Consider the following 57,671-nt stretch of genomic DNA (forward strand, 5'->3'; position numbering starts at 1 on the left):
TTCGCTCGACTTGCATGTATTAGGCACGCCGCCAGCGTTCATCCTGAGCCAGGATCAAACTCTCCAATAAAGTTAGTTTGTCTAGCATCTAAAATAAAAATTGACGTTTCACGTTGTTTGTTTCGTTCAGTTTTCAAAGAACTTGTCCGCCGCTTCAGAAGCGACTTCATCATATTAACATCTTCATTTTTCGATGTCAACTAAGTTTTAAAATTTCTTTTTTGTCGTTTTCTGCGTTTCCGCATCAGCGACGTTTATTAATATACCATCACACTTTTTAAATAACAAGTGTTTTTTTATAAAAATATAAAAAAATTATCTACCCTATCTTTCTTCTATAGAAATAACTATTATCCTCTCTACTAAAAATAGTTATTCTGATTGTATACTACTACACTTCATTCAACCAAATTGAATTTCACAATACCTTCCCAAATTTTCATTCTCTTCTATATTAAGGTTTATAATAATTATCCTTCTATAAAATAACTATACAAATTAGCCGTAAGAAAAAATCCCATCTACATTAAACAGCCACTCGCACGCATTATCCCCTTCCTTCTCATCCGAAAATTCCCCCCTACAAATTAACAACATTCCAATCCTAATATAAACTTAAGGATATTGTTAGAATTTTTTTACATTTAATTAATGAAAAATATCCATTTTTTTGTTATATAGTAAGAAAGGACGCACTCAACTATAAATAAACCAATGGAGGAATTATTTTATGGATAGGTTAACAAAGTTTTCATTAAAAAACCGAGCTGCCATTATCATCATGATCTTTCTCATTTCCATACTCGGTGTTTATTCCGGCTCTAAATTACCTATGGAATTTTTACCAAGTATCGACAATCCGGCAATTACCGTCACAACCTTATCTCAAGGACTCGACGCTGAAACGATGACAAAGGATGTAACTGATCCTCTCGAAAAACAATTTCGCAATTTAGAACATGTCGACACCATTACTTCTTCTACATACGAGGGATTATCACGTATCGACATTGCGTATACATCAAAAGCAAACATGAAAGATGCAGCACGCGAAGTCGAAAAAGCCGTCAATACAATTAAATTACCTAAAGATGTAACCAAGCCCGTAGTTAGTCAATTAAACACTTCTATGATTCCACTCGCTCAAATTACTATCCAGAAACAAAACGGTTTTTCAAAAGCAGATGAAAAACAAATTGAAAAAGAAATCGTACCACAACTCGAAAACATTGATGGTGTTGCCAACGTTATGTTTTTCGGAAAATCCACCTCTGAATTATCTATCGTACTTGATCCGAACCAATTAAAAAACAAAAACGTAACATCACAGCAGGTACTAACTGTTTTACAAGGAAAAGAAACTTCTACTCCAGCTGGGGCAATTACTGTTAATCAGGAAGAATACAACCTCCGCGTCATTGGGGACATAAAAAATGTAAATGACATTAAAAACATCACTGTGGCACCCCAAGTGAAATTGCAAGACATTGCTCAAATTGAAATTAAACAACACTACGATACAATCTCACATATAAACGGAGAAGAAGGCACAGGATTAATCATCATGAAAGAACCGAGTAAAAATGCAGTTGCCATCGGAAAAGAGATTGATAAAAAAGTTAAAGAGATAGATAAGGAATATAAAGATCAATTTTCTATTAAACTTTTGGCTTCAACCCATGAACAAGTTGAAAATGCTGTTACTAGCATGGGAAAAGAAGTAATACTTGGAGCAATTGCTGCAACTCTAATTATCTTAATCTTTTTACGTAACTTCCGAACAACACTCATCGCTGTTGTCAGTATTCCATTATCTATTTTATTAACACTCTTTTTACTACATCAATCTAACATTACGCTTAACATTTTAACCCTCGGTGGTTTAGCTGTTGCGGTTGGACGTCTCGTCGATGATAGTATCGTTGTCATCGAGAATATTTTCCGCCGTTTACAAAAAGATTCTTTCTCTAAAGATATCATTCTCGATGCAACGAAAGAAGTCGCAGTCGCAATTACTTCTTCTACTTTAACAACGGTCGCTGTTTTTTTACCTATCGGCCTCGTAGCGGGAGCAATCGGAAAATTAATGTTACCTATGGTATTAGCAGTTGTATATTCTATACTATCATCCTTAATCGTTGCACTAACAGTTGTTCCACTTATGGCTTTTTTACTACTCAAAAAAACAAAGCATCGAAAGCCAAATTCTTCATCACGATATGTCGCTACATTAAAGTGGGCTCTTTCTCATAAATTCATTATTCTACTTACTGCATTTTTATTATTTGTAGGATCAATTGCAGCTTATATATTACTACCGAAAGCAAACATAAAATCTGAAGACGACACAATGTTATCTATTAACATGACATTTCCAGCCAATTATAATGCTGAATCTCAAAAACAAAAAGCATTTGATTTTGAAAAGAAATTACTTTCTAATTCAGATATAACAGACGTTATTTTACGAATGGGATCTAGCGCAGAAGATGCACAATGGGGGCAAACAACTAAAAATAACCTCGCTAGTATATTCGTAGTCTTTAAAAAAGGTTCTGATATTGATCAATATATTAAAGAGTTAAAAAAGGAAAATAAAACTTTTGAGCCTGCTGAACTTGATTATATAAAAACAAGTTATTCAAGCTCTGGCGGCGGCAATAACTTACAATTTAACGTAACAGCTACTAACGAAGCGGATTTAAAAGAGGCGGCTACTATCGTTGAAACAAAACTAAAAAGCATGAATGATCTTTCTAAAGTAAAAACAAATTTAGAAGACTCTAAAAAAGAATGGCAAATTCATATTGATCAAACAAAGGCTGAACAACTAGGTTTAACACCAGAAATAGCTGCGCAACAATTAGCATTCCTTATGAAGAAATCACCTATTGGCGAAATTACAATTAATAATGAAAAAGCTACTATTATGATAGAACACAAAAAAGAAAACATTAATAAACAAGAAGATATTTTAAATACAAACATACTATCACCTATTAATGGACCAATACCTTTAAAAGACATCGCAACTATTTCAGAAAAACAAACGCAAACAGAAATTTTCCATAAAGACGGAAAAGAAACAATCCAAATTACAGCCGAAGCTTCAAATGAAGATTTGAGTAAAGTAAACACAGCAGTAAATAAAGCGATGACTGACTTAGATTTACCTAGTGGTGCAAAAGTAAATATCGCAGGAGCTACTGAATCTATGCAAGAGAATTTTACAGATTTATTCAAAATTATGGGGATTGCAATCGGGATTGTATATTTAATTATGGTTATCACCTTCGGGCAAGCACGTGCTCCTTTTGCAATCCTATTCTCCTTACCGTTAGCTGCTGTCGGTGGTATTTTAGGATTAATCATTTCACGAACACCTGTTGATGTAAATTCCTTGATCGGCGCATTAATGTTAATCGGGATTGTTGTTACAAACGCTATTGTATTAATAGAAAGAGTCCAACAAAATCGGGAACACGGAATGGAAACTAGAGAAGCCTTACTTGAAGCAGGTTCTACTAGACTACGCCCAATTATTATGACAGCTATTACAACAATCGTTGCTATGCTCCCACTCCTATTTGGCCAATCCCAAGCAGGAAGTATGGTATCAAAAAGTTTAGCCGTCGTCGTCATCGGCGGTTTGGCAGTCTCAACTGCTCTTACATTAGTAGTCGTTCCAGTTATGTATGAACTATTAGATAAAATCGGGAGAAAAAGACGCTCCCGTAGGAAAATAAGCACTTCTACAGAAACACCTGATATTTAAAAACAAAAGGCGTTACCTTCACAAATGAAGATAACGCCTTCTCTCTATTTATTCATAAAATCCATCATTTTTTCCACATATTGCTCTATAGGTTTACTAGAATCCACAATCCAAATTACATCTGTTCTTCTTTATAATTAATCACAAATTCAACAATCATTACATCCATTCCTTCTATATTAAAATACAAAAGAACCCCCTACCTATAAATAGAGAGTTCTTCTTTATAATTTATGCTGCTTTTACCTTTTTCGTTGTTTTACTTTTTCTTTTCGTTCCTGTAAAGCGCTTGTGTAATATAGATGCTATCAAGCGTGAAATAACATTGAATAGTAATACCATAATAATTAATACAGCTGCAGATTTTGTCGCAATCAACTTCGCATCTGGAATAACTCCTTCAGAATTTAATTTCCAAATGTGAACCGCTAATGTTTCAGCTGGTCTAAACGGATTTAAAGGATGCGCAGGACTTGATAAATCCGCTGCTGAATTTAAAATCGGGGATGTTAAACCCGCTGTGTAAATTAATGCTGCCGCTTCCCCAAATATACGACCCGCCGCTAAAATAATCCCTGTAATAATTTGTGGTAATGACGATGGGATAATAATACGAGCGATTGTTTGCCACTTCGTTGCACCTAATCCAAGACTTGCCTCTTTTACATTATGAGGAACTTCTGAAATCGCATTTTCACAAACACGCGTTAAACCTGGTAAATTTAAAATAGTTAAAGCAAGAGCACCACCCATTACTGTGTATCCCCAACCTGTCATTGTAACGAACACTAACAAACCAAATAAACCAACAACAATAGAAGGTAAAGATGCCATTGTCTCGATACATAGACGAACAAAATTTAAAAAACGTCCTTGTTTTGCGTACTCTGCTAAATATATTCCAGCACCTAATCCAAGAGGAATAGATATAATAAGCGTTATAACAAGCATGTAGAAGGAATTGAATAACTGCGGACCAATCCCACCACCAGCTCTTGTATTGCTTGGTTCTCCAAACAAGAAATTAGGATCCCAAAACCCCCATCCCTTTTGTAAAATTTCAAATACTAAGAACACTAGCAAAGCTACAACTAAAGCTGCAACCGCATAAAAGATACCTGTCCAAACTTTATTTACCGTTCTTGCATTCATTATTATCGCTCACCTCTTTGCCCAATCGCTCGAATTACTAAAATAAACAGGAATGAAATAACAAGTAAAATCATCGCTAAAGTCCATAGCGCATTGTTCCAAGCAGTTCCGTTCAATGTATTCGTCATGTCCATTGTTAAAATACCAGTTAACGTCGCTGTCGGACTATATATTCCTTCTGGTAATTTAATCGTATTCCCGATTACCATTTGAACCGCTAGCGCTTCACCAAAAGCACGCGCTAAACCTAAAACAACACCTGTTAAAATCCCTTTCTTCGCAGCAGGAACAATTACTCGGCTAATCGCTTGCCATTTCGTTGATCCTAGACCATAAGAAGCTTCTAAATAATCAAATGGAACAGAACGTATTGCATCAGAAGCGATACTAGCAATAGTAGGTAAAATCATAATACTTAATACAACAATACCTGCAATTAAACTAAAGCCTACTCCCCCAAACGAATCACGTAATAGTGGTACTAAAATCGTAACACCTAATAATCCGTATACAACCGAAGGAATACCAACTAACAATTCTAGAACAGGCTTCAATACTTTATTTCCAAACTTTGGCGAAATTAAATTCATGAATATAGCAAGAGCTATAGCAATTGGTGCACTAATAATAACCGCACCTAACGAAACCACCGTTGAACCTACAATGAAAATTAAAGCCCCGAAGGATCCTTGATCAGCATTTGGATTCCATTTTGTCGATGTTAACATCTCAGTAAATGAGATACCACTTTGTGTAAAAGATTGAATACCTTTCCCACAAATAAACGCAATAATAGCTAATGTAATTAAAACAATAAAAATACCACAAAACGTAACAAGTGATCTTCCTATATATTCACTTTTTACGTAATTAATTTGTTTTTTCCCCTTCATCACAGGACAGACCCCACTTCACAGATTGAAATGAACAGGACTGGCCTTGCAGCCAGCCCCATAAAATTTTATTACTTATTTAATTTAGACATTGGAATGTAGCCCATATCTTCTACTTGCTTTTCAAAATCTTTACCTTTTACATAATCGATGTAAGCTTTTGTTGCTTCCTTCGCTTCACCTTTTGTTACCATATATTCGTAAGACCAGAATGGATATTTACCAGACGCAATGTTTTCAACTTTCGGTTCAGCACCATCAATTTTCACTGTTTGTAGTGCGCCTTTTTTCTCGCCGACCATGTAAGACATTGCTAAATAACTCACCGAACCAGGAGTAGAGTTAATCGCTTGCTCTACTGCACCGTTAGAATCTTGTGTTGTACCAGTTCCATCATTAATTTTCGCGTCTTTCATAATCGTTTTTTCAAATGTAGCACGTGTACCAGATGAAGCCGGACGGTTAATTACATTGATTTTTTCATCTTTTCCGCCTACTTCTTTCCAGTTTGTTACTTTTCCAGTGAAGATATCTTGTACTTGTTGCATTGTTAAGTTATCAACTTTTACATCTTTATTTACGACAAGAGCGAATGCAATACCCGCTACCTTGTTATCTACTAATTCTTTCGCCTTTTCAGCATCTTTTATTTTATCTCCGGACGGAACATCTGAATTACCAATTTGTACTGCACCAGATGCTACTTGGTTAATCCCAGTTCCACTACCGCCACCTTGAACTTGAATAGAAACTTTTGAATTTTTCTCCATGAATTTCTTTCCAGCTTCCTCCGCAAGAGGTAGAAGAGCTGTAGAACCAGCCGCTGCAATCGTACCTGATAATTCTTGTTTTGTATTATCGCTTCCTTTAGCAGTTTCTTTACTAGTTGTATCTTCTGCTTTCCCACAACCAACTAATGCTCCTGCTACCACTAAAGCTGCTAAAGAAAATTTAATACCTTTTTTCATAACCATGTCTTGTACCCCCATTTGGATTATCACTTTTCGAATTCATTTTCTTTCGAACACAAATTCATTGTAGGACAACAATATTATGTGAGTGTTAAGCAATTTTTAATTTTAAGTAAATGACGATAATAATCCTTAAAAGCTAGAAATCCCAACATTTATAGTTAAATAACCCAACAAAAACCACACTAACTACGCTGCAATGTAAATATATTCTTAACAATGTAAATTCAATGTAAATGTTTTTCTCTCTTTTTCCCTTTTCGTTAAAGTTACATTTACAATTCCGCTGTATTTTGTAATTTTTACACACCTAATTTATGCACATTAAAAATAATTTCAGTAATATTTTTTAGTACAACTAAATAAATTGGAACAATTCTAAAAATAAATGAATATTTTTAAAGTACTAATTGACAACATAATCCAATGTAGTCTACTATATTACTAACAAAAAGTTTACCTTAGGAAACTTTTTAAACTCAAACTAAAAATATAGAGATGAGGTAACTTTTATGGTATCGGCTAATATAAAACCACTTTCCGAATTTAAAATAGGAGAGTTTGTACAAATTGAGAAGATACAATTAGAAGGAACTATGAAACGACGCTTATTAGATTTGGGATTTATCCCGGGGGCGACGATTAAAGTATTGCAACGCAGTCCACTTGGAGATCCGGTCGCTTATCAAGTGAGCAACACAACTATTGCACTGCGTAAAGAAGAAAGCTCCCTTATTTTCGGGGTATTAATAGGAGATGATTTCAGATGAGCAAACATCGTATCGCTTTAGCTGGTAACCCGAATACAGGGAAAAGTACATTATTTAATACTTTAACAGGCTTAAAACAACATACTGGAAACTGGACGGGAAAAACTGTTTTAAAAGCTGAAGGAGAATATGAACATAACGGAAGTAATTATACATTAATAGATTTACCGGGAACTTACTCACTATACTCAAATTCCGCAGACGAAGAAGTAGCGAGGGATTATATTATATTTGAAAAACCAGAAGTAACTGTAGTTGTTATAGACGCAACTGCTATGGAAAGAAATTTAAATTTAGCACTCCAGGTGATGGAGATGACAAATAATGTAGTCATTTGCATTAACTTAATTGATGAAGCCGAGAAAAAAGGGATTGTTATCGATGAAAAGAAATTAGCAAAATCACTTGGTGTACCTGTCGTTAAAATTTCAGCACGTAACCGAGTAGGTATTGGTCATTTGCTAAATGTTATTGCAAGAGTAGCAAATAAAAAACTAATTCCAACACCAATTAAAATTACTTACAGCGAAAAAATCGAAAATATGATTCAGGAATTAGAACCACAAATTTATAAAGTGTTCGGTGATACGTATCCAGCACGTTGGATTGCGTTACGTATATTAGATGGAGATAAAAATTTCTTAACTACACTTCAAAAACACCATAATGAACCACTTGTAAGGGAGGTCGTAATTAATGGAATCTCACTCAGCCAGTAAAGCTCTTCCATTAGACTATATTATTCAACATGCACAAACACTTTCAAAAGAAGATATACGAGATGATATAGTCGGAGATATTTACCGAACATCTGCAAGCATATGTAAAGAATCTGTCCAATATACAAATACTGATAAATTATATCGTTCCGAAAAACTAGATAAAATTTTCACATCTCCAATCTGGGGATTCCCAATTATGCTCGGTATTTTATCTATTATTTTTTATCTTACAATTGCAGGCGCTAACGTACCATCTGATATGATTGCCGAATTCTTCGGATGGGCCGAAGGATATTTAACATCTTGGTTCCAAGCAGCGCATGCACCTGAATGGTTACATGGCATTTTAATACTTGGTTTGTTCCGTGGTATCGGTGCTGTTATTAGCGTTATGTTACCACCTATGGCAATCTTTTTCCCTATGTTCGCGCTATTAGAAAACTACGGATACTTACCACGTGTCGCGTTTAATATGGACCGCTTATTCAAACGATCCGGCGCACACGGGAAACAATCTTTAACAATGGCAATGGGATTTGGTTGTAATGCAGCAGCCATTATGTCAACACGTATCATTGAATCACCACGTGAACGCATGCTAGCAATTTTAACGAACAACTTCGTTCCTTGTAACGGTCGCTGGCCTATGTTAATTTTAATGGCTTCACTATTTATGGCTGCTGGTTATACAGGCAGTATGCAAACATTGGTTACTGCTGGCGTTGTAGTCGGAATGGTTGTAATTGGTGTTATTATGACATTAACTGTTTCTTGGGTACTATCAAAAACAGCCTTAAAAGGGGTTCCAACTCACTACACACTTGAGTTACCTCCGTACCGCAAGCCAAAAGTTTGGAATACAATTGTTCGCGCAACACTCGATAAATCAATCTATGTTTTAAAACGAGCTATAGTTGTTGCTGCCCCTGCGGCTGCATTAACTTGGTTACTTGCTAACATTTTTATTGGTGACACAAGCTTACTTATGTATTTTGTAAACTTTCTAGATCCATTTGCTAAAATGTTAGGACTTGACGGCTTTATTCTAGCTGCATTCATTCTTGGACTACCCGCTAATGAAATTGTAATCCCAATTTTATTAATGTCTTACTTATCAACTGGGGCTTTAACTGAAATAGATGATTTTAATCAAATTAAAAATCTATTCCTAGAAAATGGTTGGACTTGGTTAACAGCGTTAAACACAATGTTGTTCTCACTTCTTCATTTCCCGTGCGGAACAACACTTGTTAATATATACAAAGAAACAAAAAGTGCAAAATGGACATTCTTATCGTTTGCAATCCCTACCGTTATCGCCATTGTTGTTACATTCCTCTCTACACAATTGGTACATTGGTTAGGGCTTGTATAAAGCAAAGCATACATAGAAGGTATCCCCCTTCACATATGCTTTGCACGAAAGAAACCTGAAATTATTCAGGTTTCTTTTTTTGCACATCAGTATTCCACGGCTGTGCTCCATACGTTGTGAGTTTTTTATGAATAAAATATATAGTTCCTGGAAGAACTGCCATTAATATCGTGCAACTAATTCCTAATCCAGTAAACAACTTTCATCACCTTATTTCACTCTTTTCGGTAAAGCTGAACCTGAATGTTCAATTGTTGGATGAACATGAACAGTAATTTCAGCATTACTAAAGTAATTTTCGCCTTGATCCCAATTCTTACTTACCTTTTTCCACTCTTTATAATTATGTCGCTTATACACTTCCCCTAACTCTAGTACATCTACCTTATATTTTTTTTGAACAAGTTTAATTGATTTTTGAATACGCTTCTCCATTTCTTCCGATATATCCTTCTCTAAACGCTTTTCATTCAAAACCTTTTTATGATCACTAAAATGCAACTCAGCCAATGTGCCTTCCAGAGATAAATGAATATCAAACTTTGGTTTTGTAGCATTCGTTGTGGATACTTTAATTTTTCGACGTAACTTATGAATTTCATATGTAATAAGTTGATTCTTTTTACGGATGGTAAAAAAACCTCCAATTTTTTTACCTATTATATAATTCATCCCTACTGTTTCTTCCCCACTCAAATTGCCTACACATTTATTATCCTTTCCACGAAACAATGCTGCACCGTTCATTTGTACTCCTTGTTTTGTTAGTTCCAGAATAGGTAATACAAAACTTCGGTTAGAGATCATCTTTTCCTGCACCTCACCAATTCTTGCAGCCTCAATCATTTGGGCATTTTTCGGAGGGTGTTCAGCTAACATATCAATATACTGCGCCGGTAAATTTTCAGGCTTGGCACTTTGTTTTAAAATAGCTTCGGCATTTTTATTAGAAACGAACAAACGAATATTTCTTCTCATCTCATGATCGCGAATATATACATCTAACGTATTTTGTAAAATGTATGGATGTGAAAGTAATTCTTCAGAGAAAATAATCACCTGTATATGAGGGAAAAATAATGTACGACTAATTTTTTTGGCGATTATTCTTATTTGTTCAAATACACTATCTGCTTTTGCACTAACATTAATATAATTTTCGCTATCCCCACCCCCTTGTCCACCCTGTTGAGACAATTTACTGGGGAGTACCATCTGATAGGTCCCTTTCATAATTGGATTCGCTTTCTTCTCCTTCACAATATCGTAAGCCGCTCCTACTACAAATCCTCTTTCTTCTATCTCTTCTAACTCAGAACACCCACTCATAAATCCAGTTAAAGCCATAACCATTATAATTTTAAGAAGGTGTTTCATTTCCACCATTCCTTCTTTTTATTTTATATACAATTAAAACGAGCAAAGGAGCTAACACAACAAACCCCATATCTATCCAAGCTAAATAAGTCCCATAACTTGATAAAGTATTTAAACTACTAGGTATCATATTCACCATAAAAATAATAGGGGCACTTATGAAAATAAAAATTTGTTTCTTCACTTTCGGAAACATAGCACAAAACAATAAAGATGCGACGTCATAATACATTGCTGTAGTGTTATAAATAGTAATAATCCAAGTCGTAAAAAAAATCGCATCAAACCTTTCTAAAAATCCTCCACCAATTTCAATTTCTTTCCCTAATTCAATTGTTGGATATGTCAATCCACGTGTTGTCATATACGTAAAAACACTAATACAAGTTACATAAATTAAAATGTATGACAGCACGTTTACCATCACCGCTTTCGCGACTGCCATTGGCGCTTTTTTCGCTGTCTTATCATTCAGCAACACCGCATAAAATAAAGCTACTTCAAATCCAATAAACGTAAAAATAGAATTTTTAACTCCAACAGCATATTGACTTACTTTCGTTTGAAAAGCTGGTAGTAAATTATTTATTTCCATTAAATTTATATTCAATAAAGAAAGAAGTACTATCGCAATTAAAACAATAGGCAAGAATAAAACATTTAACCTTAATAAGGCTGCTCTTGATCCTGCTATTCCATAAATAACAACTAATAAGAAGAAAAAAGACAGTAGTTGTATTGGTGTATCACTAAATAAATACGTTTGAGAAATAACTGAAATCATTCGCGATTCATACGCTGTCAAAGCAGCAAACGTTAATACTAAAATACTACTAACTGTGTATGCAACAGGCTTCGTCAAATGCGCACTCGTATATTGAACAAAATTTTGTTTTGGAAATAAGATAGCCACTCTCGTCACAAACCAGCCTAAAACTGCGCAAATCAGTCCACCCAAAAGCAAGATAATCCAACCGTCCGAAAATAAAGTTTGGTTAGCGATATCTCTTGGCATAGACAATGCCCCTATACCAATAATGGTCGATGACACCGCAAACCCAATTTCCCGAGATCCAATCTCTTCATCGCCATACTCAAATGGTTTCACTTATTTTCGCTCCTTTGGACGTATTGTAGAGTCTTTTGTTTGTAAGTACTCTGGTCTATCTTTCAACATCGATTTTGGCATGCGAATAAATTCTTCTTTCCAATCTTTATAAAATGCAGGAGCAATGGGAGTTGTATACGGTATACCAACACTTGTTAAATTTGTAATATGAATAGCAAGTGCGATCAGAGCTAGAATAATCCCATACAGTCCAAAAGCCGTTGCAGCTAATACAAAGACGAAAAGTAAAATTCGGAACGTAATCGTAATACTATATACAGGAAGCGAAAACGTAGCAATCGCAGTAACTGCAATAATAATAACTAAAAACGGATTTACAATCCCTGCATTTACCGCAGCTTCTCCAATTACAAGACCTCCTACAATCCCTATCGTTTGCCCCATCGGTTTCGGCAATCGGATTCCAGCTTCTCGTATTAATTCCATAGTCAAGGCCATCATTAATGTTTCAATATATGCAGGAAACGGAACACCTTCCCTCGCACCTGCAATTGAATAAGCCAATTTAGAAGGAATAAGTCCTTGATGATAAGATACAAGTGCTACATACATAGCTGGTAACAAAACCGCAATTATGCCTGAACCCATACGTAAAAATCTTAATAACGTTCCAATCACCCAGCGCTCGTAATGATCTTCTACAGATTGAAAAATATCAACAAAGACAAGTGGTGCAATAAGAGCAAACGGGGATCCGTCTACTAAAATGGCCGCCTTCCCTTTCGCTAATGAGGCTATAATATTATCAGGCCTCTCTGTATTCAAAAACTGTGGAAATGGGGATAAATTATTATCCTGAATTAATTGTTCAATCGTACCTGTTTCCAAAACGACATCTGTCACTATTGATTGAAGACGGCGATCTAACTCTTTTACAATGTGAGGATTAATAATATCTTCTATATATACTAGGGTTACTTCTTTCTGCGATCGCTTCCCCATAATATAAGATTGGAACCTCAACTTTGGATCGCGTAAGCTGCGTCGGATTAACATTTTATTCACATTAATATCTTCATTTAATCCAACTCTCGGTCCGCGTATTAAATCTTCTGTCACTGGTGGTTCTAAACTTCGCTTCTCCCAAGCCCTACTATTAATAATGATAGCAGTTTGAATATTATCAATTAATATAACTGTATCTCCCGCTAAAATCGCATTTATAATATCCGGAAATGTTGTCTTCTTACCCACTTCCGCAATAGAAATAAAACGATCCAATAACGTCTGAACGACAGCCGCTTCATTTTGCACTTCTTCATATTGAAGAGTACGAACTACATATTTATAAACATTATCCTTGTCTGTTAACCCACATAAAAACACAACCGCACAACGTGTAAAACTCCCAGCAAGAGCAACTTCTCTAATTGTTAAATCATTAGGTGAACCTAACTCATCCCTAATTTCTTTCATAACTTCAAATAAGTTACCTTCAAGCTCTAACAATTTCCCCACCTAACTTCCTTTTCAACAAGTTTTTAGTTAGATTCCGCTAATTGAAGAAAATATATACAAAAAAGAGCTATCTCTTTTCAAAGATAGCTCTAATAAAGTAAAACTTTAATCAACCCTCACCAATCGGGCTTTTACAGGCAGCAGGGCCCCCACCTAACTTCTTTGCTTCCGCTGAATTTTGAGGTGGGGGTCTTACTGCTTGTTAATGCGGGATAAACGAATTACTTTTCCACTATTATAGTGTTTTTCTTTATAAATACACCTTTTGTAAATCCACTGACTACAAACATCACAATTATATTAATTAACAATGCGACTATACCTACATTCAAATCTTTTATATACTGCGGGAAACTCGGAAACATCGTGGCTATGGTTGAACCAGATAAGGTAATATATGCGACCACTAATAGCCCAACTCCCATTCCTGCAATAGCTCCTTGCTTCGTAATAATTTGACGTGGAAACAAACTACATACAAGTGCAGGGAAAAGTTGTGTAACGATACTGTATCCCATTAATAGAAGCGCTCCTATCGTTTCTCCTCCTTTAAATGTAAATAAAACTGCCACGAGCGTTACTACAGGCACAAATAATTTTGCCATCTTAGCAACTTGTCTATCTGAAGCAGATGGAACTATCGTTCGATAAATATTTTTCGCTAACAGTGTAGAAGCCGCCATAACAAGCATCGAACCCGGAACCAATGCCGTTAATACTCCCGCACTACCAATAATTCCAATAAACCAAGGGTCAAACGTTTGAAGAGCAAGTCTGAACAATGAAAGGTCTACATCCGCTCCTTTTAATCCAGGAACCTGTAATATAGCAGCAAATCCTGCAAAAAATACGAAAAGTAAAACTAAAGAATACAATGGCATAATTGCTGCATTTTTACGAAATACTTTTTCATTTTTTGCAGAAAAAGCAGAAGCAAATGTATGAGGCCACATATAGAAACCGAGGGCCGTTAATATAATAGTAGAAACAAACCAAGAAATACTCATTCCTTCTTCAGGTAAAGATAAAAATCCCGGTTTCGCTGCCTCTACAGCCTCAAACATCGGCTGAAATCCTCCATAATAATGATACGGTAAATATATACCTAAAAACATAACGATAAACAGTATCATAATATCCTTCAAAGCGGCCGTCCAAGCCGAACCATGTATACCTGAAACCATTACATATATAGTTATAACAATAGCACCAATCCAAACCGCAACAACAGGTGACACCCTTCCGTAAGAAGCTTCTGAAACGATAATTCCCAGTCCTTTTAACTGTAAAACAAGATATGGGATGATGGAAACAACACCAACAATTGAAACAATAATCCCAAGCGCTTTACTTCTATATTTCTTCGCAAAAAAATCCGACTGTGAAACAAGGTTATGCTCTTTCGCATACTTCCAAATCGGTGGCAATAAAAAATACGATAAAAGATAAGCTAAAGCGCCATAGCCTAAAATATAAAAGGTAGGTGCTCCTTTACTATACGCCCAGCCACTTCCTCCCAAAAATGTAAACGTCGTATAAATTTCACCTGCCATAAGGAGAAAAACAAAAATAGTGCCAAACCCTCTTCCCCCAACTGACCATTGCTCTAAATTCATATCTTTTCCATGTTGTGCCCGAATCCCTAAAAATAGTGCGAGAAACAAAAATAAAATAATGATAAGTAATGCAGTCATTTTACATCCTCCTTATTAGCAGGATCAAACACGTACACAAGCCCCATACAAAAAGATGTAATAAACACTGATAATAATACCCAAAATAATAAAAATGGCATCCCTAATACGTAAGGAGTAACTGAATTCGCAAATATTGGCCCAACTACTAAACAAAGAACTGGGATAAGCGCTAGAATGTGTATTTTCTTCATCTCATTCTCCTTTACTTATAAAGTTCATAATGGCTGATACAAAGACTTCCACTCCAATCGGCAATGCATCTTCGTCAATCGTAAAACGAGGGTGATGGTGAGGATATATAATACCTTTCTCTTTATTTCCCGCTCCGATAAAAAAGAATGTCCCCGGTGCCTTTTGTAAAAACGCTGAAAAATCTTCTCCAGCCATAGTCGGCTGTAAACGAACAACTCTATCCCTTCCATAAAGTTGTAATGCCGTTTGTTCAATAAGCTCTGTAGCTTCATAGTCATTTACAACTGGTCGATACCCATATTCATATGAAAATGTATATTTCGCTCCGTAAGATTCCGTAATATGCTTCACAATCCGCTCAATCTTCTTCTCTGTTTCACCTCGTAATTCATGTCTTAAACTTCTTACTGTCCCTTCAATCTCGGCTTGCTCTGGTATTACATTATGAGTTGTCCCCGCATGAAATTGTGTAACAGATATTACGAGAGAATCTAATGGATTCGTGAGGCGAGATACAATTTGCTGAAGTTGCGAAACGACTTGTGTTCCAATTGCAATACTATCCACCGTTTCATGAGGGATTCCAGCATGTCCACCTTTTCCCTCTATCTTAATTTTAAAAACATCCGGTGCAGCCATTGCAGGGCCATAAATAACACCTATTTTCCCAACCTCTAATGACGCCCAAAGGTGAGCACCAATAATATAATCCACACCTTCCATTACACCTGCAGCAACCATCTCCTCTGCACCACCAGGAAAATTCTCTTCAGCATGTTGGAATAGAAAACGAATCTCCCCTTTAATTTTCTCTCTTTCTTCTACTAACTTATGTACAACCCCAAGTAATATCGCTATATGTCCATCATGACCACATGCATGCATTACACCTTTATATATAGAAATAAAATCAAACTCATTTTCTTCATGAATAGGAAGAGCATCCATATCGGCTCGAATCGCAACTGTTTTGCCCGGATGTTTACCTACTAACTTTGCCATCACACTATATTTAGTCGGCCGTGACACTTCTAAATATGGGAATTTCCGAAGTATATCGAACACAAACTGCGATGTTTTCTCTTCTTGAAAAGATAACTCTGGATACTTATGAAAATGCCTTCTCCACTCAACCAACTGATTTTTTGACAAAACAAGTTCCTTTGCAACATCCATTTCTCTTCTCCCCTTCTTCACCAAGTTAAATGTTATTATAACGTGAATTGTTAACTTTTAAAAGAATATTCTGAATTTTCAGTGATGATAAGCTAAAAAGAAAAAGCCATCCAAAAGATGACTTTTTCATTATTATAAAATAGTAATTGCTTGTTTTCCCATTTGCTCCCAAGCTTTCTCAAATTCTGCTCGCGGAACAGCCAAGCGCGGATTATTTTTAAGAGGATCATTTACATATACAAAGTTTTGATCATATCCAATTACTACTGCACTATGCTCATAATATGTAATTTTCACTTCGCCTGAACTCGTATTCCATGTTTCAAAACTACTTTCAGCTAGCGGCTTAAACGTCGTATTAATAATGACCCATACCGGAGAACCAGAACTAATTACTTTATATATATCTTGCATGTCTCTACCTGTTAAATTAATTACTTTTTCAGGAACATATTTTTCTGCTAAATCAAAGATTGGTTTATTGTATACACCATATCCAGGCTCTGCCTTTGTATAAATATTTCCCACAAATCCCTCGTAAGGATTTCCACGCAAACCATTTTGTTCAAATGGAACACGATGAATTTCGCTAGCAAGTTGCATCTTATCTACTTGTACACCTTTATATTGCAGCAACATAGCTAAACTTGTCACTTCACATCCTCGAGGTAATTCTGGTAATTGTTTAATAAACGGAACATCTTCAATCATAGCTGCTTCTTTCATTTCAGATAGAAACTCTAAGCGTAGAACTTGCGCCTTTTGCATGATTTTATCTTTTCCTATAAAAAACGCAGCAGCAAGTATAATTCCAAAAACAAAAAGATATTTTAACTTTTTCATTATAAACAAAACTCCATTAATTATTATTTTACAGATACACCTCTTATCATTGTACCCTTCTTCTTACTAGTTTGCTAGAAAGATCATGTGAATTATCGCTCATAGAATTAATTATAAAAATTCTAATTATTTTTAATAAAAAGAAAAATAAATATACATTTACAGAATATTTTGCTAAAATCAAAATTGTTAACATAGTGAAGATATCACCATGTTAACAAACATTCTTAGAGTATTTAGTCATAGTTCGTTTTTTACATACTCCATTCATTTCATAGCAAATAAACCGAGTGTGTTTTGCATCCCCCACTAATGATTAAAAACTCAGAATAAAACGAAGTTTACACATTCAAGAAAATACGGGGTGAGGGGCATATGAATCAACAAATTGAACAAACAGATTTAAAACGAACAATGAAAAGTAGACACCTATTTATGATTGCACTCGGCGGTGTTATCGGAACCGGGCTATTTATGGGATCTGGTCAAATCGTCCATAATGCCGGACCTGGTGGTGCTATTCTTGCATTTTTAGTCGGTGGATTTGTTATGTATTTAACGATGTTATGTCTTGGTGAATTATCCGTTGCTATGCCAGAAGCAGGTTCATTCCAAAGTTATGCAAGCAAATTCATTTCACCTGGTTTTGGATTTGTTGTCGGTTGGATGTATTGGTTAAATTGGGCTGTTACAGTTGGCGTAGAGTTAACAACTGTAAGTATTTTAATGAAACGCTGGTTTCCAGACGTTTCTTCCTGGATTTGGTGCGTTACATTTGCAGCAGCACTCTTCCTCGTAAACGCTTTATCAGCAAAAGCATATGCAGAAGCAGAGTTTTGGTTCGCAAGTGTAAAAGTCGCGACAATTGTCATTTTCATCGTGCTTGGTGGCGCTGTTATGTTCGGTCTACTAGACTTTAATGGAAAGCCAGCTCCAATGCTTCATAATTTCACTGAAAATGGCGGGCTATTTCCCAACGGTGCATTAGCTGTTCTTCTTACGATGATTACAGTAAATTACTCCTTCCAAGGAACAGAATTAATTGGAATCGCTTCAGGAGAAAGTGAAAATCCTGAAAAAACAATTCCAAAAGCAATAAAAAATACAATTTGGCGAACTCTCTTCTTCTTCGTCTTAGCGATATCAGTTGTTGTAGGTTTACTCCCATGGCAAGAGGCTAATCTAGTTGAAAGTCCCTTTGTACTTGTATTTGATGTAGCCGGTGTCCCATATGCAGCAGATATTATGAACTTTGTTATTATTACAGCTGTATTATCCGTTGCTAACTCTGGTCTATATGCAAATTCTCGTATGCTGTGGGCGATGGCAAAACAAGGAATGGCAAGCCCAGCATTTACGAAATTAACTAAAAAAGGTGTACCGCTAAATGCATTAATTTTCAGCCTAATTTTCGCTAGCCTGTCCTTACTAACAAGTGTATTTGCGGCAGATACTGTCTTTCTAGTTTTAACATCTATTGCAGCAATGGCTGCCGTTGTCGTTTGGATGTCAATCGCCGCTTCACAGTTTTTCTTCCGTAGAAATTTCGTGAAAAATGGTGGCAACATAAATGATTTAAAATATCGTACACCGCTCTATCCACTCGTTCCAATCGTAGCGTTCTCGCTCAATTTCATTACATTTGTTAGTTTGGCTTTCATTCCAGATCAAAGAATTGCTCTTTATTGTGGCATTCCATTTATGATTATTTGTTACATTTTATACCAAGTTAAATATAAAAAAATTGTCACACTTGAACAGCCACGAACTGTCACACGAGAAATAAACTAAATATACAAAATATTCAGCTATCTTCCTTATCATAAGATAGCTTTTTTCTATTTCTTGGATATCCTGGTATAACTTTATTTATCTTAAAATTTTCACAATCACGTTTTTCTCTGGAAAATAGTTTACAATGTAATCAAGTTACAAATGATATTCACCTTAAAAAGTGTGCATTTGTGTCTATTTTTTAACAATATATCAAAAACTATTGCCTTCTATAAATTAATAGGTTTATATTGTTTTATTGGCATAGTTTCAATCCAAGGAGAAAGGAGATTTTCAATCGTGCAACTAAAGAAAGCGTTTTGGAAGTTGGCTTCGCTTCTTCCGTTATCATTACTTCTGTTCCTCGGTGGCTGTGATAAAAAACTCGCAGTATTAAATCCGCAAGGACCTGTTGCAAAAGCACAGTATGATTTAATTGTTTGGTCATTCTTGCTTATGTCATTAATTATCGCAATTGTATTCATTCTGTTTACAGTCATCTTGATTCGTTATCGTGAAAAACCAGAGAATATGGACTATGAGCCACCTGAACAACACGGTAACACATTACTAGAAATTATTTGGACGCTTGTTCCTGTTATTATCGTTATCGCATTATCGATTCCAACAGTAAAAGCAACTTATGCTTCGGAAGAGGTTCCGAAAGAGTCCAAACATATTAAACCAGTTGAAATTTATGTTACATCTGCAAACTGGAAATGGTTATTCAGTTACCCAGAGGAAAAAATTGAAACCGTTAACTATTTAAACATCCCAGCTGGTGTACCAATTCAATTCAAACTGACTTCTGTCGGCCCAATGAATGCTTTCTGGGTACCAGAACTTGGTGGTATGAAGTACACAATGGATGGCATGATTATGGATCTTTATTTACAAGCTGATAAACCAGGTTCTTACCTAGGTCGTAGTGCGAACTTCTCTGGTGAAGGATTCACTCACATGGAGTTCGAAGTTGAAGCGAAAACTAAAGAGAAATATGACAAGTGGGTTAAAGAAGTACAACAAACTGCTGATAAGTTAACAGAACAGAAATACAACGAAATTATTAAACCTGGTGTAGTTGGACGCATGACGTTCTCTAGTCACCACTTAAGTTATGTAGATCCAAAATCACTTGAATATTGTGATTACAACTACTACAAAAACAAAAAATAATAGCTATTATTCCAACAGATTGGAGTGAACACAGTGAAGCTTGATGAATTCTTTGTCACAGGTGACCCGATTATTTACGGTGCAGACGCTTCTATCGTTCTTGTGACATTAGCAATCATTTTCGTACTAACAAAGTATAAAAAATGGAAATGGCTTTGGGACGAATGGTTGACAACTGTTGACCATAAAAAAATCGGAGCTATGTATATTATTTCTGCGGTTATCATGTTATTCCGTGGTGGTATGGATGGTTTAATGATCCGTGCACAGTTAACATTCCCAGAAACAACTTATTTAAACGCTGAACACTATAACGGAATCTTTACAACGCATGGTACAGTAATGATTCTTTTCATGGCAATGCCATTCGTTATGGGATTAATGAACCTTGTAGTACCATTACAAATTGGTGCTCGTGACGTTGCATATCCGTTCTTAAATGCTTTAAGTTTCTGGTTATTCTTTGTCGGAGCAATGTTATTCAACATCGCTTTCGTAATCGGTGGTTCTCCAGACGCTGGGTGGACTTCTTACTTCCCAATGGCAGGTACAGAGTTTACTTCAGGCGTAGGAAATAACTACTACGCAATTGCATTACAGATTTCAGGTCTCGGTACGCTAATGACCGGTATTAACTTCCTTGTTACTATCTTAAAAATGCGTACACCTGGTATGACTTTAATGAGAATGCCAATGTTTACTTGGTCAATCTTAATTACAACAATTATCATTATTTTCGCTTTCCCAGTATTAACAGTTGCTCTTGCATTAATGACATTTGACCGTCTATTCGATGCTCACTTCTTTACGATGGCGAGCGGCGGTATGCCGATGTTATGGGCCAACCTGTTCTGGGTATGGGGTCACCCTGAAGTATATATCGTTATTTTACCGGCATTCGGTATTTTCTCTGAAATCATTAGTACATTCTCACGTAAGCGTCTATTCGGTTACAGTGCGATGGTATACTCAATGGTTGCAATTTCTTTACTAAGTTTCGTCGTATGGCTTCACCACTTCTTCACGATGGGTGCAGGTCCAGCGGTTAACTCATTCTTCTCGATTTCGACAATGGCGATTTCGATTCCAACCGGGGTTAAGATTTTTAACTGGTTGTTTACACTGTATAAAGGACGTATTCGTTTTACAGTTCCAATGCTTTGGTCATTGGCATTTATTCCAAACTTCGTAGTCGGTGGGGTTACAGGGGTTATGCTTGGAATGGCAGCAGCTGATTATCAATACCATAACAGCTACTTCCTAATCGCTCACTTCCACTACGTATTAATCGCAGGTACAGTATTCGCTATGCTTGCTGGATTCACATTCTGGTATCCAAAAATGACTGGTCATATGTTAAATGAACGCCTAGGTAAATGGACATTCTGGATCTTTATGAGCGGATTCAACATCTGTTTCTTCCCAATGTACTTCTTAGGTTTAGACGGTATGACTCGTCGTATGTACACTTACTCTGAAAGTCTTGGATGGGGATGGCTAAACCAAATCGCATCTGTTGGTGCGGTAATGATGGGTATCGGCTTCCTACTTCTTTGCTACAACGTAATTTGGAGTGCACGTCACGGTGAACGTGACACAACTGGAGATCCATGGGATGGTCGTACACTTGAATGGGCAACTCACTCTCCTGTACAACATTACAACTTCGCGAAGCTTCCTGAAATTAAAGAAGCTGATGCTTTCTGGTACATGAAAAAACGCGGAGAAACAGTTACACCAGCAGCAGAAGATATCAAACCAATTCACATGCCAAGTAACTCTGGTGTGCCTATTATTGCGTCTGGATTCTTCGGTCTTGCAGGTTTCGCATTAGTATTTAGCTGGTTCTGGCTTGCAGCAATCGGTGGAGTTGGTATTTTAGCTTGCTTAATCTATCGTTCATTCGATTATGATGAAGGTTACTATATCAGTGTTGATGAAATTAAAAAAACAGAACATATAGCATGAGAGGTGAAATGACATGGCGGCTTTAGATAAAAGCTTACCTTTGGAATATCAATCCGAACAAAGCAGATTGAATATCCTAGGATTCTGGATTTTTCTTGGGGCTGAAATTATGCTGTTCGCAACACTTTTCGCCTCTTATCTAGTCCTTGCTGGTCGTACGGCAGATGGCCCAACACCAGCGCAATTGTTTGAACTTAAAACGCTTTTAATTCAAACATTACTACTTTTAACAAGTAGTTTTACATGCGGTATCGTAATTCATGAAATGCGTAAGCATAACCAAAAAGCGATGCTTGGATGGTTCGTCCTTACATTACTTTTAGGTGCAGGTTTCCTATTCTTTGAGATCGAAGAGTTCATTATGTACATTGGTGAAGGCGCAACAATTCAAACAAGTGCTTTCTTATCTGGATTCTTCGTTCTTCTTGGAACGCACGGAGCTCACGTAACAGGCGGTATCATTTGGGCAACTTGTGTTATTATCCAAATTTTAAAACGAGGTTTAACACCAGTTACAGCTCGTAAAGTATTCATTATCAGCTTATACTGGCATTTCCTTGATCTAGTTTGGGTCTTTATTTACACACTAGTTTACTTGAACGGGATGGTGGCGTAAATGGCTCAAAACAACAATCAAGCAAACGGGCATGCGCATAGCGGATTCCCTTGGTCACACGTTTTCGGATTTATTTTATCGCTTGCATTAACGTTTCTAGCGTTATACGTGGCACTTTACACAACATTGCCACTTTCAACAGTCTTAACAACTATTATCATAATGGCTGTTGCGCAAGCATTGTTACAATTAATTATGTTCATGCATTTAAAAGAAGGAGAAGGAAGAGTTCAAATTCTTACAATGATATACAGTTTCTTCGTTGCAACTGCAACAGTTGGTTTAACTGTATGGATCTTCTTCTCAATGTAATGTACATGAAAAAGACTGCTGAGATTCCTCAGCAGTCTTTTTTTTATCCCCTCCCCTATTACATCCACATTACGGAATTAACAACAGAATCATGAAAAATATACTTATTATGACAAATGTTAAGAAAAATCTTTCTTTATGAAATCGAATCCATATGCGTTGCTTTTCTACCTATTATATGGCTAAATAGGTACTATATTTATTTGAAGGGAGAGAACGCAATGGAACATCATACTTCTGTTCTATCACTTATGGTTGTCGTTGCAATCGCGTTTTTCGTTCCCCTTTTGTTACAACGCTTTAAATTAAAAGCACTTCCTGTTGTCGTTGCAGAAATTATTGCAGGAATCTTTGTAGGTAAAAGTGGGTTTAATATTATTGAGCCAGATATATGGCTTCAAGTTTTATCAACATTAGGATTTATCTTCCTCATGTTCTTAAGCGGTTTAGAAATTGATTTTTCTATCTTTAAACAAAAAGGGAAAAAAAATACGACAAACGAGCCAAATACATTTCAAGTAGCAAGCATTATCTTCTTATTTATTTTCATCTTATCTTATGCCCTATCATTACTATTCGTATGGCTAGGATTTGTAGATAATGCAATGTTCATGACTTTAATTATTTCAACTATTTCTTTAGGTGTTGTTGTACCAACATTAAAAGAGAACAACCTAGGAAAAACTGCAATCGGACAAATCATTTTATTAGTTGCTGTTATTGCAGACTTAGTTACAATGATTTTACTCGCTGTTTTTGTCGGATTAAATTCCGAAAGCGGTCAGAGTATGTGGCTCTTACTTATTCTATTCGGTGCCGGTATTGTCATTTACTTTATTGCAAAACGCTTTAAAAACATTCCATACTTAGATAGTTTAAAAGCTGGTAGTGTACAAATTGATACACGAGCTGTCTTTGCACTCATTTTAATCTTAGTTGGGTTATCGGAATCTGTTGGAGCAGAAAATATTTTAGGCGCCTTCTTAGCAGGTGTACTTGTATCGTTATTATCACCAAATGAAGATATGGTGGAAAAACTTGATTCTATCGGCTATGGTTTCTTCATCCCTATTTTCTTCGTAATGGTTGGTGTAAATCTAGAGGTGTGGTCTATTTTCAAAGAACCTTCTAGCATGCTCATGATTCCAATCTTAATTGTAGGACTCTTTATTTCGAAACTCTTACCATCACTCGTCTTAAGAAAATGGTATCCACGTAATATCGTACTTGGAAGTGCAATCTTATTAACATCGACACTTTCTCTAGTTATTGCGGCTGCACAAATTGGTGAAAAACTGGAGATCATCAGTCCAAGTTTATCTGCCTCTCTTATTTTAAGCGCAGTTATTACTTGTATTTTTGCACCTATATTGTTTAAAAAAATGTTCCCAAAAGTAGAAACACCAAAACCAAAAGTAGCTATTATTGGCGCGAGCAGAATTACCCTTCCGTTATCACTAGATTTAAAACGAGAAGATTATGACGTAACGCTATATATGATGCGTCAAAACAAAATAAATGATGAAGAAGCGAAATCACATGACTTCCCTATCGTGAAATTAGATGACATCACAATCGCATCATTAACTGAACAAACAGCATTTGATGCAGATCGCGTCGTTGTTGCAACAAGCGATGATGAACAAAACTTATTATTGGCAGAACATGCAAAAGAGCTAGGTGTTGAACATGTTATTGCAAGTGTAGAAGATCCACTTCTACAAGAAAAAGCAACGCAAGAACATATCGCTGTATTCTCAACAATTAACTCTACACGTATTTTATTACGTGCACTTATTGATAAACCTAGTCTCGTTCGCTTAATTACAACAGCAAACGAAACAGTACGTGAAGTTGAACTGCGCAGCAATAAATATAACGGCGTTGCGCTTCGCCGCCTCCCGTTTTTAGGTGATGTACTTGTCATTCAAATCTACCGCGGTAACAAAGCATTAATACCACATGGTGATACAAGACTACAACACGGTGACACATTACTTGTAACAGGTTCAAAAGAACATATCGATACACTAAAAAACATATTAGAGTAAAAAAATGCCCCTCACATAATTGAGGGGCATTTTTTTAACTTCATATGGTAAAATGTTACTATCACATATTATGAGGATGGATCACATTATGTCTATTGTAACTTTAGCTCTTTTATTATTAGCAGAAATACTCGTTGCCATTATTCTCATCGGTGTTAGTATTGAGATTTGTAGTTACGGATGGAAAAAATCGAATGGAATAAAATATTCTTGCCTCCTACTTTCACTCCTTCTCGGAACTGCTAGCATACTCGGACTTCTCGCCGCACCTGCTTATTTCTTTATACAATTAACAGAAAAAGCCTTATAAGAAAGGATGTTAATATGATTATCGTGAAAAATATTGAGGGATCTGAAACTTACGTATTACGTCAAAAAATTTTACGCCCCAATCAAACATTAGCAGATTGTAAATATCCTTCCGATTATGAAACAGACACCTTCCACTTAGGCGCATTTATAAACGATGAACTAATTAGTATCGCTTCCTTCTCAAAAGAAATATATCCTGACCTACCAGCCGGTATTCATTATCGTCTACGAGGAATGGCCACATTACCTGAGTTTCGAAACAACCACGCTGGAAGCTCCTTAATTCAGAATGCAGAACAAATCTTACAAGAGCGTCAAGCAAATATGTTATGGTGTAATGGCCGAATTACTGTAGCTGACTATTACAAGCGCTTAGGCTTTCAGGAACATGGTGAAATTTTTGAAATTGAACCAATTGGCCTTCATAAAGTTTTGTATAAAAAGATATAAGAAAAGCTTTCCTCAATACGGGAAAGCCTTTCTTATATTTCAATCTTCTCTTTTTATTTTTTTCATATATATGTATATAAACAAACTAGGAACTAAAAAACAAGCAAACATAATAAGTCCTGTCATACTAATTTCCTTTATCGAAATATCTGGTGTTACAACGATACAAATAGCTAAAATCCCAATAATAATACCCACTGGAATGAATAATAGCTTCATAAAATAACGACGCGACACTCCGCCCGTATGCTCATACACTTCCACTGAATTTTTCAGATTTAAAAAGTTAATAATTATTATCCCGCCCATAAATACCATTAATAAATCTGAAACACTTTCATATCCTGCCCCTTGCAAGACATAGCGGTAAAAGACGATAGCTAGTATGACGATGTTTTGTAAGATGAAAGCTAATCTAATATGTTTTAACCCTTCAATCATTAAACGTTCATCTTTCACGATTTTCATCCTACCACTCCTTTTCCTCCCAAAATAAATCATTCAACGTTTTATCTACTGCATAACAAATTTTTAAACATAAATCTAAAGATGGATTGTATTTCCCCTTCTCAATTAAACTAATCGTTTGCCTTGTAACGCCTACTTTTTCTGCTAATTGTTGCTGTGTTAAATCTAACTGAACACGCGCGACTTTTATTTTACTTACAGCCATTCATGTTCCTCCTCTATCTATATTGTAACATATATATTCCATTAAGTAATTTATATTTTACAAAACCAATTAAGTTTTCATCTTATCCCGATTGGTGCGGGCTAATACACAGTGAGGATATCCCCTACTGCCCATAGTTTCACTTTATTATACACAAAAAGGGAGCCTCCCATAAGAAGGCCCTCTCCTATATTTATATTATAAGAATAAATGACATCCAAATAAGAATGCAAATAAGTATAGTAATGGATGTACTTCCATCCCTTTACCCTTCACAATTTTCAAGACTGGATATACTAAAAATCCAATTGCGATTCCATTTGCAATACTAGATGTTAACGGAATACCTATAAAAATTAAAAATGCTGGTAACGCATCTTCAAATTCATTCCAATTAATATCTCGAATGCTTTGTGCCATTAAACTACCTACTATAATTAATGAAGGAGCTGTAATAGCGGCTACACTTGATAAAGAAGCAATAACAGGACTAAAAAATGCCGTTATAATTGTTAGACCAACAACTACAATCCCTGTTAATCCAGTTTTACCACCTGCAGCAATACCTGCTGACGATTCAATCGTCGCTGCTGTTGGGCTTGTTCCAAAGATAGAACCTGTAGTCCCGCCAATTGCATCCGCAATAAACGCTTTACCAAAACGCTTCTCTGTATTGTCTGTAATTAAACCTGCTTGTTTAATTAAACCGAGTAATGCACCTGTTGTATCGAATAAAAGTACAAGTAAAAATGAAAATACAACGCCGTATAATCCGTATTCAATTACATCTGAAAAGGCATTGATTGGGTTTGAAACGATGATACCCTCTGGTAAATGAGGCATCGCCACAATTTTATCAGCAAACTTCAATTGCCCTGTAAAGAAGGCAATAATTCCTGTCACAATCATACTAATAAATAATGCACCGCTCACACGCAATGTCATTAATACCGCCGCTAATATTAAACCAATTAAAGTTAAAATAACAGCTGGTGAATGAAAATCACCAATCGTAACTAAATTAGACGGATGATCCACGATAATTCCAGAAAGGCGCAATCCAATAAAAGCAATAAATAGTCCAATTCCACCTGCAATTGCATGCTTTAAACTATCAGGAATTGCTAAAATTAACTTTTGCCTAAACGAAGTAAAAGATAATAAAAGAAAAATAATCCCCGTTACAAATACAGCTGAAAAGGCAACTACATATGTAATCCCTTCTGCCTTCTGTACAACAGAATAAGCAAAATATGCATTCATTCCCATAGCTGGAGCAATAACAATCGGGTAATTCGCGAAAATCGCCATACCTACTGTTCCAACAACGGTTGCAATAATTGTTGCTGTAAACGCTTGGTCAAATGGTACACCTGCATCAGATAATATTTTTGGATTGATGACAAGAATATACGCAAATGTAAAAAAAGTTGTGATGCCAGCTAAAAACTCTTGCTTCACAGAAGTGTTATATTTTTGTAATTGAAACATGCTTATGTACCCTTCCTACACCTGAATTATTATCACACATTCTTTTTCTTACTAGTATGCGAGAAAATATAATACTTAATCTTAACAATCAATAAAAAGAAGAGTCAATATATTCCCTAATAGTTCGAATTTTAAGTTTAAGTCTGACAAGTACAGATGTAGTACAGTTCATTATGATTATTTTTGTAGCATAACAGATAGAAATGTTTTATAATTTGAAATAGTTAAATATTTAGTAAACGCATTCAAATATCGTTCACTCTACAAGGGGGATTCTTCTTATGCAGCACACAAACAAATCTGGAACTTTAAATCGTGGTTTAAAAGAACGACATATTACTTTAATGTCACTGGGCTCAGCTATTGGCGTTGGGCTATTTTTAGGATCCGCTTCCGCCATTAAACTAGCAGGTCCTTCTATTTTGCTAGGCTATATGATTGCCGGTCTCGTTATTTTTTTCATTATGCGAGCGCTTGGGGAAATGGCAATTGAACAACCTGTTGCTGGTTCTTTTAGTAAATATGCATATGATTATATTGGACCACTCGCTGGTTATATTACTGGTTGGAATTACTGGTTCTTATGGGTTGTTACTTGTATGGCTGAAATTACAGCAGCTGGCATTTACATGCAGTACTGGTTCCCTGATATCCCGCGCTGGACTTGGGCATTACTTGCTCTATTATTAATGAGCGCTTTTAACTTCTTATCGGTAAAAGTATTTGGAGAACTTGAGTTTTGGTTTGCTCTCATTAAAATTGTCACAATTATCTGTATGATAGTAGTCGGAGCTGGTATTATTTTATTCGGATTCGGAAACGGTGGTATCGCTACTGGTATTTCAAATCTTTGGTCACATGGTGGCTGGTTCCCAAATGGATTTTCTGGGTTACTACTCTCCATGCAGATGGTACTATTCGCTTATTTAGGCGTTGAATTAATCGGCGTTACAGCTGGTGAGGCTCAAAATCCGAAGAAAACACTCGCAAAGGCAATTGATAACGTATTTTGGAGAATTCTACTCTTTTACGTTGGGGCATTATTCGTTATGATGGCAATTTATCCATGGAACGAACTTGGTGAGAAAGGCAGTCCATTCGTATTAACATTCCAGCAAATTGGTATCGCAAAAGCAGCAGGTATTATTAACTTTGTCGTATTAACAGCAGCTCTTTCTTCTTGTAACGGTGGTTTATTTAGTACAGGCCGTATGCTATATACATTAGCTCAGCAGAAAAAAGCTCCTGAAAGATTTGGTCGTTTAAATAAAAATGGCATTCCAAGCCAAGGAATTGTAGCAACTGCTATCGTTTTACTAATTGGTGTTATATTAAACTATCTTGTACCTGCAAAGGTATTTACATGGCTTACTAGCATTTCAACTTTCGGTGCAATTTGGACTTGGGGCATTATATTAGTCGCTCAAATTAAATTCCGTAAAAGCTTGCCTACTCAAAATAAACAAAAGTTATCATATAAAATGCCTTTATACCCATTAAGCTCATATTTCTCACTTGCCTTCCTTGCACTAGTCTTATGTATAATGGCGTATTCAGAAGATACACGAATTGCATTGATTGTCGGCCCAATTTGGCTTATCGGCTTAGCAATCGTATATTACATGAAAGGGTTTCATAAGATTGATGAAACACCTAACTCAAAAATTAGTTAAGCAAAACATCCCTTCCTTATTACTTGGAAGGGATGTTTTTATATCTATATAAATATTTCTCAACAAAATTCACGGTATTTTTACAATTTTTTAATATTTTTTATGTTTTCCGTCTTTATTTTTACAGAAAAATAAATTACATTATTAAAGCACATATATTTATTATTAGGGGGATTCTTCTATGAAGAATAAAAAATGGATTACATTTTCTTTAGCAACAGCAATTACACTAAGTATAGGGACCTCGTTCATACCGTCTACTTATGCCGAAAGCTCTGTAGACCCAGCTCCTGAAATTGCTGCAAAAGTTGTAAATCAAAACAATGGGAAGAAAGTATTATTTGATAATACACACGGTCAAACTGCTGGGACAGCTGACTGGGTTATTGACGGCGGCTTTTCTGACTTCGGAAACGGCATTGCAAAAAACGGATATCACGTAAAGGAACTTCGTAAATCAACACCTATTACGTACGAAGATTTAAAAGATTACAATGTATTTATCGTTCCAGAAGCTAATATTCCTTACAAAAAATCTGAGCAGGACGCTATGTTACAATATGTAAAAAATGGTGGTAGTATCTTCTTTATTGCTGATCATTACAATGCAGATCGTAATAAAAATCGCTGGGACTCTTCTGAAGTATTTAATGGATATAGACGCGGTGCTTGGGATAATCCAGCAAAAGGAATGTCTAATGAAGAAGCAAATTCACAAGCTATGCAAGGAGTAGAAAGCTCTGATTGGCTCTCTGACAACTTCGGTATTCGCTTCCGCTACAATGCACTTGGTGATGTTTCAGCGAAAACAATTGTATCGCCAGAACAATCTTTCGGAATTACAAAAGGTGTTTCGTCTGTAGCAATGCATGCTGGTTCTACTCTGGCAATTACAAATCCAAAACTAGCAAAAGGACTTGTTTACCTTCCAGAAAATCCATCAAAATGGAATAACGCTGTTGATAGCGGCGTTTATAATGGCGGTGGTATTGCAGAAGGCCCATATGCTGCAATTGCAAAAGTAGGACTTGGAAAAGCTGCCTTTATTGGTGACTCTTCTCCTGTTGAAGATGCTACGCCAAAGTACGTTCGTGAAGATTCTGGCCAAACAAAGAAAACTTACGATGGTTATAAAGAAGAAAACGATGCTATCTTATTAGAAAACATCGTAAATTGGTTATCAAATAAAGAGACATTTACAAGTTTAGATCAAATAAATGGTTTACAACTTGATTCACCTACAGCTCTACAAACATTTGAACAGCCAAGCTTATCAACAGAACCACAACCTGAACCTTGGAGTGCACCAAATGCAGGTTATCAATGGTTTAATACAAATACTTTTAAACCAGGTTCATACGGTTATAACGGTGCGGTAACAACAAGCGACTACGTCGTTACACACCCTAGCATTCTACCAAACAATGAAATTTTCCAAATGAAGATTCAAGTAAACAACTTACTACCTAATACAACGTATAACAACTATTCTTTAGGTATCTTCACTACTGGTGGAACACAAGTGGCTAAAGTACAAAATGCAAACGGCACTTGGCCATCTACTTTTGGATATAGTAGTGCATTTTCTTTCACAACAAACAGCTTAGGCTCTGCTGAGAAAGTTGTAAATGTACAGATTGATTCAAATACAATTGGACAAGCAACGCTTCGTCTACGCCAAAATACAACAACGAAATATAATGAAACTGTAACAATTAATAAGAAATAATAAAAAAGGCAATCCATACATGGATTGCCTTCTTCTCACTTCTCTTCCTTCGAGAAAAACATTCTTGAAATAACGATACCTATACTACCGACGATTAGGAATAACACTGCCCTAATCATCATCGATACCTCTGGTAAGTCAAGTAAGAATAACTTCCCTACCGTTACGACTAAAACGACTAAACCAGCATATAATATTTCATTCATATTTCTATTTCTTCCAAACCAAACCGCAAATAATGCATATACCATCCATAATAACGATACTGATACACTAATTACGCTTCCATCTGTAGATAAAACTTCACCGATTCTCGTAATTGTAATAAATACAATTATCATAAACCAATAGAGCACTATAGAATACATATATTTGCCGAAGCTCGCTAATACTTCTTTCGCTTCTCTCATGCAATAATAGAACGTTCCTATTAAAATAAGATGAGCAACAAAGCCTGCCGAAATAAATTGATCAAACGGGCTAAAAATAGTCTGTATCATTCCAATTGCGTAAACCGTCGCACTAACATACAATTTTATCTGTTGTTTTACTTTAATAGAAGTGACCATGCCGAGGAAACCTTGTAATAATAGTACAATCGCTGCATTCACTAAACTATACTCATATAAAATTGCTAAACTAAATGCTCCCATTGCGAAACCAAATAAGAGATTTGTAAATGTAGAATGTCTATTTTTCCTATATTCAAATACGAACATAGCGGCATGCACGATTGCACTAATAATTAATCCCCATGTTGTAAAATCATGTATTTTTGAAATAGCTAGTATAAAGAACACTGCATTTGCACTAAATATCGCCAAACGTGGTTCTAGTATAAAACTTCTCTCCGTAAACATATGCCAAAATAATAGTAAATGAATCAAACCATATACAATCGTTAACTGTACTTGCAAGTTCTCTACTAACATTGACATAACAGCAAAGAAAACGAAAAGGACAATGGCAGCAACAGCGTAAGAAATCATATATAAGTATTTATAACGATTTTTCAACGCATACCATAATAAACTAAGTGTTAATACTGTCTCATATCCAAAGAAAATATAAGGATTAGGAGTCGTACTATTTAACAAGAATGGTACGAAGAACGCTCCGACCGCTACGAAAATAGTGAGATATTCCGATTGATATCTTTTCGCTAAATAAATACCTAAAATAACCCATGCAATATTACAGAGAAACGCGACACTTGCCGGAATAAATCCATATAAATAATGTGCTGCAAACGTTGTTAGAACAATCCCGGTAATACTTCCTCCAGCTAATACTAACCCTAACGCCTGCCGCTCTCTTTTAATTTGAATATCTCCTATATAATACAATCCGATAGATAATACGATACCAAACACAATTCGTATCGCTGGTGTTAATAAGCCAGCATCTACCCCTGCTTTAAATAACCAGATCACTCCAAGCAACATAATACCGACAAATACACGCGGTAACCATGTTTGACAAAACTTAATAATATTAAATGGCTCTGGTTTAAAAGCAGATATATCTACTTGTTTTACCTGACGTTCTTGCAAAGGCTCTTTTATCTTAACTATTTCTTCTTTTGGCTTTTCCTCCATTACCGTTTCAATATATTCTTTCTTGTTCTTACTAACACGTTGCTGAGCGTTTTCTACTTCTATTTCCCTTTGCTTTACTTTTAATTCAGCAAGTGCTTCTTGAATTGTTTCAATTGCCGTTTCGAGTGCTTCTATTTTCTTATCCAAATCCTTCTTCATACGCTCCCCCCTTATTCGTAACTCTCATTAAACCTATATATTACCAATTATCTTTATCATACTCTTAGTCTATTCATTTTCAATAGTATTTTTCCAAAAAAAGAAAGGTGTCTTCCCAAAATAGGAAAACACCTTTTTACTCATTTATTCTTATTTAGAAAAATGCTAACGATAAAACCAAGACACATGCCTACAATAGCTGGAACAATCCACCCAACACCTTCTGTATAAAACGGGATGTATTTTAATGCTGACGTCCACTGATTCATCATTACATTTTTATTTAAAATATCAATTGCACTAAATATCGCTACAACCAAAACAGTTACTGCATATACGTATGCATACTTTCCAATATACTGATGGAATAACCCTAGAATAATAAGCGTTAACGCAATTGGATAAATAAATCCAAGAATTGGTACTGATACTTTTAAAATTTGCGTTAACCCTAAATTAGCTAAAATCATACTAACAACGCTTACTATAAATGCCCACAATTTATAAGATACTTTCGGAAATGCACTCGCAAAAAATTGACTACAAGACGTAACAAGTCCAATTGAAACACATAAACACGCGATAGTAAAAATAAGACCTAATAAAACGACTCCGCCCTGTCCAAATAATGTAATCATAACTTGTGCTAACACTTTCGCACCGTTATCAAATGTTCCTAATGAGCCGCTAATTGCCCCCACATATCCAAGGATGACATAAATAATCGATAATAATAGTCCTGCCCCAATTCCAGCAATACTCATATATTTCGCTAAACCTTTATCATCTTCAATACCCTTTGCACGTAATGCATTTGCAATAACAATTCCAAAGATTAAAGCAGCTAACGCATCCATTGTTAAATATCCATCTAAAAACCCTTGAAACATAGGAGCTTGTCCATAGTTCCCTATTGGTTCTTTCATATCTCCTACCGTTGTAAGCATACTCTTTATAAAAATGAGTGCAATCATACATAATAATAACGGCGTCAAGACTTTTCCAAACAACCCCATTAATTTAGATGGAGATAAACTTAACCAGTAAACAATACTAAAGAAAATAACTGTGTAAAACAATAATAATCCGTTTCCTGCTTCAGGGAATAACTGACCTGGACCCATTTCAAAAGCTAAACTTCCCGCACGTGGTATACCAAGCCCAGGTCCAATAAATACATACACGATACATGGAAAAATAATTGCAAATGAAGAATGAACCCTACCCGCTAACGTTTGAAAACTTCCTGCTTTTGCAATGGAGATAACACCTAATATAGGAAGACCTGTTGCTGATATAATAAATCCTACTAATGAAATCCAAACATGTTCTCCTGCTTCATATCCAAGGAAAGGTGGAAATATCAGATTCCCTGCTCCAAAGAACATAGAGAATAACATAAGGCTAATAAGTAAAATTTCTTTTTTCTGTAACAATTTCATTTCTTTCTCCTTCTTTAATTTCATCTTTTATGAAATCAATTTCACATATAAAAAGTACAATAACCCGCTTCCTTACAAAGAAAACATAGTCCATAGTCTATCACAAAAGAAATACCCATTCTATAGCTATTCCTCTTTTCCAATTTCTTCTGAAAAATCAACCTTTATTGACTTATAATAGTTAATAAGGTAAAATATTAAATGTACAAAATTATTAACTTTGTTTTTGTTTGTGTCAGGAGGAAAATAACATGGAATCAGCGATACAACTAGAAAGAGAACAACAAAGAAAAAAGAAACATCCTCCAGGTTTATACTTACTCTTCTTTACAGAAATGTGGGAAAGATTTAGTTACTATGGATTACGAGGATTATTAACATTATATTTAACGACAGCTTTAGTAAGCGGTGGTCTTGGGTTTAGTCCCGCATGGGCACTCTCTATTTACGGATTTTATACTGGAGCCTGTTATTTCACACCAATGATTGGTGGATACTTAACAGACCGTTTTCTAGGTAGACGAAAAGCAATCACAATTGGTGGCATAACAATGGCAATCGGTAACCTTACACTATTTGCCTTGCAAAACCAATTAGGCCTATACCTCGGATTAGCGCTTATTATTATAGGTAACGGATTCTTCAAACCGAACATCTCTACACTGGTTGGAGAATTATACGAAGAGAACGATCCAAAACGTGATAGTGCATTTACCATTTTCTATATGGGTATTAATGTCGGGTCATTTTTAGCTCCACTCGTTTGCGGATTTTTATCAGAAAATTTATTCAAAACAACAGTTGATGGCGTTGTACATTACGGATTCCGTTACGGTTTCTTAGCCGCTTCAATCGGAATGATCATTGGACAAATTTTATTTACAACACTATCAAATCGCTTCCTTGGTAATATCGGTAAAAAACCAACTCGCGATTTACAAACAGCTGCTGGACAACCATCAGTAGGAGATACACCGTTAACAAAAAAAGAAAAACAGCGTACCGCAGTTATCGTCATTTTAACATGCTTCGTTGTCTTCTTCTGGGCTGGCTTTGAACAAGCTGGTAGCTCATTAACATTATATACAAACAAATTTGTAGACCGCTCTGTGTTCGGATGGGAAGTTCCAACATCTTGGTTCCAATCGGTCAATCCATTATTTATTATTTTACTTGCTCCAGTCATTTCTGCATTATGGGCAAAACTTGCAACTCGCAAGCAAGGTGATTTAAAAATCCCAACTAAAATGGGACTTGGTATGATCTTGCTCGGTATCGGTTATATCATTCTCGTTATCGCTACATTAAAAACAGGTAGTGATGAACATAACATTACAGAAAAAGCAAACTTACTGTTTATCGTCTTTACGTATCTTTTCCATACGTTAGGTGAGCTATTCTTATCACCTGTCGGACTATCAATGGTTAGTGCGCTTGCTCCGGTAAAATTAGCATCTTTATTAATGGGTGTATGGCTAGCAAGTTCAGGTATCGCCAACATTTTAGGCGGACAACTTGCAAGCTTCACAACTTCACTTGGATACGCTGAAGTATTCACAGTTATTGGCGCTGTGGCAATTGTATTAGGCTGTGTTTTATTATTAATTTCTAAGAAATTAGTGAAATGGATGGATTAAAAAAGATGAGGAATTTCTCCTCATCTTTTTTTATACTGTTTTACCTTTTTCTATTGCTTGTTCGTACAGCTCTTTATGTTCTTTATATTCACTTGGTACGAAACTCTTATAGAAAAATGAGAACCAGCTATCTCCCTTTTTATACCCTTCTTCTCGAATTTCCGCTGCTTTTTTATTCGATTTAAATCCTTCAGTAAACCATTTCTTTAACAATTCATTTCGTTCATACTTAGCAGGAACTTTTAAATCATAGTTTTCAAAAGCATACTTATAGCCAGCCTTTTCTACTGCCTTTTTTGTAGACTTATAGCCTTTTTCATACGCTTTTTCATATGCCTTCACGTATACTTCTTTCTCTCTATTTCCAGGATTCTTTTCAGCTAGTTCTTTCCCTGTCTTTTCCCCTAATTCAGCTTGCTCTTTTTCAATTTTTTCTGTTCTTTCTTTATTCCCTACTTTGAATCCGTCTGCAAAGTTTACCTTAAACTCTGGAGCAACTTGACTATCGTCCATTGTCTCTTGTGCTAAACCTTGTTCTTTTCCTTTTTCAAAATGCGTTTTCTTCTGCTCTTCTAAAGACCATGCGGCTACATAAGTCGCTTTAAACGCTTGTTTATATGCATCAGATTTTCCAGCTACATGCACTTCTGCATCATTTTTTCCTGCTTTAAAATCAGTTTCTCCATTCTTTTGACCTTCAAGTTGACCTTTTTCCATATCAGCTTGGCGCTGCGCTTCCTCTTGCTTACGTGCCTCTTCAGCTTTTCTTTGTTCCTCGGCTACACGTTGTCTCTCTTCTTCAGCTTTACGCTGTGCTTCTGCAGCACGTTGTTTTTCAGCCTCAGTATTGCGCTGTGCTTCTACTTGTCTCTCAGCTTCTACAGCACTATTATTATTCTGACTAGGAGCTGGGCTCGTTGCGCCACTACTAGAAGCTGGTTTATTGTGATAATGATATTCCCCGTACTGTAATCCCCACTTCTCACAATTTGTACGACACGTATGTCCGCCATTAGCATCTGTACGCCCTGGATGCGCATAAGCTGAAATTGGAGCTACCAATAACGCTATACTCGTTGTTAAAAGAAGTTTCTTCACCTGTTGTCTCACTCTTGTTCCTCCCAAAATATAGAATTATAAATTTATTATACATAAATAGAAGAATAATTAAATACAAACCGAAATATTCTATTATTTCTCAACATTAGTAAAAAAGAAGGGGAACTCTTTAAAGAGTTCCCCTTCTTTTTTACTTCTTCGCCTTCGTTCCTACTAAATCACCAGCAACAACATAACGCTTAGAATTGTCCTTTACAGATACACATGTAATAAGCGTTATCTCATCTTTCCCATGATCCTCTACAACTTCCCACTTATCAGGAGTCACTTCAGATACACCAGTAACCGCATACTCATATTCATTTTCATTGTCATACAAATAAATTTTATCGCCTTTTTTCAAAGAAGCTATATCACTAAATAAAACACCTTTTTTAGACATATTATGTCCTGCTAATGCGTAATTTCCTTTTCCCATAACTTGATTCTCTTTTACTGTCGCTGCACCTGATAATAAGTTTTTTTCAGTAGAAGCTTTTAAAACAGGCAGTTCTACTGAAACACTTGGAATCGAAATACGACCAATTACTTGTTTCTTATCTAATGATGCATTCGCTACTTCCGCCAAGTCTGGTTGATTAATTTTGGAAGCATCTACAAATTCCGTCTCATGCTTTTCATAATCCATCTTTTGAACAGCCTGCACATTTTCAGTCTGTTTCTTTTCAGCCTGATATCCATCATAAAATGGCTTTCCAATTAACACGCCACCTACAACAAATAGCAGAATTGCTACTATACTATAAATTCTTTGCTTATTCATACACAGTTCCTTTCCCTTACAAAATCTTACTCTATATAAAATGATAAAATAATATCGCTATATGTACAAGTATTAGCTTAAAAAGAAACCTTCTTGCCGGTGCAAGAAGGTTTCTTTTTAAGCTAATTTATTTCTGTATAGTGATACGTGAAATACTGTCATTTGAATAAAGAAAATAGAAAATAGAATATATAATGGGTATCCAGGAAGATATTCATTAATAATAGGCGAAAAAGTTAAAAATCCAACTGCACAAGGTAACACAAACCATAACGATACAAATGTTGTTCTACAAGCTTTATCCGTAATCGCTTTTTCACGTTCATCTTCTAGTGGAAATAATAATGGATACATCCAAAAAGATAAATTCTTATATTTTTTCTTTTGAATTCTATAAAAAATTGTAACTATAATTGCTCCAATAAATAATAAAATGAATGGTACTCCATTAAACCATACTTCAAACGGGAATTTCTCGTTTTTAATTATATCTGCTAACTCTGTAATAACACTATAAAATTCAACAAATGTCCAACATGCTAGTGCAGTATAGAGTACATTTATAATATAAGAAAAAACAATTCTATTCATCCTTTTCCCCCTCCTTATTTAAAACAAACACATCTTCCATCTTTAACTGAAACACATCACAAATCGTAAGTGCCAATAACAACGAAGGAACGTAATCCCCTTTTTCAATTGCTGCAATTGTTTGTCTCGTTACTCCAACCTTTTCTGCTAATACGCTTTGCGTAAAGTTAAAACGAGCTCTTAATTCTTTTACTCTGTTTAAAATGGTCAAATTTACCACCTCTCACCATTATTGTATGCTATCCTTAACAAAATGTAAACTCAACTTAACATTATTATTATAAAAAAATCCAACTCTACGTATTGTAAAGTTGGATTACGTGTTAGTTTAAAATTGTAACTTTAACTGTTCTTCTGCCCCAACTACTTGATGAACCTTTATCTGGCATTAAAACATCAATTCTATGCCCCTTAATAGCTCCACCAGTATCGGCTGCAATTGCTACTCCATAACCTTCAACATTTACAGTCTTACCTAATGGAATAACATTTGGATCTACAGCAATTAATTTCATTCCTGGGTTTGCAGTTAAGTTATAGTGTCCCCATGCAGAAAATACTTGTTGACCTGGTGCATAACCATTTTCCGCTGGATCAGCTGTATAAGCTGTAGCTTCTACATAAATTTCTTTCCCACCAGCAGTTGGCTTAGAAGGTGGTTCAGGTTGTGCAGGTTTGGTAGGTTCTACCTTCGAATTATTATTAGCAACTGGTTCAGCTGGTTTATTAGCTTTTTCTTGTTTTTGCTTTTCAGCAATTTCTGCTTGTGCTTTCGCTAAAGCTTCTTGCTCTGCTTTTGCAGCCGCTTCTGCTTTTGCACGCTCTTCCGCTGCGATTCTTGCTGCTTCTTGCTCACGAGCAATTGTTTCTTGTACTGCCTTCATATTTGATTCAATTTTAGCTTTCTCTTCCGCTGCTAAATTAAGTTGGCTTGCAACTTCATTATATTTAGCTTGAACTGTTTGCAAGTTATCTTGACGTTTTTTCAGGTTATCTTGCAGTTCAGCTTGCGCTTTTGCTAATTTTTGTTTGTCTACTACTAAAGATGCTTCTTTTTCGTCAATTGTTTTCTTATCTTCTTCAATTTGACGAAGATCTTGTTCTTGTAGACGTAAAATTTCTTTATCAGCTTCTAGAATAGTAGAAACTGCGTTCATACGTTGTAAGAAGTCTGCAAAGTTTTTTGACTCTACTACAACTTCTACTACTAAACTTGTATTTGAACTGTTCTGAACAGAAACCATACGTTTTCTCATAATATCTTTACGAGCAAGGACTTTATCCTCTAAAACGATAATTTCTTCCTTTTTTTGTTCAATCTGCTTATGTGTTTCATCAATTTTACGTTGAATAGCAGCTTGATCCTCTTTATTTTTTGCAATTGTATTATTTAAATTATGTAGTTCGTTTTCGATACCTTTAATTTCTTTACTAACAGCTTGCTTCTCTTGCTCTTTCTTTTGCATTTCTGCATCGTTTTGTTGCAATTGCTGTTGCATGTTGTTAAGTTTCTCGTCGTTTGACTCTGCTTTAACAGCGACTGTACTAGAAAGACCGATAATTCCTGCTAATACTAGACAGCTGATTCGCTTAAAATAGTTCATAATCCGACTCCCTTCTTATACAGTTATACATGATTTATTTTACAGTTTGTTTACAAAACGATTAAATACAGTTTATTTTTCGTGACGAAAAAAAGAGAATTATGAATAAAATGTAATAGATTCTTAAATATTTAACAATTCCTATATTTAAAAAATACAAAAGATGCTAAAATCCAAATATAGAGAAAATATAACTTTCGAAGGCGGTTGAAATAAATACATGTTTACTCAAAAAAAATCACTCCAACATACAATTGCTCAATTAGAAGTGCGTATACAAGAATTAGAAGCAGAATTAAAACAAAAAGATATTGAAAAGCAAGAGACTATTTCTACTATCCACGATCGTGTACAAAGCGTTGTACAAGAGCATCAACTTGTAAATAACCAACACAATACACTTCAAAATTTAGTTCAACAGTTAAGTTCATGTTTCGAAAATGTTTCAACACGTACGACACATTCCAATGAGTTAAATAATGAAATGTTACAAAAGGAACAAAGCTTAATTCAGTCTATTGCAGAAATTATTGACTGCTCTAATGAAGGAAAAGAATCCGTTCACCGCTTACTTATTGTAATTAATAAATTAGGTGAACAATCTCAACGCACGTCTAATAGTATGAATCATCTAAGCGAACGCTCAAAGGAAATCGAGCAAATTGTAGAAGTCATTCAAAACATTGCAGCACAAACAAATTTACTTGCATTAAATGCGAGTATTGAAGCCGCGCGTGCTGGAGAGCACGGTAAAGGATTCGCTGTCGTTGCCAATGAAGTAAGAAAACTAGCGGAAAGTACAGCAGAAAGTACAAAAAACATCGGCAACTTAACGAAAAAAATTCAAGAAGAAATTGAAAAAGCATATGATAACACAAAAGATAATTTACATTTAGTCGATGAAGGTGTAGAAATGAGCGCCGATACAAATGCTAGAATTGAAAATATTTTAGTTATGATTCAAACGTTACAAAATGGTGCTACAAATGTTATTAAGGCTATCGAAAACCAAAAGTCTTGTAATGATGACATATTACGAGAATTTGCTAATACACAACAAATGTTCCAAAAATTAAATACTACTATTATGAATCATATTCATGATGCTGAAAAAGTCGATGTTCAATTGTCTAAAAGTCTTCAAGGAACAGTGACTTCTTAATTAAAAATAAAAATCCCTTATACTGCTATAAGGGATTTTTATTTTATTTCGAATATTTATTTCTTTTCAATATTCATCCATATCTTTGTTATAATGGAAAAGTTGTTTCTTTCAACTAATAAACAAGGAGGTTATTATGGAACAATTTTACTACGTTTTAAAATATTTAATTCTCGGTCTGTTCCAAGGATTAACAGAACCAATTCCGATTTCTTCAAGTGGTCATCTCGTTTTAGCACAACATTTGCTAGGACTAAAAATAGAAGGGTTTAGCTTCGAACTACTTGTTAATTCAGCTTCATTATTAGCTGTATTACTTATTTATAGAAATGATTTAATTCGTCTAACAAAGAATGGTCTCTCTTATATATTTACAAGAGCAGAAGACGCAAAATCAGATTTCTTCTTTATTATTTATCTTGTTATTGCAACCATTCCAGCAGGTGTTATTGGTGTTTTATTTAAAGATTACATCGATCAGTACTTAAAAGGTGTGAAGATGGTTGGGGTTTCCCTTCTTATTACTGCTGTCGGCCTTTGGATTATTAGAAATTTACGCGGTCGTAAAAATGATGGCGACCTTTCTATGAAAGATGCAATCATCGTCGGATTAGCACAAGCTTGTGCACTGATTCCCGGAATAAGCCGATCTGGTGCCACAATCGTAGCAGCAATGTTACTTGGTATGAAGCAAGAAACAGCTCTTCGCTTCTCATTCTTACTATACATTCCTGTTAGCTTAGGTGGCTTATTGTTAAGCATTACAGACATTGCAAATGATCCAAATCTAGACACATTATTCGTACCATATGTCGTTGCATTCATCGCAACATTTATCATGACGTATATTTCACTAAAATGGTTTATGAACATTATGGCAAAAGGAAATTTAAAATATTTCTCTTTCTATTGTATTATCGTAGGTGTACTTACTCTTATTTTCTTATAAAGTAAAACTTACAAATTAAAAGCGAGTCATCTAGTGTAATAGAATGACTCGCTTTTTTATACCTTTATTAAGTTAAAACCTATTATTTACTTATAATTTTCAGAATAGTATAATATTTATTGAGTTCACTATTACAGTAATTCTATCTTTCCTACTATTATCGTAAAAGAGGTGTTTATATGTTTATAGTTACTAAACTCATTCACATTAAGTACGAATATGAAAATGAGCTACTTTATGGGCTTAAACAATATTATCCTTCCCCCGGAACGAACGGTTGTATTAACATAGAGTTTTCACCTGTTCATCGTACAAATGATAAGGCAGAGTATATGATTCGTATGTTATGGAAAACACAACAAGATTACCATACATGGCTTTCTCAAAAAGAAGGCAATGAAACTTTGAAGCACAAAATACAAGGCTATATCCTTTCTTCCAAATCAAATGCTACCTATGTGCATTAACCCTTCTCTTTTTATTCCTTACGAGGGACAAAATGATAAAGTGAAACTTTAATCAGCCCTCATCAATTGGGCTGTTCACAAATAACGAGATAAGGACCTCTTACTTTTCATACTGTAAGAGGGCTTCTCTTATGCATACACTTTCTTCTCTTGACAATACAAACGAATAACATGTTTATTTTCTTGAAATACATCATGCGTCAGCCGAATAATAATAAAGTTTCGTTTTGTTTGATCATCATGAACAAAAATCTGTTCTCCCTCCTGAAAACGCCATGCACTTTCAAAAGTCGTAATATGATCCCCACTTACAGAAAAAAGTTCATATCGCATCTCTTGTACCCTCTCTCAACTTATATAATCATAATATCCTTATATTAGATTTATTATAACTTAATTCCTGTAAAATTAGTAATTATTTCTATTTCGAAATATTTTAACTTTGTATTTAAATATTTTTAGCGCTATAATGATAAACGAATTTTTATTGAAAGGAGTTTTACTTTGACTGCATATTTATTTCCTGTGAAAACAGCATTTATTTTATTTCCCTTTTTAGCAATGTTTCTTTTAATCCCTTTTTTAATATTTAATTATCGAAAATACGGTTATTTAAATAAATGGCGCTCATTTATTTTATACTCATTATTACTTTACTTATTAAATGCCTATTTTCTTGTTATTTTGCCGTTGCCACAAACGTTTGATACTTGTAGCCTACAACCGGCTAATACACAACACATGCAACTCGCACCATTTTATTTCATACAAGAGATTAGTAGTCATACATCGGCAGTTTTAACGAAACCAGCTACTTATTTCTACTTATTAAAAGAGTCTGCGTTTTTACAAGTTGCCTTTAACGTTCTATTAACTGTTCCATTCGGTATTTACTTACGTTATTATTTCCGACGTAGTTTCTTACAAACAATTTGCATTTCCTTTTTCCTTTCACTATTTTTTGAGCTAACACAAGTGACTGGATTATACGGTATATACAATTGTGCATACCGATTATTTGATATCGATGATTTGTTTTTAAATACATTAGGTGGCGTAATTGGTTTTATCATTGCACCAATATTTACGTACTTCCTTCCGAAGACAAACGAGTTAGATAGTCATATTGATTTGGAAACGAAACCAGTCGGATTCATTCGTCGCCTTATCGCGATGCAAATTGATTGGATTTTCTTATCTATCGTCGTACCTGTCGTTAAAAACAAAGGAAATTCTTTCTTCGTTTCTAATATGCAATCTTACACCAATATGTATGAACTCATTTTCATTACGTGTTCAATCCTTATTTACTTTATTATTATTCCATACTTTACTAACGGAAAAACAATTGGGAAAGCATTGCTTCGCATTCACGTGAAAGGAAAATCAAATCGTATTACATTAAAAGAACTATTTATTCGTTACGGTATATTTTATTTTGCATTAGGTGGAATCAATTATATTCTTTCTAGTAGCTCTATTTTAAATCACACAGAGCCTTTAGTATTACTCGTTACATTATTATTCCTATTCATCATTAACGGCCTATTTATTATTCATGTTTTACTGCATGTATTTAGCCGTGATAAACTACTATTTTATGAACATATTAGTCATACAAGAAATGCAATTACACTAAAAAAAGGTGACAAATAATTATTTGTCACCTTTTTCATATACATAATGTGAAACTTTAATTAGCCCTCACCTAACTTCTTTGCTTCCACTGAATTTTGAGGTAGGGGTCTTACTGCCTGACAAATAGCGGGATAAATAACTTCTCCGCATAAGGATTAAAAAACATTCCAAGTTCATCTAGAGATTTCCTCACCTGTAAAAACGAATGAAACTCTGGATATATATATTGTAATTGTTCATACGATAATGTATGCATTTTCCCCCAATGTGGACGCCCTTCATACTTCAGAAAAATCTTTTCCACTTCGCCAAAGTAAGCAGCATATTTCATACCTTTATACATATGAACAGCGATATATGCTGAATCTCTTCCATAGGCCGGACTAAGCCATATATCATCCCCTTTCACATAGCGGCATTCGATTGGGAAGTGCACCTTATACTTTTTCTTTTCAATAAGATTTGAGATTTCTTCTACAACCGTCCTCATATACTTTGAAGGAATGCTATACTCCATTTCATAAAATGGCACCGTACGTGATGTAGCAAATACTTCATAGCTCGGGCCAATTATTTTTGTGTTTGGTACAGCTTTAGCTGATAACCGACTCACGCCTTTACTTATAGAAGGAAACCATTTACATCCTTTAGATAGTAAAGAGAACATCCTATTTTCAAGTAACTCCACCTTTAGTTTATGCCATTTCAAATCACTGCCTTTATTCGTTGTTTCGTTCGTAAGTTTCACTTGTACTTCATCAGAATAAGGAAAAACGAAAAATTCAAAATGACGATGCTTCTTATATTCTTCTAGTTTGTTCATTACAGTGGATAATGACTGTTTTTCACTTTCATAAACGAGTGAATACGCTGGAATAACCTTCAATTTTATCTTTACAATGATACCTAACATTCCAAGTGACAACTGAAACGCTCTCCAATATTCTACGTTCTCAGCTTCCGAACAAACTATACTCTCACCATTAGATAGAACTGCCGTAATCTCTATAACTTGTGTTGATAAACTCCCAAAGGTAATACCCGTTCCATGAGTCCCCGTACTAATCGCTCCTGCAATAGATTGCGAATCAATATCCCCTAAATTTTCTTGCGCATAACCTTTTTCCTCAAGTAACTTCCCTAAATCATATAACTTTGTTCCTGCCCATACTTCAGCAACCATCTTCTCTGCATCAATATTCACAATACCCTTCAATTCATCTAAAGAAACTAAAACTTCTTCCGTTTGCACAAGGGGGGTAAACGAGTGTCCTGAACCGACAACACGAATTTTCTTTCCCTTTTTTCGCGCAAGCCCCACAACTTCTACTACATCTTGTATACTTTCTGGATACATCGTATAATGCGGCGTTCCTTCTACATTCCCTGTCCAATTTCTCCACTTTTGTCCCTTTATAGAAAGCATTGGCCATCCCCCCGATATGTTGAATACTCCCCGACAATCTCTCCTTTTTTAACACGATATAAAAAAGGAAAGCGTTCACATAATTCACCAGCCTTACTATGACGAAACAAAATGGTCTCTCCTATATCCACTCGTTCCTCGCCGTTATAAAAAATTGGCGTTTGTACCTCGCCAGCACCTTCTAAAGCTAATAATTTTGCACCCTTCGGTCTCCAAACTTCAGGCTCTTTATCTTTTCCAACTGCTCCTGAAGCAATATATCCACCACCTAGGCAAGTGTAAATAAACGGGACTGGTTTACGCACAACTGGTAAGGCAAATCCGACCGCTGGATGAAATTTCACCTCTTTATAATAATCAAACAGCTTCGGAGAATAAAAAGCAGAACCTATTGTAATCTCTGAAACTGAATTATCTTTCTCGGTTGTTTTTATGCTTCCTGTTCCGCCTCCATTTACAAACCTTAGCTCAATACCAATGTTTTGTATTGCTTTTACAATATGTTCTCTTCTTTCTTTAACTTCTAGCACTGATTTCTGCTTTAAATACGAAATCACTTTACTTTTCAACCATTGATTCGGTATATAATCGCCCACCCCGGCAATTTGAGCTTCATATCCCATTACACCATCTAACATTAAATATGATGACCTTCTCACCTTTTCTACTACTTTCAACGCATCCTGCACATTTTTTACTGGGGACCTTTGTACACCAAAATGAAATTGAAAGAAGCGACTACTCATATCAATATCCAAACAAACACGAAAACATCCTTTAGATTGCTCAGCAATGTTTTCTAAATACACAATATGCTCTTCACAATCCACCATACAAGTTATAATGAAACCTTTCTTTGTTAACAAACTAATTTCATACAGAGCTCTTTCATCGTAAGCAGGATATCCAAGCAATAAATCATTAAATCCTTGTTCTATTAAAAATAAAATCTCTCTAGGTGAAAAGCACATAATACCTTGAAATCGATCATTTGCAGCTAGTATCTTTTGCATAATCGGAACAGAGCGTAACGATTTACTCGCTATACGAATCTTTTTATTTCCACTTAACTCTATAATTGATTGAATATTTCTATCTAAAGCCACTTCATCCAAAAATGCACACGGTAATGGAACTTCTTTAAAAATTCCTCGATCCACATTTTTCTCTCCTCTTCTCAATATGTCTTATACATATTGGAAAGAAAGTGTGATTTTCCTGTTTGCAAATAAAAAAAGTTTCTTCTTTACGAAGAAACTTTTTGAAACTACTTCATAGAAATAGTCGCCTCTACTGGATAATGATCAGAGTAATCATTATACGTATATTTTTGGAACCATGATGTAACAGTCCATTGTGGAGATTGCGGCTGTAACACCTTATTCTCTATATACGATGGGTTCGCATGGTCTTTACTTGCAATAATATAATCTAAATACTCAGCAGGACTATCAGGGAAATTATATTTTGCAATACTGTTTGTCGTTGCGTCCCAAGTCGCTGTATGTCCAGTATAAGATGGTACAGAAGCGTTCAATGTTTTAAACATAGATGCATACTCTGAGTCATTCTTGTTCTCTGCATTTATTTTATTTACGTTCATATCACCACCAATTAACACATACTCATTATTTGGTATATTTTTATTTTTAATAAAGTCTTGAATTTCTTTTAATTGGTCTGTACGTACAGATGCAGGTGAAGTTTTTCCGCACATACTATCTTCCGCTTGCAAATGCGTACCAATTACATGAACAAAGCGATCATTTTTCTTAATTTTCGTGTATACAAATCCTTTATTCGATAAATTATCTGGCCCGCATCCTTTTGCAAATACATATTGAATCTTTTCAGCGATTGGCCATTTGCTCACAATCGCAACGCCACCATCTTCAGGAGTTGAAGATGAATAGTTTCCTAACGTTTTATCCCATTCACTTCCACTACTACGACCTAATACTGCTGTTTGATTTGGATATTCTTTCTTCAAATTCCCTAATAAACGATCTGATGCGCTATTATCAAACACTTCATTTAATATAACTACGTCTTGATTCTTTATATAATCTGCCGCCCCGATTAAATCAGCACGCTCAGTTTGTCCCCAGTTCGGATATAAGTTTGTTGATAGCATATATACATTATGCGTCATCACTTTTAATGTATCGTTTTGATTTGTAGACGCTTCTGCTTGAGCTGACGTTCCGCTATATAAAGCTCCTAGACCAACACCTAAGCTAAGTACACCTTTTAGCAATTTACCTTTCACGTTTCATACCTCCATGTATTGTATAGTGATAAAAAGGCCAAATACTCTATTCTGAGATTTGACCTTTTTTAAATACTTAACGATTTCCGTACGTATCAAACCAAAGCTGAATATATCCAGCAGTAACACGTTGTGCATCCATTAAACGCTTACCTGTCATTGGTGTAACTTCAGCGCGCCATTTATCTGCATATTCTTGTGATACAGCAGCTCTCACGAACCAATCTTTCGTATTATCATTTACAATGCCAGCGTAATCTTGTTTCGCAACTACTGCCGCTCCATGAATCCAATCTTCTGGATTCGTACCTTTCCAGTTCCAATATCCATTTCCATCCGTTACTTTATAGTTATCTTTTATCGTATCTACAAAGTTTTCATATTTAGAATGGAACCCTTGTGGATACGAAAGGTTCGTAAAGTTTGCTGCATGCATCGGTTGGTTTACATCCCCTAGATAATGAAGAGATAATCCTAAATAGAAGAATGCTTGTTTCATATCTTTATTTTTGTAAGACTCACCAGCTAATTTAAAATACTTAGCTCCAGTTTCCTTTGCCTGCTTTGCATACGGAATATAAGTTTTCCCATTGTCAGGGTCATAGAAATGTGAAGCAAATGTGCTATTATCATAATAAGGATTTTCATAGTCAGCAGCATAAATACCGTTCTCTAACTCCGTACGCCATTCATTTAATAGTGCAACTCGATCTTGTTTTACAAGTGTTGTATTACGAGACATAATATCAATTGCACGGTTTACAATCCATAAATGAGAATTCACGCCTTCTTTATGTTTATCTTCAGCAGACCAGCGCGGAATAACTCCAAATCTCTGTCCCCCATCATTTTCATGAGCAAATGCAACACTTTGTAATGGAGCAACTAATGTAATAGCTGCCGCTAAAGCAAGTACTTTCTTTTTCATATAAAATCCTCCATTTTATAATTGAATTATTGTAAACATTTTGTTAGGATCCTATGATGTCGTCCGGTTAACCTATGACTAGAATATCCCACCTTTCACGAAATTTCTATCAATAAATTAAAATATGCAAATGTTCATATCATTATAACTTTATACACAGTGAATATAATGAATGAATACACTTTCATTTTAATAAACTATTATTAAGGCTTGTCTAAACTAATGTAAAAAAAGAGTAAAGCATCTGAACGCTTTACTCTTTTTTTCTATTCGATAATATACTTGGCAATTGTACATTAACTGCTAACTTATGAATAAATCCAAACACTAATCCAATCCCAATAAATATGTATAAGATTGTAAATATCTTTCCGAAATCAGTTTGCGGACTAAAATTCCCATCACCGACAGTCGTCAACGTGACCACACTAAAATATAAAGCGTCAATAGGACGTAATTCTTCAACTGTACTATAAAAAATCGTACCCGATATTAAAGTCAAAATTGTTAATACGAATAATACTTGAAATTCTTTATCTTTCCACGCTCGTAAACAGGCTCTTAACATTCGCTTTAAAGTTAACAAAAATGAAAGCATTAGATTCTCCCTTCCAAACAAAAATACATTTAGTCAAAGGAAAGTCTATCACCTTTCAGTATAGAAAAAAAGTAGCCCTCTTCTATTTCTAGAAAAGGGCTACTCTATTCGATTCTATCTTATTTAGGTGAAACAAGAATTTTCACTTGTGTTTTATCTTTTACAAGTGCTTCAAATCCTTCTTCAACAACTTGATCGACTGTAATTTTTTTCGTAATTAATTTCTCTGCTTGAATTTGACCAGAGCTAATTAATTTAATAACAGCTGGGAAGATGTGACGGTATCCTAAAATACCAATAACTTCTTTTTCTTTTAATACTAAGTTATTTGGAGTAATTGTTGCGTCTTTTTCCCATACGCTAACAATTACAGTTTGTCCTTCGAAGCTTGTACTTTCAATCGCTTGTCGTAGTACAACTTCAACACCTGTTACTTCAAAGCTAACATTTACACCTAAACCATTTGTTAAGTTACGAATTTCAGCTAACACATCTTGAGTTGCTGGATTTAATACATAATCCGCACCTGCTAATTTCGCTAACTCTTGACGTTCTTTAGAAAGTTCAACTGCAATAACAGGAGTCGCTCCTGCTGCTTTAGCTGCTTGGATAACAAGAAGTCCAATTGGACCGCAACCAAATACTGCTACAGCTTCCCCTTCTTTTAATTTACTTTGACGTACTGCATGAACTGCTACTGCTGCTGGTTCTACAAGCGCACCTTGTTCATACGTCATTTCATCTGGAATGTGATGAACCATATCTTCTGGTACTACTGTATATTCAGAGAAACCGCCGCCTTCTCCGCCAAGACCGTGGAAAACAAGTTGTTCACAAACATTGTAATGTCCATGTTTACAAGCTTCACATTTACCACAAGAATAAATTGGTTCTACAACAACGCGGTCTCCCACTTTATGAGATGTAACTCCTTCACCAATCTCTATTACCTCACCACTAAACTCATGACCTAAAATAACAGGTGCTTTCACATGTGTTAATGGATGTTCTTCTGTTGGAATAAAAATAGGCCCTGCTAAATATTCATGCAAGTCTGTCCCACAAATACCACACCATTTAACTTTGATTTTCACTGTTCCTGGTTTTACTGTTGGTTCTGGTACTTCTTCTACTCGTACATCACGTTGATTATGCCAAAGTAGTGCTTTCATTTTATACATCCCTCTCTATGTATATACTTAACCTGGTGAAGTTTACAATTCTATTATAATACTTATATCCATATATTTCAAAAAAAACAATCACATCCTTACTAATTTTTTACAAATAACGTTCAATATTTTGTCACTTTGTACTTTTTTCCACATCTGTTAATTCAATTTCATTGCAGGTGAAATTAGCATTGTGCCATAATAGCATAGGAGAGGTGAATATCGCTTGAAATATTTTATTTACTTTATCGTTATCGTGGCTTTTTTAGATACATTTTCACAATTACCTATTATGAGTACTTTCGCTCAAAGCCTTGGAGGAACCCCTCTTATTATCGGGCTAGTTGTCGGTATGTACTCATTCGCTAATATGATCGGTAATATTATTGCTGGAGCAGCTGTCGATAAATTTGGTGCAAAAAAAATCCTTTATATAAGCATGGGAATTACGAGTTTCATAGTCTTGTTATACACCGTTGTTCAAAGTGGTGAACAACTATTAGTTGTTCGCTTTATGCATGGATTTAGTGATGGCTTTTTAATTCCTGCTGCCTTTACATTTTTATCAAAACAAACAAATGCAAAAAGACAAGGAAAAGCAATGGCTCTATCTGGTGCTGCTGTTGGAACAGCCGCAATCGTAGGACCGGCTTTCAGCGGTATTATGAAAGCAACAGCTGGCGTAGAATGGGTCTTCATTACTATTTCTATTTTAATGGCTCTTGGTACGATCGTATCTCTATTCTTCTTACCAAATAACGTATCAAGAAAAGATACATCAAGAACGCAAATGATGAACAAAGAAGATATGGTTGAACTTTTAAAATCAGAACCGTTATTACAAGCATATATTGGTGCTTTCACATTAATGTTTTCACAAGGAATTGTCACTTATATGTTACCAGTAAAAGTTGAGGCATTAGCGCTTAAAGCATCCACAACAGGCATGATGTTAAGTGTATTTGGTATAACTGCTATCCTCTTCTTCTTGCTTCCAACAAATCGTATTTACGATCGATTTAATCGTTCGAAACTAATGCTAATCGGAATTGCAGTTATGGCATTCGCATTATCTTTACTCGGATTATTTGCTACAAAAGGTATGCTCTTTATCGTAATGATAATTTATGGAATTGGATTCGCAATCCTCTTCCCGTCTATTAACGCTTTACTCGTTGAAAATACTACAGACGATAATCGCGGAAAGGCATTCGGATTATTTTATGCCTTCTTCTCATTAGGAGTTGTTGCTGGCTCCTTTACAGTCGGCGCAATCGGAGCATCACCTAGCATCAGCTTCATTATCGGGACAGCATTTTTATTAACATTTGCTGGGATGATTTATGTAAGAAGCAAAGTAAAAAAGACAATGATGGGATAATCCATCGTTGTCTTTTTTAAAATGCATATTGATATAATCCGTAATATAATGGAAGCGTTGGAATAATTCCAATTACTTTAAATATAAAAGGTAACGGCTCATCTCGCTCTTCATATAAACGAAAAACAAAAACTGCAGTTAAAGTCCAAATGACGCTAAACAAGAAGATACATTTCCAAACAATTGAGGTTAATATTTGTATATCAAATACAAAACCAAAGAGCCCTATCCACGTAATAATAGAAACTACAAAGTCAAACTTTTGAATTGGTGTTTGAAACATGCCCCTTACTAACGAAATAATAGCTAACATTGCTACAATAACTAAATATATTTTCCAAAGCATTATGATAATCTCCTATTCAATTCAACTTTTAACTTTCAATAAGCCGTATTTAATAAACAATATAGCATTATATTTTTCATAGAAATAATACAATGGATAACAAAATAAGAAGAAAATAAGTACAGTTGGTACATCATCTATAATAGAAAAATATTTTACTAGTAATTCCTTAATACTCTCTCCAATTATAATAAACAGTGGAATGATACAAATTGCTGCTAATATTAAGCACGGTGTGATTCTCATTTCTTTTAACCTCACCTTGCAGTGTGGACATCTGAATGAAAAAGGATGCGGGAGATCAATAATATGTTGCGCAGTAATCTCTCCTTCACACTGTGGACATTCAATTATTTCTTTCATTTAACTCAACTCCTTTCTATCTACAAAAAGAACACTATCCAATAGCGCTCTTTTACTGCCGAATATATTACTTTTGTGTATAACCAAATAACAATGTAAATAAATTGAGCCGTAAAGGCAATAATACATCTCTTCTTTTAAACAGAAAGTTTATAAATACTGACGATACTTCGACAATTTCCTCGGAAATATTTCCTTTCCCCACATAATTTGATACACTACACATGAATAAAAACTTGTATTACATAAACTAAAATAATAACTTACTGTACAAATTAAAAAGCACACTCTTCATATGAAGAATGTGCTTTTATGTTATTAACGTTTAATCCAAACAGCACCTGCCGATTTATCTTCTGCCTGTCCAACAACTTGGAATTTAAGTCCAAGGTTTGGAACTTTTCTTCCTGCGTCTGCAATTTGCTTGTTACTATATACTTTTGAATCATCAAAAGTTGTAACACCTTGTAATCCAGAATAGTTAAACTGACCACGTGTTAATGAATTTACACTCCATGCTGGTGTTTTATCAAATGAAAATGCAGCATCTGCAATTTGCATGCCCGTATTACCGTATGCTGGTTTCCCGTTTAAATTACCAACTAGCGCTTCTGGATGAGAGTCAACAACACCAAGGAATCCTTCACCTGGATGCATCCCAACCCAGTTATCTTTAAAGCTATCATCTGCATACCAAACGACAAGACCTGTATTGTACACTGGACCTTTTCCTGCTTTTAATCCATTATCTGATCCCGCATAGTTTCTCCATTCTAAATAGTAATAATGAGCTTTCTTCTCTGTCCCATCAGAAACAACAAAACCATTTAAATTCATTTTAGAATTTCCTTCTGCATCATCAGAAAATACAACTTGTCCATCAACAGTTACATTTACATTATCCATCGCAAAACCTTTATATGTTACAGCCGGATCTGTAATATAGTCGAATTGTAGTTTCACTTTTTTGCCTTTAAATTGACTTAAATCATATGATTTATCAATCCATTTCCCATCTGTTGTATCTTTATCTCCTTGGACTACTTTTTCTCCAAGTCTATCAATTAACGTCTTCGTTCCATCTTCTGTTACTGCATGTACTTCGACGAAATCGCACTCTGCTTCTAACTCATAATTTGCTTTATAATCGAATTTTGCATTTGTTCCCTTTGTTAAATCAAAGAATGGTGTCTCTAACGTTGTATGCATATCATCGCCTCTTGTACTATAATATGCATGCTTTCCAAACTCCGGTTTAATCGTTTCAACACTTTTACCTGGTAAGTTAACACGTACAACGCCTGGACGATTTGATTTCGTAACACTTTGATCAATATAGGTAGGAACTCCCACACCACTCTTAATTTTATCGTAATCTACTTCTAATATTTTTGCCCAGTTGCCACCCATATTCTTTTGTAAGAAGTCTTTATTTTGTGGTGAAAAACTAGTCGGCTCTGTTCCTGCGATTTTCCCTGTCCAACTACCTCCACTCATTAATGACCAAGCTTCGACTGGTGAACCATTTCCAGTATATTTCGTGTCATATTCATCTGGTAATCCAAGATCATGTCCAAATTCATGTGCAAACACACCTACAGCTCCATCTTCTGGTTCAATTGTGTAATCATGTGCTGCTACTTTACCACCAAAGTATTCTACCTTTGATTTCGTACCTTCAATCGCTACTGGATCTACTGCTAATTTTGAACGATGTGACCAGATCGCATCATCACCTAATTTACCGCCACCAGCTTCTTGACCAACACCAGCATGGATTACCATTAAATGATCAATTACACCGTCAGGTTCATTTTGATTTCCGTCCCTGTTTGTATCATATCTATCAAATTGATCAAACTGGGATAAATCTAGTCCTTTCTCAGCAGCTGCATGCAAAGCTTCTTTCACTAAATCACGTGCACCTTTCGGACCTTTATTATCGTGACCACTGCGACCATCAGCTCCATAATCAGATGCTTTTCCTGGAACAGTTAGCCACTCCGTTACATATCCATCTGTCGTATAACTACCACCAGACTGCTCTTCATAGTATTGTTTAAACGTTTTTACTTTTGAACCATCAAATAAAGTATACGGCTCATTACCGAACAACATCTTTTGATAATGTTCTCTACTAAAGTCTTTCGAATACATATAACCTGGTGTTTGATCAATATTATTATGTTTATAATCACTAAATTCAACGAGTAGCACTAATACTTTATCCGATCGAACAGATCCCTTATATGGAGCTTGCTTTGCTTTTGAAGTTGGAACTTGCCCATTCAATTGCTTTTTATTTGGTTCTAGCTTTTGCTCAAGGCTAACATTTTTTTCAGCCTTTTTTACATTTTCCTTTTCTTCCATCTTTTTCTCTTTTACTTTTTTTGTGAAATCAGACGTTTCTTGTGAGTGAGCATCTGGAAGAATTTCTTTATTCGCCTGATCTCCTTGTTTCTTTTCAATATATTGCTCAACAGCTTTTTTCGTCTCTTCTTTAGAAGATGCTGGATTAATTGTTCCTCTTTCTTTCAGTGCTTCCGCTAAACGATCTTCTTGAATTAAATTGTAATCAATTGGTGTTGTAGATACATTATCTTTCTCTTTTGCTGCCGTTTCTGCATATGCTAACGGAGCACTCATTACAGATGTACATCCAATAATTGCCGCAATTGCTAATGATGACAACACTTTAAATGGTGCTTTTCTTCTCATTCCATTTCTCCCCTTTTATAAAACTTAAAATTCAGATAAATTGGTGCATTTTTGTCGAAATCTCTGTTTACTACCCTCCCTATATAAAAAGACATAATTCTATAAACATTAAGCTTTTTGTTATAGAATCATGCCCTCCAGTTTTCTGGTCAGACCCTCTATCTTTTTATCCCTTGGTTCAATTAATAATCAGTGTGGGGATGAACAAATCCCCCACTGATTAAAGTTTCACTTTATGTCGAAATATGAAAAATAAAGAGTTATGTGATATATATTAAATATCTTATATAACAAATTTAAAAGACAATATGCAAAATTGCATGAAAATTCTTTTAAATAAAAAAGAATCCTAGTCAATTAAACTAGGATTCTTGCTTTTCTATTATTTCTCTTGTGTTTTTTCCCAATCAGCTAAGAATTTCTCAATTCCTTGATCTGTTAATGGGTGCTTCACTAATGAAGCAATTACGTTTGCTGGGATTGTTGCAATATGTGCACCGTTTAATGCTGCGTCAGTTACGTGAACACTGTGACGTACAGATGCTGCAATGATTTCTGTTTCGATGCCATGAATTGCAAAGATTTCTGCGATTTGACGAATTAAATCCATACCGTTATGACCGATATCGTCTAAGCGACCTAAGAATGGTGAAACGTATGTTGCACCAGCACGAGCTGCAAGTAATGCTTGAACTGCTGAGAACACTAATGTAACGTTTGTACGAATTCCTAAATCAGAGAACGCTTTTACTGCTTTTAAACCTTCTGTTGTCATTGGAACTTTTACTACAACGTTTGGAGCAATCTTCGCTAGTTCTTTTCCTTCTTCAATCATCTTATCAGCTTCTAAGCTAATTACTTCTGCACTTACAGGTCCTTCTACAACGTTGCAAATTTCACGAATGCGTTCGTGGAAGTCTACGCCTTCTTTTGCTACAAGTGATGGATTTGTCGTTACTCCAGCTAATACACCTAATTCATTTGCCTCTTTAATTTCGTTAACGTTTGCTGTATCAATAAAGAATTTCATTTGTTGTTCTTCCTTCCTAATTTTCATTTTATATTTATTTATTTTTCTTAATAAGCTCTAATTCAATCGGAATAGATTTGTCCACTTTTTTACCTTGTGTTATCTCTTTTGCTGTTTGCATCGCCTTCTCCCCGATTAATTCCGGTTTTTGAGCAACTGTTGCAGCCATACGCCCATCGTTAACCGCTTTCACTGCATCGTCTGTTGCATCAAATCCAACAACGACTACATCTGTTTTTCCAGCAGACTTCAATGCTTCAAGTGCACCTAATGCCATCTCATCGTTATGCGCAAACACGGCTTTAATATCACCATTTGCTTGCAAAATGTTTTCCATAACAGATAATCCTTTCGCTCTATCAAAATCAGCTGCTTGTTTTGCAACTACTTTTAAAGACTTATCGGCTACGTTATGGAATCCTTTCCCACGTTCACGAGCAGCGGAAGATCCAGGGATTCCTTCTAACTCAGCAACGTTTGCTCCTTCGCCAACTAATTCACGAATGTAATCACTAGCCATTTGACCACCTTCGATATTGTTAGAAGCAATGTGAGAA

At 35.3% G+C, this 57,671-nt stretch carries 52 protein-coding genes, 1 rRNA gene and 1 pseudogene (1 of these 54 running past the window's edge); 20 read left to right on the forward strand and 34 right to left on the reverse strand.

Annotation, left to right across the window (positions count from 1 at the left end):
* Window positions 1-70, reverse strand: a 16S ribosomal RNA gene (locus D1166_RS15950); the annotation flags it as partial.
* A 660-nt stretch (window positions 71-730) separates the two neighbouring features.
* On the opposite strand from D1166_RS15950, the gene D1166_RS15955 reads away from it, so the two are divergent.
* Window positions 731-3,775, forward strand: a complete 3,045-nt coding sequence (locus D1166_RS15955; protein ID WP_118043355.1) for an efflux RND transporter permease subunit — start codon at window positions 731-733, stop codon at window positions 3,773-3,775.
* A 231-nt stretch (window positions 3,776-4,006) separates the two neighbouring features.
* On the opposite strand, the gene pstA is transcribed toward D1166_RS15955, so the two are convergent.
* The 3 genes from pstA to D1166_RS15970 all read right to left on the reverse strand — a co-directional run bounded on the left by pstA (window position 4,007) and on the right by D1166_RS15970 (window position 6,794).
* The gene (pstA, locus tag D1166_RS15960; protein ID WP_000994140.1) at window positions 4,007-4,927 is read right to left on the reverse strand and encodes a phosphate ABC transporter permease PstA; all 921 of its coding nucleotides are present in this window, start codon (window positions 4,925-4,927) and stop codon (window positions 4,007-4,009) included.
* A 2-nt stretch (window positions 4,928-4,929) separates the two neighbouring features.
* On the reverse strand, window positions 4,930-5,820 hold the full coding sequence (gene pstC / locus D1166_RS15965; RefSeq protein ID WP_000676676.1) for a phosphate ABC transporter permease subunit PstC: 891 nt from the start codon (window positions 5,818-5,820) through the stop codon (window positions 4,930-4,932).
* A 71-nt stretch (window positions 5,821-5,891) separates the two neighbouring features.
* Entirely contained in the window at window positions 5,892-6,794 is a 903-nt protein-coding gene (locus D1166_RS15970; protein WP_000245109.1) for a phosphate ABC transporter substrate-binding protein PstS family protein, read from the reverse strand.
* Between the two features lie 509 nt (window positions 6,795-7,303).
* Between D1166_RS15970 and D1166_RS15975 the strand changes: the two genes are divergently transcribed.
* The 3 genes from D1166_RS15975 to D1166_RS15985 are packed head-to-tail and all read left to right on the forward strand — an operon-like array spanning window position 7,304 to window position 9,658.
* Complete coding sequence (locus tag D1166_RS15975) at window positions 7,304-7,561, forward strand: FeoA family protein (protein ID WP_000252982.1); 258 nt, start codon at window positions 7,304-7,306, stop codon at window positions 7,559-7,561.
* Window positions 7,558-8,280, forward strand: coding sequence for a FeoB small GTPase domain-containing protein (locus tag D1166_RS15980; protein WP_000033868.1), 723 nt, complete (start codon window positions 7,558-7,560; stop codon window positions 8,278-8,280). Before D1166_RS15975 ends, D1166_RS15980 begins: the two co-directional genes overlap by 4 nt.
* Window positions 8,258-9,658: a nucleoside recognition domain-containing protein gene (locus D1166_RS15985; RefSeq protein ID WP_000443602.1), complete on the forward strand. Its 1,401-nt coding sequence runs from the start codon at window positions 8,258-8,260 to the stop codon at window positions 9,656-9,658. Before D1166_RS15980 ends, D1166_RS15985 begins: the two co-directional genes overlap by 23 nt.
* 61 nt (window positions 9,659-9,719) lie before the next feature.
* Here D1166_RS15985 and D1166_RS31310 read toward each other — a convergent pair whose 3' ends face one another.
* The 8 genes from D1166_RS31310 to D1166_RS16020 all read right to left on the reverse strand — a co-directional run bounded on the left by D1166_RS31310 (window position 9,720) and on the right by D1166_RS16020 (window position 17,530).
* Window positions 9,720-9,857, reverse strand: a complete 138-nt coding sequence (locus D1166_RS31310; RefSeq protein ID WP_000493997.1) for a hypothetical protein — start codon at window positions 9,855-9,857, stop codon at window positions 9,720-9,722.
* An 11-nt stretch (window positions 9,858-9,868) separates the two neighbouring features.
* Window positions 9,869-11,035, reverse strand: coding sequence for a spore germination protein GerLC (gerLC, locus tag D1166_RS15990; RefSeq protein ID WP_000681631.1), 1,167 nt, complete (start codon window positions 11,033-11,035; stop codon window positions 9,869-9,871).
* The gene (gene gerLB / locus D1166_RS15995; RefSeq protein ID WP_097861485.1) at window positions 11,019-12,143 is read right to left on the reverse strand and encodes a spore germination protein GerLB; all 1,125 of its coding nucleotides are present in this window, start codon (window positions 12,141-12,143) and stop codon (window positions 11,019-11,021) included. Before gerLB ends, gerLC begins: the two co-directional genes overlap by 17 nt.
* Window positions 12,144-13,622 (reverse strand): spore germination protein GerLA, encoded by a 1,479-nt coding sequence (gene gerLA / locus D1166_RS16000; protein WP_001999095.1) that lies wholly within the window; start codon window positions 13,620-13,622, stop codon window positions 12,144-12,146. It lies immediately after the preceding gene.
* A 221-nt stretch (window positions 13,623-13,843) separates the two neighbouring features.
* Entirely contained in the window at window positions 13,844-15,316 is a 1,473-nt protein-coding gene (locus D1166_RS16005; RefSeq protein ID WP_000125930.1) for a sodium:solute symporter family protein, read from the reverse strand.
* Window positions 15,313-15,510: a DUF3311 domain-containing protein gene (locus tag D1166_RS16010; protein WP_000719833.1), complete on the reverse strand. Its 198-nt coding sequence runs from the start codon at window positions 15,508-15,510 to the stop codon at window positions 15,313-15,315. Before D1166_RS16010 ends, D1166_RS16005 begins: the two co-directional genes overlap by 4 nt.
* A gap of 1 nt (window position 15,511) precedes the next feature.
* Complete coding sequence (locus tag D1166_RS16015; RefSeq protein ID WP_000382127.1) at window positions 15,512-16,687, reverse strand: amidohydrolase; 1,176 nt, start codon at window positions 16,685-16,687, stop codon at window positions 15,512-15,514.
* Between the two features lie 132 nt (window positions 16,688-16,819).
* Window positions 16,820-17,530 carry a C39 family peptidase gene (locus D1166_RS16020; protein ID WP_000734488.1) on the reverse strand — a complete coding sequence of 237 codons (711 nt, stop codon included), beginning with the start codon at window positions 17,528-17,530 and terminating at the stop codon, window positions 16,820-16,822.
* Window positions 17,531-17,905: 375 nt separating this feature from the next.
* Between D1166_RS16020 and D1166_RS16025 the strand changes: the two genes are divergently transcribed.
* From D1166_RS16025 to D1166_RS16060, 8 genes are all read left to right on the forward strand, one after another.
* Window positions 17,906-19,321: an amino acid permease gene (locus D1166_RS16025; protein ID WP_001075762.1), complete on the forward strand. Its 1,416-nt coding sequence runs from the start codon at window positions 17,906-17,908 to the stop codon at window positions 19,319-19,321.
* 282 nt (window positions 19,322-19,603) lie between these two features.
* A complete protein-coding gene (locus D1166_RS16030) occupies window positions 19,604-20,479 on the forward strand; it encodes a cytochrome aa3 quinol oxidase subunit II (RefSeq protein WP_001176166.1) in 876 nt (291 codons plus the stop codon).
* A gap of 33 nt (window positions 20,480-20,512) precedes the next feature.
* Window positions 20,513-22,447, forward strand: a complete 1,935-nt coding sequence (qoxB, locus tag D1166_RS16035; protein ID WP_000762367.1) for a cytochrome aa3 quinol oxidase subunit I — start codon at window positions 20,513-20,515, stop codon at window positions 22,445-22,447.
* Between the two features lie 13 nt (window positions 22,448-22,460).
* The gene (gene qoxC / locus D1166_RS16040; RefSeq protein WP_000729318.1) at window positions 22,461-23,063 is read left to right on the forward strand and encodes a cytochrome aa3 quinol oxidase subunit III; all 603 of its coding nucleotides are present in this window, start codon (window positions 22,461-22,463) and stop codon (window positions 23,061-23,063) included.
* A complete protein-coding gene (qoxD, locus tag D1166_RS16045) occupies window positions 23,064-23,375 on the forward strand; it encodes a cytochrome aa3 quinol oxidase subunit IV (protein WP_000068425.1) in 312 nt (103 codons plus the stop codon).
* 221 nt (window positions 23,376-23,596) lie between these two features.
* Window positions 23,597-25,426: a monovalent cation:proton antiporter family protein gene (locus D1166_RS16050; RefSeq protein ID WP_000399972.1), complete on the forward strand. Its 1,830-nt coding sequence runs from the start codon at window positions 23,597-23,599 to the stop codon at window positions 25,424-25,426.
* Window positions 25,427-25,478: 52 nt separating this feature from the next.
* Entirely contained in the window at window positions 25,479-25,736 is a 258-nt protein-coding gene (locus D1166_RS16055; RefSeq protein WP_044129536.1) for a DUF4022 family protein, read from the forward strand.
* Between the two features lie 14 nt (window positions 25,737-25,750).
* Window positions 25,751-26,188, forward strand: coding sequence for a GNAT family N-acetyltransferase (locus tag D1166_RS16060; protein ID WP_000587679.1), 438 nt, complete (start codon window positions 25,751-25,753; stop codon window positions 26,186-26,188).
* A 39-nt stretch (window positions 26,189-26,227) separates the two neighbouring features.
* On the opposite strand, the gene D1166_RS16065 is transcribed toward D1166_RS16060, so the two are convergent.
* The 3 genes from D1166_RS16065 to D1166_RS16075 all read right to left on the reverse strand — a co-directional run bounded on the left by D1166_RS16065 (window position 26,228) and on the right by D1166_RS16075 (window position 28,352).
* Window positions 26,228-26,656, reverse strand: coding sequence for a hypothetical protein (locus D1166_RS16065; RefSeq protein ID WP_000706629.1), 429 nt, complete (start codon window positions 26,654-26,656; stop codon window positions 26,228-26,230).
* Between the two features lies 1 nt (window position 26,657).
* Window positions 26,658-26,861 (reverse strand): helix-turn-helix transcriptional regulator, encoded by a 204-nt coding sequence (locus D1166_RS16070; RefSeq protein ID WP_000301183.1) that lies wholly within the window; start codon window positions 26,859-26,861, stop codon window positions 26,658-26,660.
* A gap of 198 nt (window positions 26,862-27,059) precedes the next feature.
* Complete coding sequence (locus D1166_RS16075; RefSeq protein WP_000487191.1) at window positions 27,060-28,352, reverse strand: NCS2 family permease; 1,293 nt, start codon at window positions 28,350-28,352, stop codon at window positions 27,060-27,062.
* A gap of 281 nt (window positions 28,353-28,633) precedes the next feature.
* Between D1166_RS16075 and D1166_RS16080 the strand changes: the two genes are divergently transcribed.
* Both D1166_RS16080 and D1166_RS16085 read left to right on the forward strand, forming a co-directional pair.
* Complete coding sequence (locus D1166_RS16080; RefSeq protein ID WP_001164895.1) at window positions 28,634-30,025, forward strand: amino acid permease; 1,392 nt, start codon at window positions 28,634-28,636, stop codon at window positions 30,023-30,025.
* 181 nt (window positions 30,026-30,206) lie between these two features.
* Window positions 30,207-31,754 carry a DNA-binding protein gene (locus D1166_RS16085; protein ID WP_097861486.1) on the forward strand — a complete coding sequence of 516 codons (1,548 nt, stop codon included), beginning with the start codon at window positions 30,207-30,209 and terminating at the stop codon, window positions 31,752-31,754.
* Window positions 31,755-31,789: 35 nt separating this feature from the next.
* On the opposite strand, the gene D1166_RS16090 is transcribed toward D1166_RS16085, so the two are convergent.
* Together D1166_RS16090 and brnQ1 are read right to left on the reverse strand one after the other, a co-directional pair.
* The gene (locus D1166_RS16090) at window positions 31,790-33,511 is read right to left on the reverse strand and encodes a DUF2339 domain-containing protein (protein ID WP_000710930.1); all 1,722 of its coding nucleotides are present in this window, start codon (window positions 33,509-33,511) and stop codon (window positions 31,790-31,792) included.
* 140 nt (window positions 33,512-33,651) lie between these two features.
* Window positions 33,652-34,953, reverse strand: coding sequence for a branched-chain amino acid transport system II carrier protein BrnQ1 (brnQ1, locus tag D1166_RS16095; protein WP_000771697.1), 1,302 nt, complete (start codon window positions 34,951-34,953; stop codon window positions 33,652-33,654).
* Between the two features lie 251 nt (window positions 34,954-35,204).
* Between brnQ1 and D1166_RS16100 the strand changes: the two genes are divergently transcribed.
* A complete protein-coding gene (locus tag D1166_RS16100) occupies window positions 35,205-36,590 on the forward strand; it encodes a peptide MFS transporter (protein WP_000443143.1) in 1,386 nt (461 codons plus the stop codon).
* Window positions 36,591-36,620: 30 nt separating this feature from the next.
* On the opposite strand, the gene D1166_RS16105 is transcribed toward D1166_RS16100, so the two are convergent.
* From D1166_RS16105 to D1166_RS16125, 5 genes are all read right to left on the reverse strand, one after another.
* Window positions 36,621-37,700, reverse strand: a complete 1,080-nt coding sequence (locus tag D1166_RS16105; protein WP_097861487.1) for a YHYH domain-containing protein — start codon at window positions 37,698-37,700, stop codon at window positions 36,621-36,623.
* Window positions 37,701-37,839: 139 nt separating this feature from the next.
* Window positions 37,840-38,472: a class A sortase gene (locus tag D1166_RS16110; RefSeq protein WP_001041724.1), complete on the reverse strand. Its 633-nt coding sequence runs from the start codon at window positions 38,470-38,472 to the stop codon at window positions 37,840-37,842.
* Window positions 38,473-38,589: 117 nt separating this feature from the next.
* Window positions 38,590-39,063: a DUF2178 domain-containing protein gene (locus D1166_RS16115; RefSeq protein WP_001080043.1), complete on the reverse strand. Its 474-nt coding sequence runs from the start codon at window positions 39,061-39,063 to the stop codon at window positions 38,590-38,592.
* Window positions 39,056-39,274, reverse strand: coding sequence for a helix-turn-helix transcriptional regulator (locus tag D1166_RS16120; RefSeq protein WP_000154020.1), 219 nt, complete (start codon window positions 39,272-39,274; stop codon window positions 39,056-39,058). Before D1166_RS16120 ends, D1166_RS16115 begins: the two co-directional genes overlap by 8 nt.
* Window positions 39,275-39,386: 112 nt before the next feature.
* Complete coding sequence (locus tag D1166_RS16125; protein WP_001105775.1) at window positions 39,387-40,667, reverse strand: 3D domain-containing protein; 1,281 nt, start codon at window positions 40,665-40,667, stop codon at window positions 39,387-39,389.
* Between the two features lie 631 nt (window positions 40,668-41,298).
* Here D1166_RS16125 and D1166_RS32365 point away from each other — a divergent pair.
* From D1166_RS32365 to D1166_RS16140, 3 genes and pseudogenes are all read left to right on the forward strand, one after another.
* Window positions 41,299-41,829: pseudogene (locus D1166_RS32365) on the forward strand (methyl-accepting chemotaxis protein); the annotation flags it as partial.
* A 136-nt stretch (window positions 41,830-41,965) separates the two neighbouring features.
* Window positions 41,966-42,778: an undecaprenyl-diphosphate phosphatase gene (locus D1166_RS16135; RefSeq protein WP_000434796.1), complete on the forward strand. Its 813-nt coding sequence runs from the start codon at window positions 41,966-41,968 to the stop codon at window positions 42,776-42,778.
* Between the two features lie 179 nt (window positions 42,779-42,957).
* On the forward strand, window positions 42,958-43,245 hold the full coding sequence (locus D1166_RS16140) for a hypothetical protein (protein ID WP_000471239.1): 288 nt from the start codon (window positions 42,958-42,960) through the stop codon (window positions 43,243-43,245).
* Window positions 43,246-43,374: 129 nt separating this feature from the next.
* Here D1166_RS16140 and D1166_RS16145 read toward each other — a convergent pair whose 3' ends face one another.
* Entirely contained in the window at window positions 43,375-43,578 is a 204-nt protein-coding gene (locus D1166_RS16145) for a hypothetical protein (RefSeq protein WP_001268331.1), read from the reverse strand.
* 171 nt (window positions 43,579-43,749) lie between these two features.
* Between D1166_RS16145 and D1166_RS16150 the strand changes: the two genes are divergently transcribed.
* Window positions 43,750-44,901, forward strand: coding sequence for a VanZ family protein (locus tag D1166_RS16150; protein ID WP_000128014.1), 1,152 nt, complete (start codon window positions 43,750-43,752; stop codon window positions 44,899-44,901).
* 91 nt (window positions 44,902-44,992) lie between these two features.
* Here the strand turns inward: D1166_RS16150 and D1166_RS16155 are convergent, their stop codons facing one another.
* The 6 genes from D1166_RS16155 to bdhA all read right to left on the reverse strand — a co-directional run bounded on the left by D1166_RS16155 (window position 44,993) and on the right by bdhA (window position 51,276).
* The gene (locus D1166_RS16155) at window positions 44,993-46,309 is read right to left on the reverse strand and encodes a D-arabinono-1,4-lactone oxidase (protein WP_000948950.1); all 1,317 of its coding nucleotides are present in this window, start codon (window positions 46,307-46,309) and stop codon (window positions 44,993-44,995) included.
* Window positions 46,297-47,469: an amino acid deaminase/aldolase gene (locus D1166_RS16160; RefSeq protein WP_000373747.1), complete on the reverse strand. Its 1,173-nt coding sequence runs from the start codon at window positions 47,467-47,469 to the stop codon at window positions 46,297-46,299. The genes D1166_RS16155 and D1166_RS16160 overlap by 13 nt, the downstream gene beginning before the upstream one ends.
* Before the next feature lie 107 nt (window positions 47,470-47,576).
* The gene (gene sph, locus D1166_RS16165) at window positions 47,577-48,578 is read right to left on the reverse strand and encodes a sphingomyelinase C (RefSeq protein WP_000676797.1); all 1,002 of its coding nucleotides are present in this window, start codon (window positions 48,576-48,578) and stop codon (window positions 47,577-47,579) included.
* 76 nt (window positions 48,579-48,654) lie between these two features.
* On the reverse strand, window positions 48,655-49,506 hold the full coding sequence (cerA, locus tag D1166_RS16170) for a phospholipase CerA (protein ID WP_000730997.1): 852 nt from the start codon (window positions 49,504-49,506) through the stop codon (window positions 48,655-48,657).
* 253 nt (window positions 49,507-49,759) lie between these two features.
* Complete coding sequence (locus tag D1166_RS16175; RefSeq protein ID WP_000948209.1) at window positions 49,760-50,104, reverse strand: potassium channel family protein; 345 nt, start codon at window positions 50,102-50,104, stop codon at window positions 49,760-49,762.
* Between the two features lie 119 nt (window positions 50,105-50,223).
* Window positions 50,224-51,276 (reverse strand): (R,R)-butanediol dehydrogenase, encoded by a 1,053-nt coding sequence (gene bdhA / locus D1166_RS16180; protein WP_000645827.1) that lies wholly within the window; start codon window positions 51,274-51,276, stop codon window positions 50,224-50,226.
* Window positions 51,277-51,502: 226 nt separating this feature from the next.
* On the opposite strand from bdhA, the gene D1166_RS16185 reads away from it, so the two are divergent.
* Complete coding sequence (locus D1166_RS16185; protein ID WP_000873270.1) at window positions 51,503-52,657, forward strand: MFS transporter; 1,155 nt, start codon at window positions 51,503-51,505, stop codon at window positions 52,655-52,657.
* Window positions 52,658-52,673: 16 nt separating this feature from the next.
* Here the strand turns inward: D1166_RS16185 and D1166_RS16190 are convergent, their stop codons facing one another.
* The 5 genes from D1166_RS16190 to rbsB form a co-directional block, all read right to left on the reverse strand.
* Window positions 52,674-53,003, reverse strand: coding sequence for a hypothetical protein (locus D1166_RS16190; RefSeq protein ID WP_000964467.1), 330 nt, complete (start codon window positions 53,001-53,003; stop codon window positions 52,674-52,676).
* A gap of 21 nt (window positions 53,004-53,024) precedes the next feature.
* Window positions 53,025-53,366, reverse strand: a complete 342-nt coding sequence (locus tag D1166_RS16195) for a hypothetical protein (protein WP_000658667.1) — start codon at window positions 53,364-53,366, stop codon at window positions 53,025-53,027.
* 318 nt (window positions 53,367-53,684) lie between these two features.
* Window positions 53,685-56,084, reverse strand: a complete 2,400-nt coding sequence (gene inhA2 / locus D1166_RS16200; protein ID WP_097861489.1) for a M6 family metalloprotease immune inhibitor InhA2 — start codon at window positions 56,082-56,084, stop codon at window positions 53,685-53,687.
* A gap of 382 nt (window positions 56,085-56,466) precedes the next feature.
* A complete protein-coding gene (gene fsa / locus D1166_RS16205) occupies window positions 56,467-57,114 on the reverse strand; it encodes a fructose-6-phosphate aldolase (RefSeq protein WP_000667698.1) in 648 nt (215 codons plus the stop codon).
* A gap of 34 nt (window positions 57,115-57,148) precedes the next feature.
* Window positions 57,149-57,671 carry the 3' portion of a ribose ABC transporter substrate-binding protein RbsB gene (rbsB, locus tag D1166_RS16210; protein ID WP_000758974.1) on the reverse strand. The gene runs 404 nt beyond the window's last position, so 523 of the gene's 927 nt are visible here — the last part of the coding sequence; its start codon lies off the right edge, out of view — the gene reads right to left on this strand; the stop codon is at window positions 57,149-57,151.

Origin of the sequence: Bacillus sp. ISO11 (assembly GCF_003458115.1) — a bacterium.
In the GTDB taxonomy this organism is placed as follows: domain Bacteria; phylum Bacillota; class Bacilli; order Bacillales; family Bacillaceae_G; genus Bacillus_A; species Bacillus_A cereus.

What these genes read in the sequence shown, in the direction of transcription:
- D1166_RS16155 (WP_000948950.1), bottom strand. Translation starts at nt 46,309, where the DNA reads ATGCTTTCTATAAAGGGACAAAAGTGGAGAAATTGGACAGGGAATGTA.
- pstA (WP_000994140.1), bottom strand. Translation starts at nt 4,927, where the DNA reads ATGAATGCAAGAACGGTAAATAAAGTTTGGACAGGTATCTTTTATGCG.
- D1166_RS16110 (WP_001041724.1), bottom strand. Translation starts at nt 38,472, where the DNA reads ATGAATAAGCAAAGAATTTATAGTATAGTAGCAATTCTGCTATTTGTT.
- qoxD (WP_000068425.1), top strand. Translation starts at nt 23,064, where the DNA reads ATGGCTCAAAACAACAATCAAGCAAACGGGCATGCGCATAGCGGATTC.
- D1166_RS16065 (WP_000706629.1), bottom strand. Translation starts at nt 26,656, where the DNA reads ATGAAAATCGTGAAAGATGAACGTTTAATGATTGAAGGGTTAAAACAT.
- D1166_RS16085 (WP_097861486.1), top strand. Translation starts at nt 30,207, where the DNA reads ATGAAGAATAAAAAATGGATTACATTTTCTTTAGCAACAGCAATTACA.
- inhA2 (WP_097861489.1), bottom strand. Translation starts at nt 56,084, where the DNA reads ATGAGAAGAAAAGCACCATTTAAAGTGTTGTCATCATTAGCAATTGCG.
- D1166_RS16100 (WP_000443143.1), top strand. Translation starts at nt 35,205, where the DNA reads ATGGAATCAGCGATACAACTAGAAAGAGAACAACAAAGAAAAAAGAAA.
- D1166_RS16115 (WP_001080043.1), bottom strand. Translation starts at nt 39,063, where the DNA reads ATGAATAGAATTGTTTTTTCTTATATTATAAATGTACTCTATACTGCA.
- D1166_RS16090 (WP_000710930.1), bottom strand. Translation starts at nt 33,511, where the DNA reads ATGAAGAAGGATTTGGATAAGAAAATAGAAGCACTCGAAACGGCAATT.
- gerLC (WP_000681631.1), bottom strand. Translation starts at nt 11,035, where the DNA reads ATGAAACACCTTCTTAAAATTATAATGGTTATGGCTTTAACTGGATTT.
- D1166_RS15975 (WP_000252982.1), top strand. Translation starts at nt 7,304, where the DNA reads ATGGTATCGGCTAATATAAAACCACTTTCCGAATTTAAAATAGGAGAG.
- D1166_RS15970 (WP_000245109.1), bottom strand. Translation starts at nt 6,794, where the DNA reads ATGGTTATGAAAAAAGGTATTAAATTTTCTTTAGCAGCTTTAGTGGTA.
- pstC (WP_000676676.1), bottom strand. Translation starts at nt 5,820, where the DNA reads ATGAAGGGGAAAAAACAAATTAATTACGTAAAAAGTGAATATATAGGA.
- D1166_RS16070 (WP_000301183.1), bottom strand. Translation starts at nt 26,861, where the DNA reads ATGGCTGTAAGTAAAATAAAAGTCGCGCGTGTTCAGTTAGATTTAACA.
- fsa (WP_000667698.1), bottom strand. Translation starts at nt 57,114, where the DNA reads ATGAAATTCTTTATTGATACAGCAAACGTTAACGAAATTAAAGAGGCA.
- D1166_RS16125 (WP_001105775.1), bottom strand. Translation starts at nt 40,667, where the DNA reads ATGAACTATTTTAAGCGAATCAGCTGTCTAGTATTAGCAGGAATTATC.
- D1166_RS16010 (WP_000719833.1), bottom strand. Translation starts at nt 15,510, where the DNA reads ATGAAGAAAATACACATTCTAGCGCTTATCCCAGTTCTTTGTTTAGTA.
- D1166_RS16060 (WP_000587679.1), top strand. Translation starts at nt 25,751, where the DNA reads ATGATTATCGTGAAAAATATTGAGGGATCTGAAACTTACGTATTACGT.
- D1166_RS16075 (WP_000487191.1), bottom strand. Translation starts at nt 28,352, where the DNA reads ATGTTTCAATTACAAAAATATAACACTTCTGTGAAGCAAGAGTTTTTA.
- D1166_RS16140 (WP_000471239.1), top strand. Translation starts at nt 42,958, where the DNA reads ATGTTTATAGTTACTAAACTCATTCACATTAAGTACGAATATGAAAAT.
- D1166_RS16135 (WP_000434796.1), top strand. Translation starts at nt 41,966, where the DNA reads ATGGAACAATTTTACTACGTTTTAAAATATTTAATTCTCGGTCTGTTC.
- D1166_RS16005 (WP_000125930.1), bottom strand. Translation starts at nt 15,316, where the DNA reads ATGACTGCATTACTTATCATTATTTTATTTTTGTTTCTCGCACTATTT.
- bdhA (WP_000645827.1), bottom strand. Translation starts at nt 51,276, where the DNA reads ATGAAAGCACTACTTTGGCATAATCAACGTGATGTACGAGTAGAAGAA.
- D1166_RS16050 (WP_000399972.1), top strand. Translation starts at nt 23,597, where the DNA reads ATGGAACATCATACTTCTGTTCTATCACTTATGGTTGTCGTTGCAATC.
- D1166_RS16015 (WP_000382127.1), bottom strand. Translation starts at nt 16,687, where the DNA reads ATGGATGTTGCAAAGGAACTTGTTTTGTCAAAAAATCAGTTGGTTGAG.
- D1166_RS16020 (WP_000734488.1), bottom strand. Translation starts at nt 17,530, where the DNA reads ATGAAAAAGTTAAAATATCTTTTTGTTTTTGGAATTATACTTGCTGCT.
- D1166_RS16025 (WP_001075762.1), top strand. Translation starts at nt 17,906, where the DNA reads ATGAATCAACAAATTGAACAAACAGATTTAAAACGAACAATGAAAAGT.
- D1166_RS15955 (WP_118043355.1), top strand. Translation starts at nt 731, where the DNA reads ATGGATAGGTTAACAAAGTTTTCATTAAAAAACCGAGCTGCCATTATC.
- D1166_RS16190 (WP_000964467.1), bottom strand. Translation starts at nt 53,003, where the DNA reads ATGCTTTGGAAAATATATTTAGTTATTGTAGCAATGTTAGCTATTATT.
- brnQ1 (WP_000771697.1), bottom strand. Translation starts at nt 34,953, where the DNA reads ATGAAATTGTTACAGAAAAAAGAAATTTTACTTATTAGCCTTATGTTA.
- qoxC (WP_000729318.1), top strand. Translation starts at nt 22,461, where the DNA reads ATGGCGGCTTTAGATAAAAGCTTACCTTTGGAATATCAATCCGAACAA.
- D1166_RS15985 (WP_000443602.1), top strand. Translation starts at nt 8,258, where the DNA reads ATGGAATCTCACTCAGCCAGTAAAGCTCTTCCATTAGACTATATTATT.
- D1166_RS16195 (WP_000658667.1), bottom strand. Translation starts at nt 53,366, where the DNA reads ATGAAAGAAATAATTGAATGTCCACAGTGTGAAGGAGAGATTACTGCG.
- D1166_RS16175 (WP_000948209.1), bottom strand. Translation starts at nt 50,104, where the DNA reads ATGCTTTCATTTTTGTTAACTTTAAAGCGAATGTTAAGAGCCTGTTTA.
- cerA (WP_000730997.1), bottom strand. Translation starts at nt 49,506, where the DNA reads ATGAAAAAGAAAGTACTTGCTTTAGCGGCAGCTATTACATTAGTTGCT.
- D1166_RS16080 (WP_001164895.1), top strand. Translation starts at nt 28,634, where the DNA reads ATGCAGCACACAAACAAATCTGGAACTTTAAATCGTGGTTTAAAAGAA.
- D1166_RS16055 (WP_044129536.1), top strand. Translation starts at nt 25,479, where the DNA reads ATGTTACTATCACATATTATGAGGATGGATCACATTATGTCTATTGTA.
- D1166_RS16145 (WP_001268331.1), bottom strand. Translation starts at nt 43,578, where the DNA reads ATGCGATATGAACTTTTTTCTGTAAGTGGGGATCATATTACGACTTTT.
- D1166_RS15980 (WP_000033868.1), top strand. Translation starts at nt 7,558, where the DNA reads ATGAGCAAACATCGTATCGCTTTAGCTGGTAACCCGAATACAGGGAAA.